The 57671-nt window shown below is 71.1% G+C and carries 46 protein-coding genes and 1 pseudogene (1 of these 47 running past the window's edge); 32 read left to right on the top strand and 15 right to left on the bottom strand.

The features are described from left to right. The 4 genes from KIK05_RS31685 to KIK05_RS31670 form a co-directional block, all read left to right on the top strand. A protein-coding gene (locus KIK05_RS31685; RefSeq protein ID WP_214410796.1) for a cysteine desulfurase crosses the window boundary here: on the top strand, positions 1-590 show its final stretch. Its footprint begins 673 nt before the window's first position; only the last 590 of its 1263 coding nucleotides appear in the window; its start codon lies beyond the left edge, outside the window; it ends in the stop codon at positions 588-590. Positions 591-593: 3 nt separating this feature from the next. Then, positions 594-1031, top strand: coding sequence for a Fe-S cluster assembly sulfur transfer protein SufU (sufU, locus tag KIK05_RS31680; RefSeq protein ID WP_214410797.1), 438 nt, complete (start codon positions 594-596; stop codon positions 1029-1031). 70 nt (positions 1032-1101) lie between these two features. Next, a complete protein-coding gene (locus tag KIK05_RS31675) occupies positions 1102-1464 on the top strand; it encodes a metal-sulfur cluster assembly factor (RefSeq protein WP_214410798.1) in 363 nt (120 codons plus the stop codon). Positions 1465-1945: 481 nt separating this feature from the next. Next, positions 1946-3526: a DEAD/DEAH box helicase gene (locus KIK05_RS31670; protein ID WP_214410821.1), complete on the top strand. Its 1581-nt coding sequence runs from the start codon at positions 1946-1948 to the stop codon at positions 3524-3526. Between the two features lie 39 nt (positions 3527-3565). Here the strand turns inward: KIK05_RS31670 and KIK05_RS31665 are convergent, their stop codons facing one another. Next, a complete protein-coding gene (locus tag KIK05_RS31665; RefSeq protein WP_214410799.1) occupies positions 3566-4582 on the bottom strand; it encodes a LacI family DNA-binding transcriptional regulator in 1017 nt (338 codons plus the stop codon). A gap of 237 nt (positions 4583-4819) precedes the next feature. Between KIK05_RS31665 and KIK05_RS31660 the strand changes: the two genes are divergently transcribed. The 12 genes from KIK05_RS31660 to KIK05_RS31605 all read left to right on the top strand — a co-directional run bounded on the left by KIK05_RS31660 (position 4820) and on the right by KIK05_RS31605 (position 17532). Next, positions 4820-7219, top strand: a complete 2400-nt coding sequence (locus tag KIK05_RS31660; RefSeq protein WP_214410822.1) for a glycoside hydrolase family 2 protein — start codon at positions 4820-4822, stop codon at positions 7217-7219. Positions 7220-7276: 57 nt separating this feature from the next. Next, a complete protein-coding gene (locus KIK05_RS31655) occupies positions 7277-8986 on the top strand; it encodes an ABC transporter substrate-binding protein (protein WP_214410800.1) in 1710 nt (569 codons plus the stop codon). 3 nt (positions 8987-8989) lie between these two features. Next, the gene (locus KIK05_RS31650; RefSeq protein WP_214410801.1) at positions 8990-9970 is read left to right on the top strand and encodes an ABC transporter permease; all 981 of its coding nucleotides are present in this window, start codon (positions 8990-8992) and stop codon (positions 9968-9970) included. Between the two features lie 3 nt (positions 9971-9973). Further along, the gene (locus KIK05_RS31645) at positions 9974-10837 is read left to right on the top strand and encodes an ABC transporter permease (protein ID WP_214410802.1); all 864 of its coding nucleotides are present in this window, start codon (positions 9974-9976) and stop codon (positions 10835-10837) included. Continuing rightward, positions 10834-11817, top strand: a complete 984-nt coding sequence (locus KIK05_RS31640; protein ID WP_214410803.1) for an ABC transporter ATP-binding protein — start codon at positions 10834-10836, stop codon at positions 11815-11817. Before KIK05_RS31645 ends, KIK05_RS31640 begins: the two co-directional genes overlap by 4 nt. Beyond that, positions 11814-12614 carry an ABC transporter ATP-binding protein gene (locus KIK05_RS31635; RefSeq protein ID WP_214410804.1) on the top strand — a complete coding sequence of 267 codons (801 nt, stop codon included), beginning with the start codon at positions 11814-11816 and terminating at the stop codon, positions 12612-12614. The genes KIK05_RS31640 and KIK05_RS31635 overlap by 4 nt, the downstream gene beginning before the upstream one ends. Before the next feature lie 62 nt (positions 12615-12676). After that, positions 12677-12940: a phosphoribosyl-ATP diphosphatase gene (locus KIK05_RS31630; protein WP_214410805.1), complete on the top strand. Its 264-nt coding sequence runs from the start codon at positions 12677-12679 to the stop codon at positions 12938-12940. A 171-nt stretch (positions 12941-13111) separates the two neighbouring features. Next, the gene (hisG, locus tag KIK05_RS31625) at positions 13112-13957 is read left to right on the top strand and encodes an ATP phosphoribosyltransferase (RefSeq protein ID WP_214410806.1); all 846 of its coding nucleotides are present in this window, start codon (positions 13112-13114) and stop codon (positions 13955-13957) included. 144 nt (positions 13958-14101) lie between these two features. Further along, complete coding sequence (locus KIK05_RS31620) at positions 14102-14992, top strand: ABC transporter ATP-binding protein (protein ID WP_214410807.1); 891 nt, start codon at positions 14102-14104, stop codon at positions 14990-14992. A gap of 3 nt (positions 14993-14995) precedes the next feature. Beyond that, positions 14996-15733 (top strand): ABC transporter permease, encoded by a 738-nt coding sequence (locus tag KIK05_RS31615; protein WP_214410808.1) that lies wholly within the window; start codon positions 14996-14998, stop codon positions 15731-15733. Position 15734: 1 nt separating this feature from the next. After that, the gene (locus KIK05_RS31610; protein WP_214410809.1) at positions 15735-16877 is read left to right on the top strand and encodes a sensor histidine kinase; all 1143 of its coding nucleotides are present in this window, start codon (positions 15735-15737) and stop codon (positions 16875-16877) included. Positions 16878-16926: 49 nt separating this feature from the next. Beyond that, positions 16927-17532: a response regulator transcription factor gene (locus KIK05_RS31605; protein ID WP_214410810.1), complete on the top strand. Its 606-nt coding sequence runs from the start codon at positions 16927-16929 to the stop codon at positions 17530-17532. 45 nt (positions 17533-17577) lie between these two features. Here KIK05_RS31605 and KIK05_RS31600 read toward each other — a convergent pair whose 3' ends face one another. After that, the gene (locus tag KIK05_RS31600) at positions 17578-18006 is read right to left on the bottom strand and encodes a DoxX family protein (protein WP_214410811.1); all 429 of its coding nucleotides are present in this window, start codon (positions 18004-18006) and stop codon (positions 17578-17580) included. 2 nt (positions 18007-18008) lie between these two features. Beyond that, positions 18009-18761: a lytic polysaccharide monooxygenase gene (locus tag KIK05_RS31595; RefSeq protein WP_214410812.1), complete on the bottom strand. Its 753-nt coding sequence runs from the start codon at positions 18759-18761 to the stop codon at positions 18009-18011. 293 nt (positions 18762-19054) lie between these two features. Here KIK05_RS31595 and KIK05_RS31590 point away from each other — a divergent pair, with 293 nt between their 5' ends. Then, a complete protein-coding gene (locus KIK05_RS31590) occupies positions 19055-19258 on the top strand; it encodes a type 2 periplasmic-binding domain-containing protein (RefSeq protein ID WP_214410813.1) in 204 nt (67 codons plus the stop codon). 78 nt (positions 19259-19336) lie between these two features. On the opposite strand, the gene KIK05_RS31585 is transcribed toward KIK05_RS31590, so the two are convergent. From KIK05_RS31585 to KIK05_RS49490, 4 genes are all read right to left on the bottom strand, one after another. Then, the gene (locus tag KIK05_RS31585) at positions 19337-20698 is read right to left on the bottom strand and encodes an erythromycin esterase family protein (RefSeq protein ID WP_214410814.1); all 1362 of its coding nucleotides are present in this window, start codon (positions 20696-20698) and stop codon (positions 19337-19339) included. Between the two features lie 115 nt (positions 20699-20813). Beyond that, positions 20814-24101: a tetratricopeptide repeat protein gene (locus tag KIK05_RS31580; RefSeq protein WP_214410815.1), complete on the bottom strand. Its 3288-nt coding sequence runs from the start codon at positions 24099-24101 to the stop codon at positions 20814-20816. Between the two features lie 129 nt (positions 24102-24230). Continuing rightward, positions 24231-25697 (bottom strand): sialidase family protein, encoded by a 1467-nt coding sequence (locus tag KIK05_RS31575; RefSeq protein ID WP_214410816.1) that lies wholly within the window; start codon positions 25695-25697, stop codon positions 24231-24233. Positions 25698-25786: 89 nt separating this feature from the next. Further along, entirely contained in the window at positions 25787-26065 is a 279-nt protein-coding gene (locus KIK05_RS49490) for a DUF397 domain-containing protein (RefSeq protein WP_372455626.1), read from the bottom strand. A gap of 52 nt (positions 26066-26117) precedes the next feature. Between KIK05_RS49490 and KIK05_RS31565 the strand changes: the two genes are divergently transcribed. The 4 genes and pseudogenes from KIK05_RS31565 to KIK05_RS31555 all read left to right on the top strand — a co-directional run bounded on the left by KIK05_RS31565 (position 26118) and on the right by KIK05_RS31555 (position 37980). Beyond that, positions 26118-29159, top strand: coding sequence for an AfsR/SARP family transcriptional regulator (locus tag KIK05_RS31565; RefSeq protein ID WP_214410817.1), 3042 nt, complete (start codon positions 26118-26120; stop codon positions 29157-29159). A 71-nt stretch (positions 29160-29230) separates the two neighbouring features. Further along, a pseudogene (locus KIK05_RS49715) lies at positions 29231-29352 on the top strand (transposase); the annotation flags it as partial. Positions 29353-29621: 269 nt separating this feature from the next. After that, entirely contained in the window at positions 29622-35912 is a 6291-nt protein-coding gene (locus KIK05_RS31560; RefSeq protein WP_214410818.1) for a DNRLRE domain-containing protein, read from the top strand. Positions 35913-36468: 556 nt separating this feature from the next. Next, the gene (locus KIK05_RS31555) at positions 36469-37980 is read left to right on the top strand and encodes an MFS transporter (protein ID WP_214410824.1); all 1512 of its coding nucleotides are present in this window, start codon (positions 36469-36471) and stop codon (positions 37978-37980) included. A 299-nt stretch (positions 37981-38279) separates the two neighbouring features. On the opposite strand, the gene KIK05_RS31550 is transcribed toward KIK05_RS31555, so the two are convergent. Next, entirely contained in the window at positions 38280-38594 is a 315-nt protein-coding gene (locus KIK05_RS31550; protein WP_214410825.1) for a hypothetical protein, read from the bottom strand. A 131-nt stretch (positions 38595-38725) separates the two neighbouring features. Then, entirely contained in the window at positions 38726-39424 is a 699-nt protein-coding gene (locus KIK05_RS31545; protein WP_214410826.1) for a LysE family translocator, read from the bottom strand. 87 nt (positions 39425-39511) lie between these two features. Between KIK05_RS31545 and KIK05_RS31540 the strand changes: the two genes are divergently transcribed. After that, entirely contained in the window at positions 39512-40453 is a 942-nt protein-coding gene (locus tag KIK05_RS31540) for a DMT family transporter (RefSeq protein ID WP_308249881.1), read from the top strand. A 277-nt stretch (positions 40454-40730) separates the two neighbouring features. On the opposite strand, the gene KIK05_RS48380 is transcribed toward KIK05_RS31540, so the two are convergent. Then, positions 40731-40859: a hypothetical protein gene (locus tag KIK05_RS48380; protein ID WP_284681301.1), complete on the bottom strand. Its 129-nt coding sequence runs from the start codon at positions 40857-40859 to the stop codon at positions 40731-40733. A gap of 306 nt (positions 40860-41165) precedes the next feature. Here KIK05_RS48380 and KIK05_RS31535 point away from each other — a divergent pair, with 306 nt between their 5' ends. Further along, a complete protein-coding gene (locus KIK05_RS31535; RefSeq protein ID WP_214410827.1) occupies positions 41166-41669 on the top strand; it encodes a hypothetical protein in 504 nt (167 codons plus the stop codon). A 206-nt stretch (positions 41670-41875) separates the two neighbouring features. Here the strand turns inward: KIK05_RS31535 and KIK05_RS31530 are convergent, their stop codons facing one another. The 4 genes from KIK05_RS31530 to KIK05_RS31515 all read right to left on the bottom strand — a co-directional run bounded on the left by KIK05_RS31530 (position 41876) and on the right by KIK05_RS31515 (position 46340). Further along, positions 41876-42793, bottom strand: a complete 918-nt coding sequence (locus KIK05_RS31530) for a hypothetical protein (RefSeq protein ID WP_214410828.1) — start codon at positions 42791-42793, stop codon at positions 41876-41878. Positions 42794-42852: 59 nt separating this feature from the next. Next, entirely contained in the window at positions 42853-43845 is a 993-nt protein-coding gene (locus KIK05_RS31525) for a hypothetical protein (protein WP_214410829.1), read from the bottom strand. 384 nt (positions 43846-44229) lie between these two features. Continuing rightward, on the bottom strand, positions 44230-45372 hold the full coding sequence (locus tag KIK05_RS31520) for an EAL domain-containing protein (RefSeq protein ID WP_214410830.1): 1143 nt from the start codon (positions 45370-45372) through the stop codon (positions 44230-44232). Positions 45373-45932: 560 nt separating this feature from the next. Further along, on the bottom strand, positions 45933-46340 hold the full coding sequence (locus tag KIK05_RS31515; RefSeq protein ID WP_214410831.1) for a Dabb family protein: 408 nt from the start codon (positions 46338-46340) through the stop codon (positions 45933-45935). A gap of 141 nt (positions 46341-46481) precedes the next feature. Between KIK05_RS31515 and KIK05_RS31510 the strand changes: the two genes are divergently transcribed. After that, the gene (locus KIK05_RS31510; RefSeq protein WP_308249882.1) at positions 46482-47135 is read left to right on the top strand and encodes a TetR/AcrR family transcriptional regulator; all 654 of its coding nucleotides are present in this window, start codon (positions 46482-46484) and stop codon (positions 47133-47135) included. A gap of 7 nt (positions 47136-47142) precedes the next feature. Here the strand turns inward: KIK05_RS31510 and KIK05_RS31505 are convergent, their stop codons facing one another. Then, the gene (locus KIK05_RS31505; protein ID WP_214410833.1) at positions 47143-47838 is read right to left on the bottom strand and encodes an acVLRF1 family peptidyl-tRNA hydrolase; all 696 of its coding nucleotides are present in this window, start codon (positions 47836-47838) and stop codon (positions 47143-47145) included. Between the two features lie 549 nt (positions 47839-48387). Here KIK05_RS31505 and KIK05_RS31500 point away from each other — a divergent pair. The 8 genes from KIK05_RS31500 to KIK05_RS31465 all read left to right on the top strand — a co-directional run. Further along, entirely contained in the window at positions 48388-49743 is a 1356-nt protein-coding gene (locus KIK05_RS31500) for an NtaA/DmoA family FMN-dependent monooxygenase (RefSeq protein ID WP_214410834.1), read from the top strand. Between the two features lie 127 nt (positions 49744-49870). Then, complete coding sequence (locus KIK05_RS31495; protein WP_214410835.1) at positions 49871-51127, top strand: LLM class flavin-dependent oxidoreductase; 1257 nt, start codon at positions 49871-49873, stop codon at positions 51125-51127. Then, complete coding sequence (locus KIK05_RS31490) at positions 51124-52158, top strand: LLM class flavin-dependent oxidoreductase (RefSeq protein ID WP_214410836.1); 1035 nt, start codon at positions 51124-51126, stop codon at positions 52156-52158. Before KIK05_RS31495 ends, KIK05_RS31490 begins: the two co-directional genes overlap by 4 nt. Then, entirely contained in the window at positions 52155-53291 is a 1137-nt protein-coding gene (locus tag KIK05_RS31485) for an MsnO8 family LLM class oxidoreductase (RefSeq protein ID WP_214410837.1), read from the top strand. The genes KIK05_RS31490 and KIK05_RS31485 overlap by 4 nt, the downstream gene beginning before the upstream one ends. Beyond that, positions 53288-54928: an ABC transporter substrate-binding protein gene (locus KIK05_RS31480; protein WP_214410838.1), complete on the top strand. Its 1641-nt coding sequence runs from the start codon at positions 53288-53290 to the stop codon at positions 54926-54928. Before KIK05_RS31485 ends, KIK05_RS31480 begins: the two co-directional genes overlap by 4 nt. Beyond that, on the top strand, positions 54925-55908 hold the full coding sequence (locus tag KIK05_RS31475; RefSeq protein ID WP_308249883.1) for an ABC transporter permease: 984 nt from the start codon (positions 54925-54927) through the stop codon (positions 55906-55908). The genes KIK05_RS31480 and KIK05_RS31475 overlap by 4 nt, the downstream gene beginning before the upstream one ends. Then, a complete protein-coding gene (locus tag KIK05_RS31470; protein WP_214410839.1) occupies positions 55908-56738 on the top strand; it encodes an ABC transporter permease in 831 nt (276 codons plus the stop codon). Before KIK05_RS31475 ends, KIK05_RS31470 begins: the two co-directional genes overlap by 1 nt. Then, the coding region (locus KIK05_RS31465) for an ABC transporter ATP-binding protein (protein WP_214414530.1) at positions 56735-57671 on the top strand (937 nt) is incomplete at its 3' end. The genes KIK05_RS31470 and KIK05_RS31465, both read left to right, overlap by 4 nt.

Genomic DNA, 57671 nt, shown 5'->3' with positions numbered 1-57671 from the left:
CGCTCGGGGTCGACTTCGTGGCCTTCACCGGCCACAAGATGCTCGGCCCGTCGGGCATCGGCGTGCTGTGGGGCCGCTACGACCTGCTGTCGGCCATGCCTCCGTTCCTCGGCGGCGGCGAGATGATCGAGGCGGTCTGGATGGACCACTCGACCTACGCCCCGGTGCCGCACAAGTTCGAGGCCGGCACGCCGCCGATCGTCGAGGCCATCGGGCTCGGCGCCGCCGTCGACTACCTCACGTCGATCGGCATGGAGGAGATCCAGCGCCACGAGCACGAGCTCACGGTGTACGCCCTGAAGGCCCTCGGGGAGTTCCCCGGCCTGCGCATCATCGGCCCGACCACGGCCGAGGACCGCGGCGGCATCGTGTCGTTCACGATCCCCGACGTGCACCCGCACGACGTCGGGCAGATCCTCGACGACACGTTCGGCGTGGCCGTGCGGGTGGGGCACCACTGCGCGCGCCCGCTGCACCTGCGCTTCGGAATACCCGCGACCACGCGGGCGTCTTTCTACTTGTACAACACCACGGACGAGATCGACGCACTGGTCCGGGGCCTCCACCACGTCCAGAAGGTGTTCGGATAAGAGATGATCGCCGAATCGCTCTACCAGGAACTCATCCTGGAACACTACAAGCACCCGCAGGGCCGGGGCCTGCGCGAGCCGTACGACGCCGAGGTCCACCATGTGAACCCCACGTGTGGTGACGAGGTCACGATGCGGGTGAAGGTGGGCGATGGCGGTAAGGTCGAAGACGTCTCCTACGACGGCCAGGGCTGTTCGATCAGCCAGGCCGCCGCGTCGGTGCTCCACGAGCTCGCGACCGGCCAGACCGTGGCCGACACCCTCGTGGTGGTCGACGAGTTCACCCGGCTGATGCAGGGCCGGGGTCAGGTGGAGCCCGACGAGGACGTCCTGGGAGACGCCGTCGCGTTCGCCGGCGTGGCCAAGTTCCCGGCCAGGGTCAAGTGCGCCCTGCTGGCCTGGATGGCCTACAAGGACGCGGTGGCGAGGAGCTCGTCGTGACACGGCGGGCCGATGCACCCGACGGCCGCGCCCGGCGCGCGGCCATGGAACGACGAGGCGAGGAGACGGCGTGAGCAAGCCTGTGGAGACCCCCACCGGGTACGACGGTGAGACCACTCTCGACGAGGTGCTCGAGGCGCTGAAGGACGTCGTCGACCCCGAGCTGGGCATCAACGTCGTCGACCTCGGCCTGGTCTACGGCGTCAACCTCGACCCGGGCGAGCCGGGCGGGGCTCCGGTCGCGACCCTCGACATGACGCTCACCAGCGCGGCCTGCCCTCTGACCGACGTCATCGAGGAGCAGGCGCACTCCGCCCTCGACGGCATGGTCTCCGATGTCAAGATCAACTGGGTCTGGCTTCCCCCGTGGGGGCCGGACAAGATCACCGATGAGGGGCGTGACCAGCTCCGCATGTTGGGCTTCAACGTCTGATCGCTCATGGTGATCGCCTCCGTCGCGAGGCGCCGTACCACGGCGCCCTCCTCGGAGGCACGGCGCGTCCCTGGCGCGCCGCCACGCCCCTCTGCCGGGCGTGGCCGTCCTTCGGACCGCCGGCCCTCGGACGCGACGGCGGGGCCTGGTCCCCGCCGCCCGCATCCGGAGGCCTCCGCCGGGTTCTGCGCGTGACGTTCGTCTCTCCCGGCCGGTCGTTCTCGCAGTTCCGCGCCCGTTTGTCGGCGCGGGGACGACCCCCTTGATCGCGGCCGCATCACGATCGGGTAGACTTCACTTGTCGCCCCTGATCATGAGCTCTGCTCATCACTTGCGGCCAGCATTTCGCGGCGTCCCCCTGGATCCCGCGTGTTCCCCGCACGGATGCCCGTGCGCCCCCGGCTCGTCCTTTCGCAGAAGTGACGTGCCATGTCTCTTCGACCGAAAGGCACGACCAATCGTGACCAGCACCAACGCCGCCATGCCCGCCGACGCCCGGATCGGCGACGGGCACGACGAGGACGCGCCCGCCGCGCGGACCGGGCAGGCGGTGTCCGAGACCCCCGCCGGGCCGCCGGAGTTCTCCCTCCTCGGCCTGCCCAAGCCCCTGATCGCCGCACTCGCGCGGCAGGGCATCGACAGCCCGTTCCCCATCCAGCGGGCCACCATCCCCGACATCCTCTCGGGCCGCCACGTCCTCGGCCGCGGCCAGACCGGCTCCGGCAAGACCCTGGCGTTCGGCCTGCCCACCATGACCCGCGTCGCCGGCACCAAGGCCGCCCCGCGCCGTCCCCTCGCGGTGATCCTCGTGCCCACCCGCGAGCTCGCCATGCAGGTCACCGACGCCCTGGAGCCCCTCGGGCGCGGCCTGTCGCTGCGCATGAAGACCGTCGTCGGCGGCATGTCGATGGGAAAGCAGATCGAGGCGCTGCGGCGCGGCGTCGAGATCGTCGTCGCCACCCCGGGCCGGCTCACCGACCTCATCCAGCAGGGCGAGTGCTCGCTGGACGACGTCCGGGTGACCGTCATCGACGAGGCCGACCACATGTGCGACCTCGGCTTCTTCCCGGTGGTCAGCGCGATCCTCTCGCGGACGCCGGCCGACAGCCAGCGGCTGCTGTTCTCCGCCACCCTCGACGGCGACGTCGACAAGCTCGTCCGGCGTTTCCTCAACGACCCGGTCACCCACTCGCTGGCCCCGGCCACCTCCCCGGTGGACACCATGGAGCACCACATGCTCCAGGTCACGCGGGACGACAAGTTCCCCGTCACCGCCGAGATCGCCAACCGCGAGGGCCGCACGATCATCTTCGTGCGCACCCAGCACGGCGTCGACCGCCTGGTCAAGCAGCTCGCCCGGGTCGGCGTCCGCGCCGGCGGCCTGCACGGCGGCAAGCGGCAGAACCAGCGCACCCGCATCCTCGCCGAGTTCCGCGAGGGCACGATCGGCGTGCTGGTCTGCACCGACGTGGCCGCGCGCGGCATCCACGTCGACGACGTCAGCCTCGTGCTGCACGTCGACCCGCCCACCGACCACAAGAGCTACCTGCACCGGGGCGGCCGTACGGCCCGCGCGGGCGAGCGCGGCACCGTGATGACGCTGGTGCTGCCGAACGAGCGCCGCTCCGCCGAGTCGATGACCCGCCGCGCCGGGGTCGAGCCGCACCGCCTGAAGGCGACGCCGGGTCACCCGCGCCTGGCCGAGGTCGCCGGCGCGCAGCAGCCGAGCGGCATCGAGATCCCCGTCTGGGAGCCGCCGGCCCCGGCCGCCAAGCGTCCGCGCCGCGAGGGGGGCCACGGTGGCGACCGCCGCCCGCGCCGCTTCCACGACCGCTCCCGCGAGGGCGGCGACCGCCGTGAGGGCGGCTTCGGCGACCGCCCGTCGGACGGTTACCGTTCGGGCGGTTCCCGCGGTGAGCGTCCGTCCGAGGGCTACCGTTCGGGCGGCTCGCGCGGCGGCGACTTCCGCGGCGAGGGCCGCGGCGATCGGCGCCCCGAGGGTCGCGGCTCGGGCTTCCGCGGCGGCCGCCAGGGTTCCACCGACCGCGGCCGCACCCGCTGACCTTCCTCGAAGTGAAAGGCCGCTCCTCCGCCGAGTGATCTACCTCGGTGGGGGAGCGGTGCTGCCACGGGGGGTGAGGCGGGCCGGGGGGGTCTCCAGGCCCGTCACCTGGTCGCCGGCGATCAGCGAGAGCAGCCGCCCGGCGGCGTGGGCGCCGTAGGCGGGGATGTCGCGGGTCAGGGCGGTCAGCGGCGGGCGTACGACCTGTGCCAGCGGCGAGTCGTCCCAGGCGACGACCGACAGGTCGGCCGGGACGTTGAGCTGCATCTCCTGCGCGACCGACAGCCCGGCCACCGCCATGATGTCGTTGTCGTACACCACGGCCGTCGGCCGGGCGGGGGAGCTGAGCAGCCGCCTGGTCGCTCGCGCGCCCTCCTCGCCGGTGTAGTCGGTGTGCACCGTCACGGCCTCGCCGAGGCCGAGCTCGGCGCAGACGGCGGCGAAGGCCCGGTCGCGCTGCATGGTGTGCAGGAGCCTGGGCAGCCCGGCGACCCGGGCGATGCGCCGGTGGCCCAGCGCGGCGAGGTAGGTGACGGTCTCGCGCACGGCGGCCTCCTCGTCGGACCACACCGGGAGCAGCGAGCCGGCCTGCGAGGGATGCCCGACCACCACGACCGGCATGCCGAGCGACTCCATCACGGGCACGCGGGGGTCGGCCAGGTGCAGGTCGACCAGGATCGCGCCGTCGACGCGCCCCTCACCCCACCAGCGGCGCCACAGCGCGATCTCCTCGTCATGGTCGGCGACGACCTGGAGCATCAGGGCGTACGACCGGGCCGACAGCTCGCCCTCGATGCCGCTGATCAGCTCCATGAAGAACGGCTCGACGCCGAGGAAGCGGGCGGGGCGGCACAGGGCGAGCCCGACCGTGTCGGCCCGGGCGCCGTTGAGGGCGCGGGCGGCGCTGTTGGGGCGCCAGCCGATCTCCTCGGCGATGGCCATGATGCGCGCCCGGGTGGACGCCGACACCCCCGGCTGGCCGTTCAGGGCGTAGGAGACCGCGCCCTTGGAGACGCCCGCCCGCCGCGCGATGTCGGCGATCGTCGGTCGTTTCACTCCTTGCCCCTTCGCTGAACCGGTCCAGACCGATCTCGTGCGTACATTACTACGCCTGCTGGGCTGCGCGAACGCCTTCCTCCCGCCGGCCGCCGGAACGCCGGGCCGGAGCGGCCTCCCGCTCGACCGTTGACACTCCCGTCACATGCGTCGTACTTTCACGTTACTTATCCGGTTCAGCAGCATCACCCGCGACCCGGCCTCCCGTCGCCGGCGTCGAAGGAGGGACACGTGAGCATGCACCGCCCGCTGCACGACGGCTGGACCCTCACCGCCGCATCGGACGAGGTGGACATCGCCGGCGTCCCCGCGACCGTCCCCGGCTGCGTGCACACCGACCTGCTCGCGGCCCGGCTCATCGACGATCCCTATCTCGACGGCAACGAGAACCGGCTCACCTGGATCGGCCGCACCCCCTGGACGTACGCCACCTGCTTCACCTGGCGGCCGGGCGAGGAGGACCGGGCCGACCTGGTGTGCGAGGGCCTGGACACCGTCGCCACCGTCGTGCTCAACGGCACCGAGCTCGCGACCACGGCCAACATGCACCGCTCCTACCGCTTCCCGGTGCGCGAGCTACTGCGCGAGGGGGACAACAGCCTGGAGGTGCGGTTCGCCTCGCCGTACGCCTACGCCGAGGAGCGGCGCGCCGCGCTCGGCGACCGGCCCGCGGCCTACGCCGAGCCCTACCAGTTCATCCGCAAGATGGCCTGCAACTTCGGCTGGGACTGGGGTCCCACGCTGGTCACCTCCGGCATCTGGCGGCCCGTCGGCCTGCACTCCTGGCGCGGGGCGCGCCTGGCCGCCGTACGTCCCCTGGTGACCCTGGAGGGACGCGACGGCCGGGTCGAGGTGCACGTCACCGTGGAACGGGCCCGCGAGGAGCCGCTGACCGTGACCGCCTCGGTGGCCGGGGTGAGCGCCGAGGCGCGCCTGGCGCCGGGGGAGAGCCAGGCCGTGATCACTCTCGCGGTGCCGGAGCCGAGGGTGTGGTGGCCGCGCGGGTACGGCGGGCAGCCGCTGTACCGGCTCACCGTGCGCCTGGCCGGGGACACCGCGGCCGACACCTGGACCCGATCGGTGGGATTCCGCTCGGTGCGGCTCGACCGGGACGGCGGCGCGTTCACGTTCGTCGTCAACGACGTGCCGGTCTTCGCCCGGGGCGTCAACTGGATCCCCGACGACTGCTTCCCCTCACGTCTGACCGCGCAGCGCCTGGCCGGGCGGATCGACCAGGCCTGCGCGGCGGGGGTGAACCTCGTGCGCGTGTGGGGCGGCGGCCTGTACGAGAGCGGCGCCTTCTACGACCTGTGCGACCGGCGCGGCCTGCTGGTCTGGCAGGACTTCCCGTTCGCCTGCGCCGCCTACCCGGAGGAGGAGCCCTTCGCCTCCGAGGTCGAGGCGGAGGCCCGGGAGAACGTCGTCCGGCTGGCGCCGCACCCGAGCCTGGTGCTGTGGAACGGCGGCAACGAGACCATCGAGGGATTCTCCGACTGGGGCTGGAAGGAGAGGCTGGGCGGCCGTACCTGGGGGGCCGGCTTCTACTTCGACCTGCTGCCGAGGGTGGTCGCCGAGCTCGACCCGACCCGGCCGTACTGGGCGGGCAGCCCCTACTCCGGCGCGCCGGACCTGCCCCCGAACGACCCCTCCCGCGGCACCGTCCACATCTGGGACGTCTGGAACCGTGAGGACTACCTCCGCTACGGCGCCTACCGCCCGAGGTTCGCCGCCGAGTTCGGCTTCCAGGGCCCGCCGGCGCACGCCACACTGCGCCGCGCGCTGGGCGAGGACGCGCCGGAGCCGGGCTCGCCCGGCCTGGCGGCTCACCAGAAGGCCGACGAGGGCGACGCCAAGCTGCTGCGGGGCCTCGGCCGCCACCTGCCCGCCCCCGAGGGCTTCGACGACTGGCACTACCTGACCCAGCTGAACCAGGCGCGGGCCGTGGCCTTCGGCGTCGAACGGTTCCGCGCGCTCGCCCCGTACTGCATGGGCACCGTCGTCTGGCAGCTCAACGACTGCTGGCCGGTGATCTCCTGGTCCGCCGTGGACGGCGACGGCCGCCGCAAGCCCCTGTGGTACGCGCTGCGCCGCGCCTACGCCGACCGGCTGCTGACCTTCCAGGACGACGCGCTGGTGGTGGTCAACGACAGCGCCGCGGAGTGGGCGGGAGAGCTCATGGTGACGCGGCTCTCCCTGCAGGGTGACCCGCTGGCCAAGGAGTCCTTCCCCGTCGCGGTCCCGCCGCGCACGGTCGTCCCCGTGCCGCTCCCGGAGACTCTGCTCACCCCCGCCGACCCGGCCCGGGAGCTGCTCGCCGCCCGCCTCGGCGCCCGGGAGGCGCTGCGGTTCTTCGCCGAGGACCCGGAGGTGGACTTCCCCGCGGCGGAGTTCGACGTCAGGGCCGAACGCGCGCCGGGCGGCGCCCGCGTCACCGTCACCGCGCGGACGCTGGTGCGCGAGCTGGCGATCTTCGCCGACCGGTTCCACCCGGACGCCGAGGTGGACGACATGCTGCTCACCCTGCTGCCCGGCTCGGCCGCGACGTTCGAGGTGCGCGTCCCCGGCGACCCGGACCTCGCCCCGCTGACCGCCCCTCCGGTGCTGCGCTGCCTGAACGAACGCCAGCGGGCGTCCTGACCGCTGAACCGCTTAAGAAAACAGGTTTCCGGCGACTCCTACCCCCCGGGAGAAGAAATGAGACCACTCACCGGCAGGCGCCTTCCCGGCGCGCTCGCGGCGGCGGCCCTCGCGCTGAGCCTCACCGCCGCGTGCAGCGCCGGCGGCGGCCCGCCCGTCGCGGCGGGCGGCGGCGCGAGCGCGAAGTCCTCCGCCCCCGCCTCGGCCCGCATCCTCAACGTCCACACCGGCGGCAGCGGCCAGTTCACCCCGAACTACAACCCCTTCACCCCGGCCCCCCTGCCCGGCGTGCAGGGCATGATCTACGAGCCGCTGATGTTCTTCAACCAGGCCAGGTCCGGGGACGTCCAGCCGCAGCTGGCCACCGCCTACCGGTTCGCCGACGGCGGCCGCACCCTGACCTTCACCCTGCGCGAGGGCGTGAAGTGGAGCGACGGCGAGCCCTTCACCGCCGACGACGTCGCCTACAGCTTCACCCTCGCCAAGGACAACCCCAAGCTCAACAGCGGCATCAACTCCGGCGGCAACGTGCTCGCCTCCGTCACCGCCGCCGACCCCACCCACGTGACCCTGAAGTTCACGCGGCCGGCCTACACGCGGCTGTGGAACATCGCCGGACAGTCGTGGATCGTGCCCCGGCACGTCTGGGAGAAGATCAAGGACCCCGCCGGCGACACCAACGACCATCCCGTCGGGACCGGGCCGTTCGTGCTCGGCACCTTCGCCCCGCAGAGCTACGTGTTCAAGAGGAACCCCCTCTACTGGGAGCCCGGCAAGCCGAAGATCGCCGGCCTGCGCTTCTGGTCGTTCAACGGCGGCGACGCCGCCACCACGGCGCTGGCCGCCGGGCAGCTCGACTGGACCGGCCTGTTCATGCCCGACCCCGACAAGCAGTACGTCGCCAAGGACCCCGCCCACAACAAGTACAAGAACGAATCGTTCCTGTACGTCACCAACCTGGTCCCGAACCTCACCAAGGCGCCCCTGGACGACCTCGCCGTCCGGCAGGCGATCAACGTGGCCCTGGACCGCAAGAAGATCATCGAGCTGGCCTTCGCCGGCCTCGGCACGATGCCGAGCCCGCTCGAACTCGTCCTGCCCCAGTACCAGGACTACGTCTCCCCGAAGTACGCCGGCGCCCAGGTGGAGTACGACCCGGGCAAGGCGCGCGGCATCCTCGAACAGGCCGGATACCGGCGCGGATCCGACGGCGTCTACGCCAAGGACGGCAAGCGGCTGTCGATCACCTGCACCGTCGTGAGCGGCTGGACCGACTACATCAGCGCCATGCAGGTCATCAAGCAGGAGCTCAAGGACGTCGGCATCGAGTTCGCCGCCAAGGAGGTCTCCTTCAACGCCTTCACCGCCGCCCAGACCAGCGGCGACTTCCAGATGCAGATCTGGAACGGCTACGGCGGCCCCAGCCCGTACTACATGTACAACAACATCCTCAACAGCGAGAACGTGCCTCCCCTGGCCCAGAACCAGGCGCGCTGGAAGAACGCCGAGGTCGACGCCGCGCTGGAGGCCATCGCCCAGACCCCGCCCGAGGACACCGACGCCATCAAGCAGCAGATCCACCGGATCCAGGACCAGGTGATGGCGCAGGTCCCCTACATCCCGATCCAGCAGTCGAGCGCGCTGGCGGAGTTCCGCACCGTCAACGCCACCGGATGGCCGAGCGAGGAGAACCCCTACGCCCTCGCGCTGCCGTTCTACACCCCCGACGGCGCCATCGTCGCCAAGAACCTCGTCCCGACCGGCTGAGCGATGGGCTACCTGCGCCGCAAGCTGGCCTTCTACGCGGTCGCGCTGTGGGCGGCCGTGACACTGAACTTCCTGATCCCACGCCTGATCAAGGGCAACCCGGTCGACATCATGCTGTCGCGGGTGCAGGGCCAGCCGATGCCGCCGGAGGCGAGGAGGGCGCTGGAGCTGCAGTTCGGCGTGAGCCACGACCCGCTGTGGCAGCAGTACCTCGGCTACCTCGGCAACCTGCTGCGGGGCAGGCTCGGCCTGTCGGTCACCTACTACCCGACCCCGGTCGGCACGGTGATCGCGCAGTCGCTGCCCTGGACGCTGGCCCTGGCGGGCGTCTCGCTGGTGATCACGGTCGCCCTCGGGCTCGGCCTCGGCACGCTCGCCGGGTGGCGCCGGGGCGGGCGGCTGGACGCGCTGGTCCCGGCCACCACGTTCATGGCCGCGATCCCGTACTTCTGGCTCGCCCTGATCCTGCTGTACGTGCTCGGGCTCGGCGCGGGCCTGTTCCCGCTGAACGGCGGTTACGACTACGCCGGCGTCACCATGGGGCCGAACCTCGCCTTCCTGGGCAGCGCCGTCTACCACGGCGCGCTTCCGGCCCTCACCGTCGTGGTGTCGTCGGTGGCCGGCTGGATGCTCGGCATGCGCAACATGATGGTCTCCACCATGGCGGAGGACTACGTCGTCATGGCCGAGGCCAAGGGGCTGCCGCCGCGCCGGGTCATGCTGGCGTACGCCGCGCGCAACGCCGTGCTGCCCAGCGTCGCGGGCTTCGCGGTGTCGCTCGGCTTCGTGGTCAGCGGCCTGCTGGCCACCGAGGTCGTTTTCGCCTACCCCGGCATCGGCTTCGCCCTGCTGCAGGGGGTGCAGAACGCCGACTACCCGCTCATGCAGGGCATCTTCCTGATCATCTCGCTGGCCGTGCTCGGCGCCAACCTGCTGGTGGACCTGCTGTACGGCGTGATCGACCCCCGCACCCGGAGGGCCTGAACGATGGCAGCCATCGCCGCCGCCCCACCCGCACGCGCGACCCGGTTCCGCCCGTCCGGCAAGCTCGCCGCCGGGCTCGTCATCGTCGCCTGCTTCGTCCTGGTGGCCGTGCTCGGCCCGCTCCTCGCCGGCGACCCCGACGCGATCGGGTACGAGCGGCTCGCCCCGCCGTCGGCGTCCCACTGGCTCGGCACCACCAACACCGGTCAGGACGTGCTCGCCCAGCTGATGTCCGCCACCCGGGGATCGCTGCTCATCGGCGTGATCGTCGGGGTCCTCGCCACCGTGGTCTCCCTGCTGGTCGGCGTGCTCGGCGCCTACCTCGGCGGCTGGTTCGACGAGGGGTTCTCGCTGCTGAGCAATGTGTTCCTGGTGATCCCGGGCCTGCCGCTCGTCATCCTGATCACCGACTACGTGGAGACGACCGGGCCGGTCGCGATCGCCCTCACCATCACGCTCACCAGCTGGGCGGGCCCGGCGAGGGTCGTCAGGGCGCAGACGCTGTCGCTGCGCGGGCGCGACTACGTGGACGCCGCCCGGGTCAGCGGTGAGCCCGGCTGGCGGATCATGGTGTTCGAGATCCTGCCGAACCTGCTGCCCGTCATCGCCGCCCAGCTCGTGTTCGCGGTGCTCGGCGGCATTCTCCTCGACGCCGCCCTGTCGTTCCTCGGCCTGGCCGGCGGGTCCGCCGGCTCCTGGGGCAGCATGCTCTACTTCGCGCAGAACGCCTCGGCCCTGTCGACGGGCGCCTGGTGGTGGTTCGTCCCGCCGGGGCTGTGCATCGCGGTGCTCGGCGCGGGACTCTCCCTGGTCAACTTCGGGATCGACGAGATCGTCAATCCCCGGCTGCGGAAGGGCGGCGCATGAACGTCCTGTCGGTACGCGACCTGAGCGTGGTCTACGGCGGCGAGCGGCCCACGCGCGCCGTGCGGGAGGTGAGCCTGGAGCTCGCCAGGGGCGAGGTCCTCGGCGTCGCGGGGGAGAGCGGGTGCGGCAAGTCCACCCTCGCCTACGCCGTCACCCGGCTGCTGCGTCCCCCGGCCGCCGTCACCGCCGGCGAGATCGTCTTCCGGACCCGGGAGGGGCGGGAGGTGGACGTCCTCGCCCTCGGCCCGCGGGAGCTGCGGGCCTTCCGCTGGCGCCGGATCGCGATGGTCTTCCAGAGCGCCATGAACGCCCTCAACCCGGTGCTCACCGTGCGGGACCAGCTCGCCGACGTGTTCACCGCCCACGAGCCGGGCATGGGCAGGCGCGAGCGCGAGGAACGCTGCGGCGAGCTGCTCGACATGGTCGGCATCGACCGGAGCCGGCTGTCGTCCTACCCGCACGAGCTGTCCGGCGGGATGCGGCAGCGGGTCCTCATCGCGATGGCCATGGCGCTGCACCCCGACGTCGTGGTGCTCGACGAGCCGACCACCGCCCTGGACGTCGTGGTGCAGCGCGACATCCTCCGTCGGATCGACCGGCTGCGCGAGATGCTGGGCTTCTCGGTGATCTTCATCACGCACGACCTGTCGCTGCTGCTGTCGATCAGCGACCGGCTCGCGATCATGTACGGCGGGCGGATCGTCGAGACGGGGCCCGCCGCCGCCGTCCGGGCCGCCCCGGCCCACCCGTACACGGCGGGGCTGCTCGGCTCGTTCCCCAGCCTGCGCGGCCCCCGGCGGGTGCTGCACGGCATCCCCGGAACCCCTCCCGACCTGTCCGGGGAGACGCCCGGCTGCGCCTTCGCCCCGCGCTGCGCGCACGCCTTCGACGCCTGCGGCGCGGTGACCCCGCCGCTCGTCCCGGCCGGCGGCACCGTGGCCGCCTGCCTCAAGCACGACGACGGGGGAGGACCCGCGTGACCACGCTCACCGCCGACGAGCTGACCAAGCACTACACGATCAGGGACGGGCGCGGCAGGCGCACGCTGCGGGCCGTGGACGGCGTCTCCTTCACCCTTCGCTCCGGCGAGACGGCGGCGCTGGTCGGGCAGAGCGGCAGCGGCAAGTCGACGGTCGTCCGCATGCTGGCCCGGCTGACCGAGCCCACCTCCGGCGCGATCCTGCTGGACGGCGAGCGGGTGCGCTCGGCGCGGCGGTACCGCAAGGACGTCCAGATGGTGTTCCAGGACCCCTTCGCCTCCCTCAACCCCGCCCACACCGTGGGCTACCACCTGCGCCGCCCGCTGCGCCTGCACGGTACGGCCGCCGACCTGACGCGCGGCGTGCACGAGCTGCTCGAACGCGTCGGGCTGACCCCGGTCGAGAGGTACGCCCGCAGGCTCCCGCACGAGCTGTCGGGCGGCCAGCGCCAGCGCGTCGCCATCGCCAGGGCCCTCGCGCCGCGCCCCAAGGTGCTGCTCGCCGACGAGCCGGTGTCCATGCTGGACGTGTCGATCCGGCTGGAGATCCTCAACCTCGTCGACGAGCTCAAGCGCGAGCAGGACCTCGCCGTCCTGTACGTCACGCACGACCTGGCCACCGCGCGGTACTTCTCCTCGACCATCATGGTCATGAACGAGGGGCGCGTCGTGGAGCGCGGCCCGAGCGACGACGTCATCCTGCGCCCCGCCCACCCCTACACCAGGCTCCTGGCGGAGGCCGCCCCCGACCTGTCGGCGCCCGCCGAGGCGACGCGATCACCGGAAATGGGTGCCTAGCACGTGTTCCGCCCGGGGCAGACTACTCTTGGCAGGGCAGGCACGCCTACGTGAGAGAGATCATGAAGACCTTCGAAGAGCTGTTCGCCGAGCTGTCGGAGAAGGCGCGCACCCGTCCCGCCGGGTCGGGCACCGTCGCCGCCCTGGACGCCGGTGTCCACGCCATCGGCAAGAAGGTCGTGGAGGAGGCCGCCGAGAGCTGGATGGCGGCCGAGCACGAGACCACGGACCGGGCCGCCGAAGAGATCTCCCAGCTCCTCTACCACGTGCAGGTCCTCATGATCGCCCGAGGCATCGGGCTCGACGAGGTCTACAAGCATCTCTAGACCTGTTTTCCGCACGAGCCCGACTCTCCCTGATCAGACGCTGTGGTCCGACACCATCAGTGGCCGGTCCAGGTCGACGAGGGCGATGTGCGGAAACCAGGTCTTGCCGGCGCCGCCGGCCTTCCCGACGACCGACCTCGTCCGCCCGACCCGAAGGATTCCCTTAACGCCATGCTCCGCCTCGCCGTACCCAACAAGGGCGCCCTCACCGAGGCCGCCCAGACCATGCTCAAGGAAGCCGGTTACCGTCCCCGCAGAGACTCCAAGGAGCTCGTGGTCGTCGACCCCGCCAACTCCTGCGAGCTGTTCTTCCTGCGCCCCCGCGACATCGCCGTCTACGTCGGCGAGGGCACGCTCGACGTCGGCATCACCGGCCTCGACATGCTGTACGACTCCGGCGCGCCCGCCGAGGAGATCATGCCGCTCGGCTTCGGCGTCTCCACCTTCCGCTTCGCCGCCCGGCCCGGCGCGTTCTCCTCGGTCAAGGATCTCCAGGGCATGCGCATCGCCACCTCCTACGCCGGGCTGCTCGGCAAGCACCTGGCGGACGAGGGCGTCGAGGCCCGCATCATCAAGCTCGACGGCGCGGTCGAGACCGCCATCCACCTCGGCGTGGCCGACGCGGTGGCCGACGTCGTCGAGACCGGCACCACCCTGCGCAACGTCGGCCTGGAGGTCTTCGGCGAGCCGATCGCCCACTCCCAGGCCGCGCTGATCAAGCGCACGGGCGCCGAGCAGACGCCGGGGGTCGAGCAGTTGATCCGCCGCCTGCAGGGTGTGCTGGTGGCCCGCGACTACGTCATGATCGACTACGACATCCGGGCCGAGCGCATCGACGAGGCCATCGCGATCACCCCCGGCATGGAGGGGCCGACGGTGTCCCCGCTGCACCGTGAGGGCTGGGTCGCCGTCCGCGCCATGGTGCCCCGCAAGGACCACCAGCAGATCATGGACCAGCTGTGGGAGATCGGCGCCAAGGCCGTCCTGGTCACCGCCATCTTCGCCTGCCGCCTCTGAGCCACGTGGCCGCGCCGGTCCCGCCGTCCGCGCGGGCGGGACCGGCGCCCTACGGCCGCCGGTGGCGCGCGATGACAAATGTCATCGCCGACGCCGGACGAGAGGCACTGATGATCTTTCCGCCTCCTGCCTACGGTTGACCCCATGAACGCCATCGCCCTCACCGAGGTGAGCAAGAGCTATGGTGAGGTCCACGCCGTGAACGGCCTGAACCTCACGATGGAGGCGGGCCGCACGGTGGCCCTCCTCGGGCCGAACGGGGCCGGCAAGTCCACCACGATCAACATGCTGCTGGGCCTGATCCGCCCCACGGCCGGAGAGGTCCGCGTCTTCGGCCGCACCCCGGACGAGGCGGTCGCCCACGGGGAGATCGGCGCGATGCTGCAGGAGGGGACGCTGATCCCCGAGCTGACCGTGCGCGAGCTGGTCGACTTCATCCGCCGCCTGTACCCCGATCCGCTGCCGCTCGACCAGGTGCTCCAGGTCGCCGACCTGACGGCCCTCGCCTCCCGGCGCGCCGGCAGGCTCTCCGGCGGGCAGGCCCAGAGGGTGCGCTTCGCCCTCGCCATCGCCGGCGCGCCCAGGCTGCTCGTCCTCGACGAGCCGACCGCCGCGATGGACGTCGAGTCGCGCCGCGCCTTCTGGGCCGGCATGCGCGACTACGCCGCCCAGGGCCGCACGGTCCTGTTCGCGACCCACTACCTGGAGGAGGCCGACGAGAACTCCGACCGCGTGATCGTGGTCGCCGGCGGCAGGGTCGTCGCCGACGGCACGGCGGCGGAGATCAAGGCCGGGGCCGGGGGCAGCTCGGTGGCCTTCTCGCTCGACGGGCAGTCGTCCGCGGGCCTGGACGCGCTGCCGGGGGTCACCGCCGTCGAGATCCTCTCCGGCACCGTCACCCTGCGCACCGCCGACGTCGACGCCACGGTCGCCGCGCTCTACCGGGGCACCACCCTGGACGTTCGCGATCTGCGGATCGACGGGGCCGACCTGGAGGACGCCTTCCTCACTCTCACCCGGTCCGCGGAGGTCTGACCCATGCTGAACTACGTCAAGCTCGAAGCCACGCGGATGCTGCGCAACAAGCGCTACGTCATCTTCGTCGTCGCCTTCCCGATCGGCTTCTACCTGCTGTACTCCAACCTCTGGGGCGACCAGGTCGACGAGAGCACCGGCGTGAAGGGCGCGGTCGTGCTCATGGTGTCGATGGCCGCCTACGGCGCGCTGGCGGCGTCCATCATGTCCACCGCCGTGCCGTGGTCGCAGGAGCGGCAGACGGGATGGCTGCGCCAGCTCCAGATCACCCCGCTGCGCAGCTGGACGATCATCGTGACGAAGCTGGTCACGTCGCTGCTGCTGGTGCTGCCCTCGCTGCTGCTGGTGGCCCTGGCCGCCGTGGTCACCCAGCACGTCTCGCTGTCGGCGGGCCAGTGGGCCGGGCTCATCGCCGCGATGTGGGCCGGGACGATCCCCTTCGCCGCGCTCGGCCTGACCATCGGCTCGCTCGTGCCGCCCGACACCGCGCAGCCACTCGCGATGATCGGCATGTTCGGGCTGGCGCTCCTCGGCGGGCTGTGGTTCCCCATCGCCCTGATGCCGCCCGTCATGCGGAACATCGCCCAGGTGCTGCCCTCCTACGACTACGCGAACATCGGCTGGCAGATCGTCGCGGGGCACGCCCCGGCGGGGTCGGCGGTCGCGGGCATCGCCGCCTGGGGGGTCGCCCTGTGCGCCCTGGCGCTGTTCGCCTACCGCAGGGCCACCGTCCGGGCCTGAGATGGGCGACCTGCGCAACATCTTCACCTTCGGCGGGACGGACGAAAGGCCGTCCCGCTGGCGGCGGCTGATCGGCCTCTCCGTGGGCCTGATCTACCTGTTCTATCCGGCCTCCGACATCACCTCCGGGGCGACCACCGGGACCGAGGCGTACTGGGCGGTGGCGTCGCTGGTGGCCTTCCTGGTGAGCTACGTCGCCACCGTGCTCAGCCCGAGGGGCTACGGCCGGCCGAGCCCCTGGACGCTCCCGCTGCTCTGCCTCACCACGCTCATGGCCGTGGTGTTCCCCCTCGTCTTCGGCGGTGCGTGGCTGACCTTGCCGGTCTACATCGCCATCATGCTCAGCATGGCGCTGCCTCCCCGGCAGGCGTTCGCCGGGGTCGGCTGCATGGCGCTGATCGTGCTGGTGGAAGGCCTCATCGTCGGCGCCGGGGACGCCATCCCGGTGCTGGAGTTGCAGGTGGTCACGCTCGGCGTGCTGTTCATGAGCATCCGCAACACGCGCATGCTGGTGGTCGAGCTCCGGCAGGCCCAGGACGAGGTGGCGAGGCTCGCGGCGAGCGAGGAGCGCCTGCGCATCGCCCGCGACCTGCACGACCTGCTCGGGCACAGCCTGTCGCTGATCGTGCTCAAGAGCGAGCTGGCCGGGCGGCTCGCCGAGCAGGGGTCGGACAAGGCGGTGGGGGAGATCCGCGACGTGGAGTCGGTGGCCCGGCTCGCCCTGCAGGAGGTGCGCGAGGCCGTGACCGGCTACCGGCGGCGTGGCCTGTCCGAGGAGCTCGACAACGCCCGCTCCGCGCTCGCCGCGGCCGGGGTGCGGGCGGTCGTCCGCACCTTGGGCACCCCGCTCCCCGACGTCCTGGACGGGTTGTTCGGCTGGGCCGTGCGCGAGGGCGTCACCAACGTCGTGCGGCACGCCGGAGCGTCCAGCTGTGAGATCACCGTGGCCTTCCAGGACGGCGGGGCGAGCATGGAGATCGACGACGACGGCACGCAGGCCGGGCCGTGCCGGCCGGGCAGCGGGCTGACCGGGCTCACCGAACGTGTCCAGGCGGCCGGTGGGACGGTTGAGGCGGGCCCGCGGCCCGGCGGTGGTTTCCGTCTGCGGGTGGCCGTCCCGGCCGCCGTAGAATCTCGCACCTGACGTCCTCGCCCGTCACCGGAGAGCGGGCGCACACATTCCGGGAGCATCAGTGATCAGGGTCGTGCTGGCGGAGGATCAGGCGATGGTCCGGGGCGCGCTGGCGTCGCTGCTCGGCCTGGAGCCCGACATCGAGGTCGTCGGGGAGGCCGCCACCGGTGAGGAGGCCGTGTCCGCCGCTCTGTCCACCCGCCCGGACATCGTGCTCCTCGACATCGAGATGCCGGTCATGGACGGCATCACGGCGGCGGCGCGCATCACCGGCGAGCTGCCCGGATGCCGCGTGATGATCCTCACCACCTTCGGCAGGCCGGGGTACCTGCGGCGCGCCATGGAGGCGGGCGCGGCGGCGTTCATGGTGAAGGACAGCCCGGCCAGGGAGCTGGCCGCCGCCATCCGCAGGGTGCTCGCCGGGGAGCGGGTCATCGACCCCGCGCTGGCCGCCGCCGCGCTGAGCGCCGGCCCGAACCCCCTGTCGGCCCGCGAGCGCGACGTGCTCGCCGCGGCCTCCGACGGCTCCACGATCGGCGACATCGCCGTGCGCCTGCACCTGTCGGAGGGGACCGTCCGCAACTACCTCTCCTCGGCCATCCAGAAGACCCACGCCCGCAACCGCATCGAGGCCGTCCAGCGTGCCCAGTCGCAGGGCTGGCTCTAGACCCCGGCGACGGTGCCGAAGGGGGCGCCCGCCCGCCCCCTCAGGTCAGAGCTGGTGCACCGGGGCGTGCGCGTGCAGGTGCCTGCGCGACCGGGTCAGGAGCGTGTCCAGCGACCACGCTCCGCCGCCCAGCAGGGCCACCAGCAGGAACGACCAGGAGAACAGCGCCGCGGGCTCGCCCCCGTTCATGATGGGGAACAGGCCCTTGGGCAGGTGGACCGTGAAGTACGCGTAGGCCATCGTGCCGGAGCACAGCAGCGCGGCGGCGCGGGTGGCGAGCCCGACGAGCACCAGACCGCCCGCGCCGAGCTCGATCGCACCGGCCCACCAGTCGGGCCACGCGCCGACGGCCGGGATCCTCCCGTCGTGCGGGCCGCCGAGCACGCCGAACAGGGTGGCCGCGCCGTGGCAGGCGAACAGCAGGCCGGTCACGACGCGGAACAGCGACACGACGGCTTCACGTAAGCGGTCCATGGTCACACCCGCTGCCAGAGTGCGGGGACGTTCGGCGGCTCCCAGCCCGCGATCGCCGTGTGCGACTGGACGCACCGGTAGGTGGAGCCTCCGTAGGTCACCACGGCGCCGATGGCGTAGACGGTGCCCGCCTGCCAGGTGCCCGAGGGCGTCGGCGTGGGCGTCGGGGTGGGAGTCGGAGTCGGGGTGGGGGTGGGGGTCGGCGTGGGTGTGGGTGTGGGTGTGGGTGTGGGGCCGCCTCCGCCGCCGATGTTCAGGTCGATGCAGGAGTAGAAGGCGTTGGCCGTGTCGGCGATGTTCCAGATGGCGAGGACCTTCTGGCGGCCGGAGTACCCGGCGAGGTTCACCGTCTGCGAGATCGTGTCCGGCGGCTGCTTCCCGCCGCCGTCGAAGACCGCGACCCGCGTGTTGCCGATGTAGTACTCGTAGTTCAGCGTGGCGTGCCTGGCGGTGAACGTCCAGGTGAAGGTCACCGAGGTGCCGACGGACGTGACGGGCCAGGCCTTGCTCTCGTCGGCGAGCTGGGCGAACTGCGACAGGCCCGCGTTGCAGCTGCGCAGGCCCTTGGGGCCCTCCACGCTCTGCGGCTCGTAGATGATGTCGCCGCAGTTCGGCACCTTGCCCTGCGCGCAGAACGCCTGCCTGCTGGGCGGGTAGTTGACGTAGCCGTGGGCGTACGCCGGGCTGGAGGTCACGACGATGGTCGCGGCGATGGCCACCACCGCCGCGGAGACTAACGTGAGAGTCCTTCGCATTGAAGTTCTCCTCTACATGGGGGGATACCCCTAACTTAAAAGAAAGTTTCTTAACAGTAAAGAGCCTGTTACGGAGATTCCACGCGAGGGGGTTCCTTCTGTGCCGTACCTGCCACCGCTCTCGAAGGGACCAGGGCGCGCTCCTCGTCGCCGCCTCCTGGCCGGTGGGGGCGACGGGGCCGGCGGAACCAGCTCACGCCCTGGACGGCGCGATCTCGGCGACCGGATTGTTCACGTCCGCATTCACGATCAGGAAGACCGTTCACCGATACATTCATGGTCCGGAGGGGCCCATGGAACCGGGCCAGGCCACCGCCGGCGTCCCCGCCGAGTTCACCGGCTTCTATCCCTGGCCCGACCTGACCACCGTGCCGATCCGCGACGCCGCCCCCTGCCAGTGGGCCTTGATGTGGCGCACGGCCGCGGAGAGCCCGTTGATCCGCGCGTTCGCCCAGGCCGCCACCGACGTCCGGAACGCCGCCGAGCACCCGGAGTGACCCGTCGCCTCGGCACGGGCGTGGCCGGACGTGGAAACGGCAGGCGGAGCGCTCCGCCTGCCGGACCTGAATGCCGCGTCAGGGCAGCAGCGCGGCGGCCTTGACCTTGTGCAGGTGGATCACGATGTCGAAGGACTCGCCGAGAGCGACCTTGGTGGCCTGGTCGGGGGACCAGAAGCCGCCGCCGATCAGCCGGGTGGGGCGGCTCTGCGCGAGCCACGTCCGTGCCGGCTGCGGCGCGGTGCGGGTGTCCAGGATGAAGTCGCGGTAGCGGACCTGGTCCAGGACGTACTCGTTATAGTCGCTGCCGGCGGCGTCCACCGAGCCCTTGCAGGTGAGGGGCCGCTCGGCCGGGCGCGAACCGGCCGGGCAGGTGCCCTTGTCGATCAGGAAGTTGTAGCCGCCCTGGTCGAAGGAGGTGCCGACGGTGACGAAGCGGCGGCCCAGACGCTCGCGCAGGACCCCGCCCATCGGCGCGGGCACGAACATCGTGTCGATCGGGGTGTAGCTGATGTGCGCGTTCAGCCCCGACATCTGGATCTTGTGGCCGGTCGTGGTGTTCCACCAGACGACGTTGTCGGCCATGGCCTTGTCCCGGTAGACCTGCGCCTGCCGGCGGCCCTCGGCGGTGGCCTGGTCGAAGGCGAAGTCGGTGAAGGTCTGCGACAGGGCGCGGGCGTGCTGCACCGCCCACCGGTAGTCCTCGCTCGCGCTGGTGTGCCGCTGGAGGAGCTTCAGGGCCTGGGTGGCGCGCCGGGCGTTGTCCTGGCGGGTCTCCAGCGGCTGGGACAGCGCCATGCCCATGTACTCGCCGGCGTCGGGAGTGGTGGGCCGCAACCCGTCGTACAGCTGGGTGAACCGCTCCAGCAGGCCGGGGTGGTGCTGCTCGACGTAGGCCAGGACCTTGTCGAACAGGACGTCGCCGGGGTAGAGCAGGTCGGCGCCCATGAACTGGACCTTGGCCTGGTGGGTGGCGTTGTAGGAGCGCATCCAGGTGATCAGGCCGAGGAACTCGCTGTTGTCGAACAGGTCGTAGGGGCCCTTGACCTCGTCGTGCATGATCGCGCGCGGGTCGCCCTTGCCGTTCAGGACGTAGTCGTTCAGCCGCACACCGGTGCTCCAGCTCAGCTCCCGGGCGAAGGTCGTGAAGCCCTTCTCGGTCACCAGGTAACGCAGCAGCCGCTGGTTGAGGGTGTAGAACTCGGCGGTGCTGTGCGTGGCCTCGCCGACGCCCACCACCTTGGCGCCCGCCACCATCGCGCCGAACGCCTTCAGGTCACGCTGGCCCGCCTGGGGCGCGGCCGAGGCGAGCGGCCTGGCCGCACTGTCGAGCGCGGCGACGACCTTCGCCTCACCGGTGTCGGCGGCGGCGGAGGTGGTGGCGACGGCGGCGGCGGCCAGGCCGATGGTCAGGGCCGCGGCCCAGGTCCTGCTGTTCATGATGTGTTTCCCGTTGTCTGAGAGGTCGTTGACGGATGCAACCCTCGGGGCGGGCGCCGACAACCGTCCGACAGGACGCTGACGGTGCCCGGCGAGCCTGTCAGCGCCGAGTCGGTCAGCTCACCGGCCGGATCGGGCCGGCGCCGGCCTGACCGCCGATCGCCTTGAGCTGGGCGCGGACCGATCTGGTCAGCCGGTGGTCCTCGCCGAGGACGCGGACACAGTCGGTGAGCGCCTGCTCGAAGTGGGAGACGGCGCCCGCCCGATCACCGTCGGTGTACAGGGCGGCGGCGAGATTCGTCCGGGCCCCTATCGTCTCGGCGTGGTCGTCGCCCAGCGTGCGCCGCCGGCCGTCCAGGACCCGCCGGAAGAGCCGCACGGCGCGCTTGGCGGTCCCCAGGTCATGGTGGAGGGCGGCGAGGTTGTTCACCGCCACCAGCGTCCGGGGGTGGTCCGGGCCCAGGGCTCTCTCGCAGTCGTCCGCGGTCTTCTTCTGCAGGACCAGAGCCCGCCACGGGTCGCCGGCCGCGCGGCAGGCGCCCGCCAGGTAGCCGCGGACGGTCAGCGTCCGCGGGTCGTCGGCGCCGAGGTAGCTCTCACAGTCGGCGACGATCGCCTCGAACATCGCCGTCGCCCGCTCGTGATCGCCCACGGTCTCGTGCGCGCGGGCGAGGGCGGTCCGCGCGGTCAGGGTGAACGGGTGCTCACGGCCCAGCAGGCGGTCGAGATCCGACACGTTGCGCTCGTACAGCGCGAGCGCGCGCCCAGGCTCACCCGTCGTCAGGTACACGTCCGCGAGGTCGTCGCGCAGACGGGCGGCCTGCAGACAGGCGCCGCCGAGGGACCGCTCGTACCCGGCGAGGGCCTGTTCGTAGAGCCTGACGGCGCGGGGATGGTCACCTGCCTGCTCGTGAGCCCGGGCGAGCGAGCCGAGGGTGGCGAGGATCTCGGGGTGGTCGTCGCCGAGCGCTCGCCGGTAGTCGGCCAGGACCTCCTTCAACAGGGCGATCCCCAGCCGCCGCCGGCCCGCCGCGTGATGGGCGACGGCGAGGCCGACACGGGTGGCCAGAGTGTTCGGGTGGTCCACGGACAGCACCCGCGTCTGGACGGCGAGGGTCCGCTCGTACAGGTCGATGGCGCGCGCTACGTCACCGGCGGCCTGGTAGCACGCCGCCAGGCTGTTCGACGTCGTCAGGACGCTGGGATCCTCGTCGCCGAAGACCCGGCTCTCCTCCGGGAGGTTGAGCTCGTAGAGCCGGATCGCCTCGTCCACCTCATCGGCGACGTAGTAGGCGAGCGCGAGGTTGCTCCGGCCCATGACGGTGTAGGGATGGTCGTCGCCGAGGACCCGGCTCTGCTCGCCGAGGTTCAGCTCGTACAGCTCGATGGCCCGCCCGATCTGCCCGGCGTCCTGACAGGTGCCCGCCAGGCCGTTGCGGGACGACATCGCCAGCGGGTGCTCGGCGCCGAGGACCCGCAGGACGTCGGTCAAGGTCCGCTCGTACAGCTCCTGCGCCGTCCGCCAGTCGCCGGCCGAGTTGCGGGCGTTGGCCAGGTCGAGGCGGCACGCCAGTGTCAGGGGGTGCTCCCCGCCGAGGGTCCGCTCGTATCCGGCGTAGGTCTGCGCGCACAGCTCGATCGCCTCGCCCAGGCGGCCCGCCTCGCGGTAGTGGCCGGCCAGGACGTGGCGGAAGTGCAGCAGGTCCGGGTGCTGCTCGCCGAGCACCCGGACGCCGTCGGTGACGGCCCGTTCCTGCAGTTCGATGGCCTCGTCCAGCCGGCCCGCCTGCCGCAGGAAGTACGCCAGGCCGTTGAGCGACCGCAGCGTCCGCGGGTCGTCCGCACCCAGGGTGCGCAGGCACACGTCCAGCGTCAGCCGTTCGAGCTCGATCGCCCGCCGCGCGTCGCCGGCCTCGCAGTGGGAGGCGGCCAGGTTGGTCCGGGCGTTCAGCGTGTCGAGATGGCCGGGGCCCTGGATCCGCGTCATGGCCGCGACCGCGCGCTCGAAGAGGACGATCGCCCGCGCCTGTGCTCCCTGATGCCCGAGGAAGACGCCGATCTCGTTGACCAGCCGGGCGACGGCGACGCCGTCCACCGGTCCGTGCTCGATGAGCGCGGTGACATGCGGGAGCAGCGCGCGCCAGCGGGGCCATCCGTCCGGTTCGAGCGGGTCCTCCGGCAGCGCGGCCGCCAGCAGTTCGGTGGCGTCGGCGCGGGCGCGGGCGATGTCGTCCGCCTGCCGGTGGGGGTCGTCCCGGTCGGCGGTGCGGGTCAGCGCCCGCACCAGGTCGTGGACCCGCAGCGTGCCGTCGTCGTCCACGGTCAGCAGGTTGTATGCGGCCAGCCTGCCGATGGCCTGCTGGAGCCGGGGCCGGTCGGCGAGGGGGCTGAACACCTCGACCGGGATCCGCTCGGGGGCGAACCAGGCCAGCACCCGCAGCAGGTGCCCGGCCAAGGGCGTGTCCGCGAGCCGGTCGAGGGTGACGCGCCAGACGCGGGCGACGGTCGGCTCAGGGCCCGGCGGCTCCGCCGCCTGGTCGTACATGAACGCCGGGTCCTCGGCCAGGAGCGCCAGGTAGCCGCGCGGCGGCATGCGGTTCTGACGCATGTACGCGGCGGCCTGCCCGACGGCCAGGGGGAGACATCCCAGCGCGCGCACCAGGTCGAGCGCCCCGTCCGCGTCCGGGACCCCGGTGACCTTAGCGAGCAGTTCGACCGCCTGCTCCTCGCTCAGCATGCCGACGTGCAGGACGGCGGCGCCGAGCCGGTGCCAGCCCTCACGCAGCCGGGTGGTCACCACGATCCGCCCGTGAGGCGCGGGCCGGGCCGGAAGCCGCTCCAGCAGCCGCGCGACGTCGTCGGGGTGGGTGACGTCGTCCAGCACCAGCAGCCAGCCCTGGTGCGCCGCCAGCCACGCGGTGGCCCAGTCGGCGAGGGACTCCGACGGCAGGGCCGCCGTCAACTCCGGCTGCAGCGCGCCCGCCAGCGTGGCCAGACCGGCCCGCAGGGCGGAGACGGTGTCGGCCGCGATCCACCACACCGGGTCGAACGTCTCCCGACCGGTCGCGGCGTAGCGGGCGGCCAGCGTCGATTTGCCGGCCCCGCCTAGCCCGTGCACGACCACCACGGCGGGCCCCGCCCCGCCGTCGTCCAGGGCCTTCTCCAGGGCGGCCAGTTCGTCGTCGCGGCCCACGAACACCGGCGGGGGCGAAGGCGCCTTGCGCAGGCCGGGCGGGGCGGGCACCTCGGCGGCCGGCCGCAACGCCGGCGGAGGCAGCACCACCTGGTTGAGGATCTGGTCGCCCCCCACCTGGTACACCCGGCCGTGCTCCGACGCCGTGGCCTCCATCCGGACGCTCGCGCGCCTCGGCGGGTCACCCGCCCAGGGGAACCTGAACCTCACACGCGCCATCATGGATCAGGCGACGGGACCACGTACCACGATCGCCGGATAATGGCCGGAACAGGGGATGGTCGGTGAAATGCCGGCGGGGTCCGGCCGGACCGGACCCCGCCGGCGGCGTGCGACCGCTCAGCCGGAGAAGATCGCGCTGTGGACGTCCACGGGGTTGGCGGTGTCGCCGGTGGCGACGCCGTACACGGCCGTGAACCCGGTGCCGGTCGAGACCAGGCCGGTGTAGTCCCCGACCAGGCGTCCCGCGCTCGTCGCCGGGACCTTGCGGGCGTCGAACGGCCCCTCGAGGTGCTGCTCACGCCACGCCCCGGGCTGCGTGCAGTCCTTGGCGCAGGTGACGGCCCACACGTCGGTGGGCAGGGTGGCGGGATCGGCCGTGTTGTTGCGGAAGTCGTAGTAGGTGACCGCGACGGTGCCCGTCCGGGACGTGGCGACGACCGGGACGGCGGCGGAACCGGTGGGGGTCTTGTCGACGCGGACCGGGCCGGACCAGGTCTTCCCGCCGTCCGCCGACCGCGAGTAGGCCACGTGGAAGGTGCCGTCGGAGTTCTGGCTCTGCCAGACCGCGTTCACCACCTGGGTGCCCGGCTGGGCGGCCAGCAGCGGCAGGGAGGCGTTGCGCACCGGGTCACCCGAGTTGTCCGGGTCCGGGATGCGGGGGCCCACCGCGAGCGGCGCCGGAACGTTCAGCGTCGGCGCCGACCAGGTCTTGCCGCCGTCGGTCGAACGGATGACCTGGGTGGCACCATCGGTGTCCGTCTCGTAGTGCATGCCGATCAGCAGCGTCCCGTCCGGGAGCGGCGTCAGCTGGGTACCGATGACACCGCTGTTGGTGGGGACGTCGTACACCTTGCCGGTGGTCCAGGTGCGCCCGTCGTCGGTCGACTTCGCCATGTAGATCGGCTGCACCCAGTTCTCGACCGTGTCGGTCGACTGGTTGTCGATGCGGTCCCACACGGCGTAGACGACGCCCGGGTGGTACGGGTCCGCGGTGATCGAGGGGCGGTCGTTGAAGAACCTCGGGTCGTCGTCCCGCTGCAGGGTGACCGGCGCGTCCCACGTCCAGCCGCCGTCGGCGGACCGGGCCACCAGAACGGCGGTCACGTCGCCGGTGCGGGACAGCGAGAACGACGAGGCCAGGGCGGTGCCCGTCGGTGTGACCGTGATCCAGTGGTCGGTCGTGACGTCGTAGTCTCCGCCGTTGGCGGCGTTGCCGCCGTTGCACCGGGAGAAGCCGGGCAGGTTCTCCGACCGCTGCCAGGTCCGGCCGTAGTCCTCGGACACGGCCGTGACCGCGCCGTTGCTGCCGTACCGGTTCCAGCGGTCCTGCTGGAACACCGTGACGAGGTGCCACGGATGGTTCGGGTCCCGCGCCAGTACGGGCAGGACCTCGGTGTTCGGGTTCAGCGTGTAGCCGTCGCCGGGGGGAAGTCCGCAGCCTGCGGGCAGCGGGCTGAAGCCCGAGACCGGCCGTACGACGGCGGGTCCGGGGGATGTGGCACCGTCCGCGGAAGCGGGCTGGGCGACGGCGCAGGCCAGCAGGATGGCCGCTGAGCCTAACAGTGCCCTGGAGCGTCGGATCACGAGCTTCCTCATCTTGTCTAGAGGGCGTGTGTCACCGCCTCGCCGGGGAGCTGGGCGTCTCCGGGAGCCGGCAAACGATCAAGGGCACATTACTGCAACAAGATCAGCGCCCCCCTGTCACCCCTCGGACAGACCGGTCGCGGCGACCACCCGGGCTCGCCCCAGTTCTTCATGCGCTCGAGAAAGGCCGCCCCTTCCAGGCCGGGGAAGACGAGCGCCGGTCTCTCCGGGTGCCTGGAGTCGCGTACGCCCGCGAGCGTAAGGGATCTCCGGCAGTCTGACCTGGAGCACTCTCGATCTCTCCTCGCGCAATCTTGATCTTGTGGTTCGCAATCTGGATCCTGAGAGCGAACCGCAGAGACTTCGATGTGGGAGCACCGCGTGATGAACGAGAACCCGGGTGGCTCACAAGGAGGCAGTGTGGAGTACAGAGTGCTTGGACCGGTGGGCTTGTGGCGCGACGGGCGTCTGACGTCGATCGTCGGTCAGAAGCAGCGCACCTTGCTGGCGGTCTTGGTCCTGCACGCCAACCACGTGGTCTCGCACGACCGATTGCTGACCGCACTATGGGGAGTGGAGATCCCGGTGTCGGGCCGAAAACTCCTGCAGAACCACGTGTGGTCTCTACGTCGGTCGCTCGCGGATCCCGGCCGGCTGACCGGTACCCCCGCCGGTTACTGTCTGCAGATACCGCCCAGCGCATCGGACCTCGATGTCTTCACTGCCGAGACCGACGCGGCCCGTAAAGCTCTTGCGGCGGGCGATGCTCAGCAGGCGGCCGATCGGCTCCGCGGAGCCCTCGCATTGTGGCGCGGAACGGCTCTGGCCGGGACACGGGACGAGCTGCAACTCACCGATGGTGCCGCCCTCGAAGAACGGCGCGTCGCCGCGTTCGGTGACCGTATCGAAGCGGATCTGGCGCTGGGCCGTCACGATGATCTCATCGGCGAATTGCGTCGGCTCGTTGTGGACTATCCGCTGCAGGAGCGGCTACGGGGTCAGCTGATGTTGGCGCTTCACCGCTCAGGCCGTACGGCGGAAGCTTTGGAGGAATACCGGCTCGGTTGCCGGCATCTACGCGAAGAGTTCGGGCTGGAGCCCGGCGCGGACATAAGCAGGCTGCATCAGGCGATCTTGGCGGCTGATCCTCACGATGCGATGAGCACCTGTGGGCAAGCGGCGACCGCACCGGGAACCGCAGCGGCTTCCAGGCCGGTGCCCCGCCAACTCCCCCCTCATGTCTCTCGCTTCACCGGGCGCGTGGACAGCCTGCGGCTGCTGGACTCACTGCTCGGCGGCGCGGAGAACGGCCATGCGGCGACGATCTCGGTCATCGCCGGTACGGCCGGGGTGGGCAAGACGGCGCTGGCGACATATTGGGCACACAGCGTGGCTGATCGGTTTCCCGACGGGCAGTTGTTCCTGAATCTGCATGGCTATTCCCATGGAGAACGGGTCGCTCCGGGCCAAGCACTCCAGCAACTTCTCCTGGGCTTGGGCGTCGCCAGGGAAGCCATTCCTCATCTGGAAGACGAGCGTGTCGGGCTCTACCGCACGCTGGTGGCCGACAAGCACATGCTCATCGTCTTGGACAACGCGGCCACTCCGCAGCAGGTGCGTCCGCTACTGCCAGGTTCGCCGCATTGCAAGGTCGTCATCACCAGCCGGGATTCTTTACGCGGTCTCGCTGTCACTCATGACGTGCATACCTTCGCGCTGGGAATGCTGACGGCAGCGGAGGCGAAGGCCTTTCTTATGGCTCAGCTCGGAGCGGAACGTCTGGGCGCTCATGCCGGGGAACTGGCTCGACTGTGTGGCGGCCTCCCTCTTGCTCTGCGGCTGGCTTCCGCTCACCTCCACTACCAACCTGAGCTCCGTATACAAGATTTCATGGCGCGCCTACGGGAAGAGAATCCGCTCTCCGCCCTGGAAATCGACGAAGATCCCGGCGTGGGGGTCCGTGCCACCTTCGAGCTGTCTTATCGGGCTTTACCCGACATGCCCAGGCGGGCCTTCCGGCTGCTGGGGCACGCCCCTGGACCGGACATCGACCTCGACGCGGTGGCCGTCTTGGTGGATGCGACACCCGCCGAGGCGCGTAAAGCAGTCGACGTACTGGTCAACGCCCACCTTGTTCATCGGGTCGGGGCGCGTCTGGCAATGCACGACCTCCTGCGCGTCTACGCTCGCGACCGCAGCGCTGTCGAAGACAGCGAGAGAGAGCGGCGCACTGCCCTGACGGACCTGCTGAGCTGGTTCATCCATTCTTCTGGCTCAGCCGTCGCTCACGTGTCGCCCGGCAGTAAGCGTCTCGATCCCGGCATACCCCTGCCGCGCAACGGAAAGCGGAGGTTCACGCGCCATGACGATGCTCTGGCGTGGCTGGAGACCGAACGCGAGACCTTGGTGGCGAGCATCGGCTTCGCCGCCTCTGCCGGTTGGCCCGGCCTCGCATGGCGACTCGCCCATACGCTCACCAGATTCTTCTACTCCCAAGACTACATAGATGACTGGATAACCACTCACGAGGTGGCGCTCTCCGCGGCTCGCGGGCTCGATGACAACAAGGCGGAGAATTTGATTCTGTGCGATCTGGCTTATGCTTACCTGTTCGCGGGGCAGTATGCGAAGTACCTGAGCCACCAGCGGTGCAGTTTACAGCTCTGCCGATCTGCGGGAGATGAGAGCGGCGAGGCCAGTGCCCTTCAACATCTGGGATATGGCCTCTTGCGGACAGGGGAACTGGCGGCCGCGATCGAGGCGTTCACGCAGGCGCTCGCCAAGCATCGCGGCATCGCGGATCTGGACGGTGAGATGGAATCCACCTACAGACTGGCCTGCGCCTACTTGAGGGCAGGGCGTACCACAGACGCGGCTGACTTGCTGAACAAGTGCATAAGTCACTTTCGGAAGGCCGGCAAACGCTACGATGAAGCCTACGCGTCTATTTATCTGGCAGACGCCCACGGGTGGCTCGGAGATTTCTCATCGGCCGTTGAGCGTGCACTCGATGCTCTGCGGGTGGGTCGCGAACTGCGTAATTCGCGACTCGAGGCGGACGCGCTGAGCACCGTCGGACGGTGGCACCGGAAGTCGGGGCGACTCGACGATGCGCTCGCCTGTCAGCGGCGAGCTCTTTCCATAGTGGAGAACCTGAGCACCCGTGAACTGGAGTGCGAAATATTGCTTGATCTCGGCGACACCTTTCTCGCCATGGGAGAGAGGCGTGACGCACTGGAGTCGTACAAGGCTGCTCTGGTGATTTCTCGTGGCCTCAAGGGGTCTCACCTGGAAGGTCTGGCCCTCAGGGGGATCGGTGACGTGGATCACTCTGGCGGAAATTCGGAGCGGGCGGCAGCGTATTGGCGGAAGGCGCTCGACATTTTGTCGTCGATGCACGTACCCGAGGCCGAGGTGGTAGCCGCCAAGCTTCGTGGCATCGCCGGAACCCGCGGTGAATGAGGCCCGATGAGGACATCGCGCCGTAGGCGTTCGTCTGGCCGGACGGCCTGCCAAGAAGGTCCGTGAGGGTGGCCGGACCCCGTGAAGTCTGGAAGCGGATCTGGTCGAACGATCCCGGGGAACGGCTGAGAAGGAGATCCGCCGCCGCACGGACGTCGTAAGGATCTTCCCCGGCCGGGCGTCGATCATCAGACTGGATCTCCATCGGCCCCAGGACGCGAAGCGTCAGCCTGGCCCCTCCCTCGTGGTCACGATCGTGCCCCGTCCCCATCGTGGTCCGCCTCAGTTGCCCGTGGCCCCCAACAGGCGACGACACATCCGCGAACAAGATCGCGACAAAGTGGAGAGAGTCTCCAGAGCACCGCCCTCCATGCTGCTTTATGCCGTACTTATCCCCTCCGATCGCTTACAGATCTTCACTTGGGAGGTTGGGTGCACATCCGCCGAAAGGCTTGTTTCGCCATGCCCGGAAACAGGTGGGCCTGGCGACGAGCAGCCCTCACCGCGGGGTTGGCGACCTCGCTCCTCTTACCCACCGGCTACGTGGCGGAGGCCGCCACCTCGGCGTCGACCGCGCCGCCCGCCCCCGGCCCGGCGGCCGCGAAGGCCCCGCAGGTCACCGAGCGGGCCGACCGCGTCTCCGCCGCCCTGAGCGCGCGCCTGCAAGGCAGCCGGGTCCTGGTCACCGGCGAGACCACGGAGACCAGCCTCACCTACGTCAACCCGAACGGCACCGTCACCCTCGAGACCTCCTCCAACCCCGTACGCGTCAAGCGGGGCGACAAGTGGACGCCTGTCGACACCACGCTCGCGGTCTCAGGAGGGCTCCTCAAGCCCAAGGCGGCTCTGGCCGATGTCTCCTTCTCGGCTGGTGGCGCGGGGCAGACGCTCGCGCAGTTGAAACGTTCCGACAAGGAGTTCTACGCCCTCACATGGCCGACGGCGCTGCCCAAGCCCAAGGTCGAAGGCGACAAGGCCACCTACACCGACGCCGCGGGCCCTGGCGCCGACCTCGTCCTGACCGCGCTTCCCACCGGCTTTCGCCATGACGTCGTGCTGCGCCAACGTCCCAGCGGCCCTGTCGAGTACAAGATCCCTGTCAGGACCGGCGGGCTGAAGCTCACCGAGACCGAGCAGGGCCGGCTGAAGCTCACCGACGGCAAGGGCAAGACCGTCGCTTCGGCACCGGCACCTGTGATGTACGACTCGCCAGGGCAGGCCGCGCAGGCCGGCGACTCCCGCAAGGGGAAGCTGGAGACCGAACTCACCACCGAAGGCGATCAGCAGTTCCTGGTGCTCAAGCCCGACCCGGCGTTCCTCTCCGACCCACGCACCCGCTGGCCCGTGGTCGTCGATCCCACGCTGACGCTGGGCGTGCAGTCCTACCGGACCCTGTACGCGCCGTGCAACGACGGCACCCAGCTCACCTCCGCCGAGATGGTAGCCGGCATCATCGACGGCTTCTACAGCTGGGACGGCTGCGGCGCCCACAGCGAGGAGGAGCAGGACGTCCCCGCCCGGGCGCTGATCAAGTTCGACACCTCCACCCTCGCGGGCAAGAACGTGGTCGACGCCCGCCTCGACCTCAACACGACCATGGTGGGCTACGAAGGACAGCCGGCCTGCCCCGTCGGTCGCAAGCTCACGGTCCGCCGCCTGACCGGAACGTGGTCACCCGCCAACGTCCGGTGGGGCAACCAGCCCGCCACGAGCAACGACGGCGCCGTCACCACGCCTCCGCCCTCCGCCTGTGCCAGCGGCGGCCTGGCCGAAGACGTCATGTGGAGCATTCCGATCACGCCGATCGCCCAGGCGTGGGCCGGAGGCGCGGCGGGCAACGGGCTGCAGCTCAAGCTGGACGACGAAGCGACGGACAGCGGCAATTTCTACTGGACCTTCAATCCCGTGACACTCTCCCTGACCTTCGGCAGCACCCCATGGACCGAGAACCTGCGGGCCGCGCCGATCACGGGTAATGACGGGGTCTTCTACACCAACACCCTCACCCCCAGCCTGTGGGCGGGGGTCAGGGACAACGACGGCGGGCTGCTGAAGGCCGACTTCGAGGTCGAGCACGATCCCGCCGACACCGCTCACGGCGCGGGTGTCATCTGGAGTGGCTCTGTCGACGGCGTCCAGGCCGGGCTCAACGCCAAGGTCAAGATCCCTGAAGGCAAGATCGCGGACGCGTGGCAGATCCGCTGGCGGGCCCGTGCCTCCGACGGCATCGAGACCTCTGACTGGTCGCCTTGGCAGAAGATCACCGTGGACGCCACCCCTCCCACGCTGGTGTCGGGGAGCACGGGCTGCTCTCATCCGGACGGTTCGTGGAAGCCGCTGGACTGGAACGGTGACTCCCACTGCTTCATGAACTCCTACTGGGGTGATCTCGATGGCTACCAGTACGGGATCGACGATCCCGCGATGCCGAAGTCGCTGGACAAGTACAGCGGAGAGTTCTCCCTCTCGTCGCTTTCCACCGGTTGGCACACCATCTACATGAGTGCCCGCGACAAGGCGCACAACACCTCTCCCGTCTTCAAGACGAGCTTCGGGATCGGGGTCGGCGGGCTCGTGCAGCACGCCTCCCGTACGGCGAGGGTGGTGACCTTGGAGACCGCCGCCGCACCCGCCCAGACCAAGGTCAGCTACGAGTACCAGATCGGCGCCTCGGACTTCGACAGCCCGTGGGCGGTGTGGCGGCCCGTTCCCGTCCAGGACGTCACCGTGCCCGGCTCGGCGCAGCCACTGACGTCATGGCCCCAGGTCCGTACGAACACCTCGCAGAACTTCCCGCCCCTGGTCTGGGATCTCGCGAAGACGCTCCAGAGTGAGGCGGACGACGGAGGCAAGGTCCAGGTCCGGGCGTGCTTGTCGGGCGCCACCGGTGAGGAGAAGTGCTCCGACGGGAGCACCCTGATCCTCGACCAGAGCGCCTTCGGCGGCTCCTACGCCACGTCCGACCTCGGGCCCGGCAAGGTCGCGCTGCAGAGTGGAGACTTCGCCCTCAACGCCACCGACACCAGCCTCTTCGGCACCGCGGTCAAGCGAACTCACACCACCCTTCACCCGGAGGCCGACCGGCCGGACGAGCAACTCGCCGAGAACAAGGTGTTCGGACCGGGATGGCGCGCGGAGTTCCCCGCGCCGCCCACCAACGTGCCCGATCTCGCTCCCTCGGGAGACGGCGAGTCGGGCGCGCTGCAGCTGATCGGGCCCGACGGCTCGACCTGGACGTACGTCAGGCACGGCGAAGGCTTCACGGGTGTCGGCGACGCCGCCGAGGGGTCCTTCATCACGGTCGACAACGGGCAGATGGTTCACACGGACGCGCTCGGTAACAAGACGACCTACGTCAAGGCGAACGGAAGATGGGTGGTCGCGCGCACGGAGACGGCCGCCACCGAGTCGGCCACCACCTACTACCGGGACGGCCAGGGGCGCATCACCCGGGTTCTGACGCCCGTCGCAGCGGGCGTGACCTGCGGCACCGTCCTGGTCGCCGGTTGCCGCGCCATCGAACTGTCGTACGCGGCCGGTACGACGGCCACCGGCGTCGCCTCGGGCTGGGGTGACTACGCCGGCCAGGTCAAGAACGTGACCTACACGGCGTTCGACCCCGGCACGGGCGCGATGAAGGCGACCGTGATGACTTCGTACGCGTACGACTCAACAGGGCACCTGCGGCAGGTGTTCGACCCGCGTACCGGCCTGACGACCACCTACTACTACAACGCGGAAGGACGGATCAGCCAGCTCACTCCGCCGGGACTGGCCCCATGGCGCTTCGATTACGACAGCGCCGGCCGTCTGGTCGACGTGCAGCGGGAAGGCGGCGATACCGACCCCACCATGGCGGTCGCCTACGACGTGCCCATCGGCGGAGCAGGGGCACCGGTGGACCTGACGGCGGCCCAGACCAGCCGCTGGGGTCAAGCCACGGACCTGCCGGTGACGGGCACCGCGATCTTCCCCGCCTCGCACGTGCCGCCGCGCCAGGAAGGCGGAAGCTATCGTCCCGGCACGTCCGACTGGGAGTACGCCTCACTCATCTACACCGACGCGGACGGCCGGTCGGTCGACGCCGCCCGGTACGGTGCGGGTGCCTGGCAGATCGGCGCGACACGCTACGACGACAAGGGGCGCGTCGTATGGGAGCTGGGCCCCGGCAATCGGGCGCAGGCTCTGGCACCGACCGAGGACACCGATCCCTACGTTGTCGGACGATCCGACTCGGCCGCTCGCGCCGATCTTCTCGCCAGCGTGTCGACCTACACCAGTGACGGTGACCTCAGCACCGAGCTCGGACCGGCCAGGCTGGTCACCCTGGCCGACGGTCGTTATGTGTCGGCGCGGGCGAAGAAGATCAACGTCTACGACGAGGGCAAGCCGTCCCAGGCGATCAACTACCGCCTGGTCACCACCAGCACCTCGGGACCGGTGGTACTCGATGGGACCGCCACGCCGACGGCCGAGGACAGCCAGGTGACCAAGACGGGGTATGACCCGATCGGCTCGGGCGACGCCTCAGGCTGGAACCTGCACAAGGTCACCTCCGTGACGACTGTCGTACCGGGTGGTGCCGACATCGTGCAACGCCTGCGGTACGACGCGGCCGGACGGGAGTTCGAACGCAGAATGCCCAGCTCCGCAGGCGCGGACGCCGGCACGACCGTCACCCTCTACTACACCGCCGGTGCGCACCCCACGGCGCCCGAGTGCGGGAACAAACCGCAATGGGCAGGCTGGTCCTGCCGATTCGGGCCGGCCGCTCAGCCGGCGGGCACTCCACTACCGGTGCACTCCTCCACGTACAGCTATTACGGCGACACCGCCGTCCGTACCGACACCTCCGGCGATGTCACCCGCACGGTGACGTTCGGCCATGACGTCGCGGGGCGTGCCACGAGCACCGAGACGCAGGTCAGCCCGGCAAGCGCGGGCGGGACGGCCACTCCATCGGCCACCTACACCTACGACGCGGCGACCGGCCTGCCCACCCAGACCACCTCTGGCGGACAGAGCATCGTCCAGCGGCATGACGCCTTCGGACGGTTGAGCTCGGCCACCGACGCCAGTGGTAACACCAGCACCGTCACGTACAACATCGACGGTCAGATCGCCACCACCCACGACGGTAAAGGGCTGATCACCTTCACCTACGACGGAGTGGACGCGTCCGGGCGGGCCGAGCGCCGCGGGATGCTCACTCGCATCGACACCGGTGCGGGGGTGTTCACCGGCAGCTATGACGACGGCGGGGCGCTGGCGACGCAGGTCTACCCCGGCGGCCTGACAGCCACGAGTGACTATGACTCGACGGGCGTCCGGACCGGCCTGAGATACGTCAAGAACAGCACCGCCTGGCTCTCCTACGCCGCCGTTCCCGATATCCAGGGACGGGTCGCCGAACGCCAAGGACCTGGCGGGAGCGCTCAGGACTACCGTTACGACGGCGCCGGCCGCCTGGTCAGAGTGGAGGACACCTACGGCGGCGCCTGCACCACCCGGCTGTACTCCTTCAGCCTCAACACGAACCGGCTCTCCCGAAGCGACTACTCCTCCACCGCGAGCTGCGGCACTGCGGGGACCCCCGTCGAGAAGAGCCACACCTATGACACGGCCGACCGCATCACCGGCAGCGGCTACGCCTACGACAACCTCGGCCGGACCACCCGACTGCCGGCCGGTGACGCGGCCGGCGGCTCTGACGTGACCGTCGCCTACTACACCGACGACCAGGTCGCGACGATCAGCCAAGCAGGGGAGAGCAAGACCTTCACCCGGGACGCGGCAGGACGGATAACCAGGACCGTCACCACCGGCGGGCCGAAGCCCGGCACGACCGTCAACCATTACACCGGGGGAGAGGACAGCCCCGGCTGGGTCACCGAGACCGACGGTTCCTGGACCCGGAACCTGCTCGGCCTTTCCGGCCTGGCGGCGATCCAGCGCAGCGACGGCAGCGTGACCTTGCAACTGACCGACCTGCACGGAGACCTCACCGCGACCGCTGCCCCCACAGGCAACGGAATCGACGGCTACACCGAGTACACCGAGTACGGCGCACCGCGTGCTTCCGCCGGTGGACCCACCCGATACGGGTGGCTGGGCGGCTACCAGCGCGACAGTGGGGCTCTCGGCGGGCTCGTGCTCATGGGCCGCCGCCTGTACAACCCCGTCACTGGGCGCTTCCTGCAACTCGATCCGGTGGACGGCGGCAGCGCGAACGCCTACGAGTACTGCAGCGGTGATCCGCTCAACAAGACCGACCTCACAGGAGAAGACGACTACCTCGGCGGTCGCGGTGAGTGGTCCGACATCAAGCATGAGCGCGACACCGTATACGAGCAGGCCTACGGCACCATAGTCACGTTCATATGCACTCGTTTCGACGTGGTATGTGGCGACAAGCTCGAGGTCTTCATCGAAACGCACCACTATTACCGCACCTACACCCAGGTGAACCATTATCAGGAACACAGAACGATCTACGTCTGGACCTGCCAGAAAACCGCGCTGGGCCCCTGTGGGCGTCACGTACGCGAGACGATACCCCAGACCAGAAGACGGACAGAGACCATCGTCACCAGCTACCACAAATCGGTCTACATAAAAGAATACAGATCAGGCAGCATGTTCATAGGTCGAACCGTGGACGACTCGGGCTGGCAGGTAACGGGCCGTAAGGTGACCACCACTTATACCGCCTGGGTGAGTGGCGCGGGCCCGTATAGCACGAAGTTCCCGTAAGCCTCTCTCTGAATCACTGATGCCGCACTCCCGGTGATGGGAGTGCGGCATCAGCGTCGCGATGGAAACGCGACCGGACACCGCCGCTCACATGTCCGCCGGCGTCCATCGGATTCCCGGCTCGTCGTCCTCGAGGTGCGGCGTACCTCCGACACTGAAGGACGCCGGGTGGCGGGCGCGGATCGCATCCGGTGAACGCCCTGGCGGCGAGCCGGGGGCACCGCCGGCGGTGAGCGGCGGCGGGGTCGTCTGGTGCGCCCTCCCGGCCAAGGATTCCGTCCAGCCCGGGCCTATCGGGATTCGTTAAGTTTCGGCTAAACGCTGTACTGCCGAACCTGTCGTTGATCGCCACTGGTCGCGCCCGCAAAAGTGAAAGCCAAATCCGGCCGGCCTGGCCGGACGGCAGGCTGGAATACGGCCGCGAGATTCCGCATCGAGACACTCCCGGGACCGGGATCCGGCTGTCGAAACTCCAAGGAGCGACGTGTACGCCAAGGCAGGTACAAGAGAATGGATCGGTCTCGCGGTACTCGCGTTCCCGTGCCTGCTCGTGTCGATGGACGTGAGCGTGTTGTCGTTCGCGATGCCGTTCATCAGCGCGCACCTCGAACCATCCGGCACCCAGCTGCTGTGGATCATGGACATGTACGGCTTCGTGCTGGCCGGCATGCTCATCACCATGGGGGCGCTGGGTGATCGGATCGGCCGGCGCAAGCTGCTGCTGAGCGGTGCCGTCGCCTTCAGCGCGGCATCGGTGCTCGCGGCGTACTCCACGAGTCCCGGGATGCTGATCGGGGCCCGGGCGGTGCTCGGGCTGGCCGGTGCGACGTTGATGCCCTCGACCCTGGCGCTGATCCGCAACATGTTCCACGACCCGGCGCAGCGCAAGACGGCGATCGCGGTGTGGACCGGTGCGATGACCGGCGGCGTCACCGTCGGCCCGATCGTCGGTGGCCTGCTGCTGGAACACTTCTGGTGGGGCTCGGCGTTCCTGATCAACCTGCCCGCGATGGCGCTGCTGCTGGTCCTCGGGCCGATCCTGCTGCCGGAGTTCCGTGACCCCGCCGCCGGGCGGTTCGACCTGCTCGGCTCGCTGCTGTCGTTGGGTGCGGTGCTGCCGGTCGTCTACGGCATCAAGGAGCTGGCCGTGGACGGCTGGGCGGCCGGCCCGGCGATCGCGATCGTGGCCGGGCTGCTGGTCGGGGCCGTGTTCTGGCACCGGCAGCGGACCATCGCGCACCCGCTGATCGACCTGCGGCTGTTCCGGCGCCGCACGTACAGCGGGGCGGTGAGCGTCAACCTGGTCACCAACTTCGCGCTGCTCGGCTTCAACCTCTACACCATGCAGTACCTGCAGGTCGTACGCGGCATGAGCCCGCTGGCCGCGTCGCTGTGGTCGCTGGTGGTCATGCCGTTCATCATCGCGGCGATGACGGTCACCGGGATCGTGGCCAAGAGGATCCGGCCCGGCAACGTCATCGCCGCCGGCCTGCTGGTCTCGGCCTGCGGGCTGGCGGTGACCACCCGGGTCGAGGTGCACCAGCCGCTGGCGGTCATCCTCACCGGGGCCGGGCTGCTGGCGGCGGGCATGATGGTGGCGACCACGCTCACGGCCGACCTGATCCTGGCCGCCGCGCCACCCGAGCAGGCCGGCGCCGCCTCAGCCATGGCCGAGACCGGCAGCGAGCTGGGCGGCGCGCTGGGCTTCGCGATTCTGGGCTCGATCGGCACCGCCGTCTACCACCACCGGATGGCCGGCGTCCGGGTGACCGGCGTTCCCGCGGAGGCCCTGCGTGCCGCCCGCGACACCTTGGGCAGCGCGGCCGCCGTGCCCGGCCGGGCCGGCCAGGCGCTGCTGGAGGCGGCCCGGACGGCCTTCACCCACGGACTGAACGTCACCGGCCTGTCCGCGGCCGTGGTCCTGGCGCTCGCCGCCCTCGGCGTCCTCGTCGTCCTGCGCGGCGTGCCGGTCTCGGCGCCCGCCGTCGAGGTGGACCGGCAACCCCAGGCGCCCACGCACGGACGCCACGAGGCGAACGTGCCGCGCGCGGAGGCCACCAGGCGGTGAACCGGCGGTGAGACGCGGGTGCCGTGACCGGCGCCATCGTTGGTGCCGTCCGGCGGTCGGTGAGACGGGGCCGATACGAGATCGGCGCGTCGTGCGATCGGGGCAGCGTTCCCGCTGCCCCGATTCCTCTCAGGTCGCGCTCGTCAGGCCGGTACCGGCTCCGTGGACGCCGGTGGTGCCGGGGTTCGGTGCCGTGCTGTGGCATAGACACCCCGCCGTGCGGAGCGCGGTGCAGAACCAGATCGGCAGCGTGGCCGGAGGCCACGCCGCTCCTCGAGGTCCAGGCCGGCCCGGGCGGCTCAGCAGCCGTCGGTCACGTAGCAGCCCTTCACGTACCACTTGCCGCTGTAGTAGGCGCCGCTGGTGGCCTTGCTCGTGCCGCCCACGGAGACCAGGCTGCCCGGCACGTAGGAGCAGGACGAGGTGGAGCAGAAGTAGCCGTAGACCCGGAAGTAGGTCTCGAGCCCGCTGGTGCACTTGACGCTCACGGAGTGGTCGGTGCTCGCGGTCTTGGAGCAGCCGCTGACCGCGGCGGCGGGGGAGGCGGTGCCACCGACGAGGGCGGCGGTTCCGAGAACGATGCCGGCGACACCGGAAAGGATCTTTTTGTTCACGGGCATCCATGATCGCTTGTCGGGTCGCTCTTTACAACCTAGAGCGTGATTCTTGACAGATCGTCCCGTTCCGGTCCGTCATGATGCTCTGAAGTACGGCGCCTCGAACGCTGTCCGCCGCAGCGGGACGCTCAAGGGCGGTCGCCGGTGGCGAGTTTGAGGCCGAGGGCGATGAGGACCGAGCCGACCAGGGTGTCCATGACCCGCTCGAAGTGGCGGTGGTCCACCAGGCGGGCCGTGCGGTCGGCCGTGATCGCGAAGACGAACTGGCCGGTCAGATTGGAGGCGGCCGCGATGAGCGTCAGGCCGATGATCAACAGCGTGGCGGTGCCGTCGTGGGCGGTGACGAACTGCGGCAGCAGCGCCGTGAAGAATGCCGCGGCCTTGGGATTGAGCAGGTTGGTGGACAACCCCTGCCGAAAGAGCGCCCTGGACGAGGCGTGGGCTCCGGGGGAAGCGGCGTTCGTACCGGCCGCGGAGACGCTGGTGGTGGCCGGGGCGGCGTCGGCGGGGCGAGGGCCGGCGGTGGCCGGGGCCGACGAGCGCCAGGCGCGCCACAGCATCCGCACTCCCATGTAGCCGAGGTACGCGGCTCCGGCCAGTTTGAGCACGGTGAAGGCCACCATGGAGGCCGCGAGGAGCGCGGCGATGCCCGCGCACGCCGCGAGCCCCCACAGCAGGAGACCCGCCGCGCTGCCGAGGCCCGTCCGCACCCCCGCGCCCCACCCTTGGCGCATGGCGTTCCGCACCACCAGCGCGGTGTCAGGGCCAGGAGTGATGGTGATCATCGCGACGATGCCGAGATAGGCGAGCAGTGCCTCACGAGTCATGATCCGACTCTAGCGATGGATTGGTCTGCTGTTTCGTCGCTTATTGGCACTTCCGACGCTCAAGCCCGGTGACCACGATGGCTTTCCGTGAAGGCGATACGAAACATGGCCGACCGGCGGCGCGGGATGATCGGTGCGGCGACCGCGATGTTCCTGGTCGGCACGCTGACAGGGGTCTCTCCGGCCCTGCACGCCTACCCCTTGTACGGCGGGCAGGCCATTCGGTACGCGATCGCCGCCGCCGTGCTGTTCGCCGTCCTCCGCGTGAGAGGGCTGCCGGCGCTGCGGCCGACCCGCCGCGAGCTGGTGCTCGTCGTGCTGCTGGCCGTGGTCGGGCTGGTGGCGTTCAACGCGTTCGTCGTGGAGGCGACCCGGCACGCCGACCCGGCGACGGTCGGCACGATCGTGGCGACGGTCCCCGTCGTCCTGGCGGTGGTCACGCCGCTGATGGAGGGCAGGCGCCCGACGTCGTACGTCGTGGTCGCGGCCGTCGTGGTGGCCACGGGGGCGGCCGTCACGATCGGCCTCGGCGGCGCGACGCTCGCCGGGGTGCTGCTGGCGTTCGGCGCGCTCGCCGGTGAGGTCGGATTCTCGCTCCTCGCCATCCCGTTGCTGCCGCGGTTCGGCGCGGTCCGGGTGGCGGCGTACTCGGCCGCCGCGGCGGTGCCGCTCTTCCTGATCGCGGGGCTCGCCGAGGACGGCACCCGGCTGCTGCGCGTGCCCACGCCGTCCGAGGCGGCCGTGCTCGGCTACCTGGCCGTGGTGGTGACGGCGTTGGCGTTCTTCTGCTGGTACGACGCGCTGCCCCGACTCGGCGCCGACCGCGCGGGCCTGTTCTCCGGCTTCCTGCCGCTCGGCACGATCGTGGCCTCCATGGTGCTGGGCACCGGTCACCCGGGTCTGCCGGAGCTGCTGGGGGCCGCGCTGGTGATCGCGGGCCTGCTGCTGGGGTTTCGTCCTCGGCCGGCCCGCCGTGTCGCGGTGGAGGATCCCGGCGAGGGGGTTCGCAGCGCCGTGGACGCCCGCTGATCGGACGGTGCGGGGATCCGGCCGCGCCGAATGGCCGGGAGCGGGGAGAGCGGGCCGCCGTAGCCGGTCGATTTCCGGTGATGCATTCACGGAATTCGGTGATCCGGTGGCGTGGGGGGTTCGGCGATTCGCCGGTGTCGCGTTCTCGGGATACCGCCTGGAAAATCTCTTTGCGGCGGTTTTTCGATTGGGTTTCCGGGTTTTCGGTTCACCGTCGGGCGGCTGGTGCGGCCGCCAGGGGCGACGTGCGTCGCGCGGTGCTCTGAACAGGGAGTTCTCAGTCCCAGGTGGTGCCGGCGGTGCGGGAGTACGAGTCCCAGGTGGTGCCGGCGGTGCGGGAGCGGGAGTCCCAGGTGGTGCCGGCGGAGCGGAGGATGGAAATCGCGGAGGCGGCCGAGTTCTTCATTTCTTCGTCTCTTTTCTTGAGGGATTTCGAATTCGTCCTTGCACAATCAACTCTGCGGCATTCGAAGCCCTAGAACCAGACGAATGGACGGCAGCAACCTGCACGCCGTTGGCCGCATCCTGCCACCTCTGTCCGGATGGCGTATTACCGCTGCTCAGGGCGGGGGAGCGGGCCGTGCGCGGGCGACGTGGCGGCGTGATCACCAGAGCCGGACGGCCTCCGCCGCGAGAAGTGGCCGCGCATGTACATTGAGTGATCATCGTGTCGCCCGAGGGCGGGAGCGCCCCGGCTGTCTCGGAGGTCGTCATGATCGTCATATCCGCCGCCCGGCCCGTCCGCGGTCTCGTCGTCGCCGCGCTGGGCGCGAGCGCCCTGGCCCTGCCCGCCGGTGCCCACGCCGCCGCGGGGGTCCCCTGTACGGCCCCGGTGACCACCACCGGTTCCGTGCCGGGCGACACCGGGTCGAAGATCCCGGTCGGCAGCACCGGCCGGCCGGACGCCACCTGCGGCGACGCCGCCCAGAAGACCGTGGACGGCACGCTCGCCTCCGTGCAGGACGACGTGAAGGGGTTCGAGGCCAAGGTCAAGAGCGAGTGGGGACGGCTGTGCGTACTGGCCGGCCTGGGCGCGCAGGAGCTCAAGAACCACCTGGCGGCCATCGGCCTCGGTCCCGACGACAGGGCCCTGGACCAGCAGCCGAAGAGCGAGCAGGACCGGCTCGACCTGGTCATCAGGTACGTGACCACCACCCAGTGCCCCGCCCCGGCCACCCCCGAACGCAACCCCGCCCCCCGCCCCGTCACCGACTGACACGCCCGGCCCCGGCTGAGCGGACCGACCCGGCCCCCTCTGAAGGACCGCCGGTCAGCGGCTGAACGGCCCTGGATACCGGCTGGGCGAGCCCGGCCCCCGCCTGAAGGACGGTCCGGTCAGCCGTTCAAGGGACCCGGTCGGCGGTTCAAGAGACGGCCGCCCGCCATCGCCTGGCGAGCGGCCGGCTTCGGTGTGCGGGAGGTTCAGGGCGAGGGGGTGCCCGCGGGCCGGGGGACGAGAGCGGGCCCGGCGTCCAGCAGGGCGGCCTCCGACAGCCTGGCGTTGGGCACGGTGGAGCCGAGCCTCGGCGTGTCGCACTGGGCCCTCTCGGCGCGGGTCATCGGGCCGGTCCGCTGGTAGACGCGGTCCGGGTTGACCGCCGAAGGGCTGTCGAGCGTGACGTTCCTCGCCTCGTAGTCGTAGTCGCCCCACACCTTCGGCTTGGACTTCAGATCGAACACGATGCGGTGCCTGGCGTACTGGATCTCGATCCAGCTCGCCTCTCCGGGCAGCACCGTGGCCTCCACTTTCTTGACGTAAGGGCCTTCCACCCATTTCCCGTCGATCTGGACCGGCTTGGGGTTCTTCCAGATCCACTGCTCGTCGTATTTGGCCAGCAGGACGCCCTCGATCCATTTGATGGATTCGTTCTTCGGGCCGGTGGTCTTCTCGTCGTAGACGAGCCTGCCCTTGGCGTTGTCGATGCTCGTGGTCTGGAGCGGGATCGCCCGAGGGTCTTTCACGCTTTCTCTGGTGCAGTTTATGTAGACCTCTCCGATGCCCTTCGGCCTGCTCCAGTATTCGGTGTTGCGTACCTCGGTCCAGGTGCATCTGCTCTGGTCGCTGCACCTGTCGATGACGTCCTCGACCGTGGCCGGTTTCGGGTTCTCGCCCTTGTAGGTGTACACGGCCTGGACGTCGGGCAGCGGCGGGATGCCCGGGAATCCGGGGGTGGCCCCGGCGGGGGACATCACCGCCACGGCGAGAGCGACCGGCACGGGGGACGCCAGGAGCGCGAGCCGTCCGCGTCGCGGCAGGTGACGCCTCCGATGCGCGGCCGGGGCGGGGTCGCCTTTCCCCGGAACGGGTTCCGGCGGGTGGAGTCCATGGTCGTTCGGCAAGGGTGCGTCCTTTCTGGCGGTGGAACTCGTGCCGTGCTTCGCCGAGCCGCTGCGGCGGGTCAGCGGGAACGGGGGGTCAGCCGGACGACCTTGCCGGCCTTCCAGTCCGCCCTCGCCGGCCCGATGTCGACGAGGCCGTCCGGCGACGGGGTGCCGGCGGCCGTTCCCGTGGTGCGGAGGCCGGGCGGCCGGGTGATGCGCCCGCACAGACCGGCGGGGACGACGGAGGTCATCGCGAAGATGAAACTCCGGTTCACCGTCGAGGGGCCCTGGGCGGCGACGTTCTCGACGTGCTTGGAGGTGTCGCCGACCCTCAGCGCCCCCACGACCCGGGTGACGGCGTTCTTCCCGACGAACCACAGCATGTCGTTGGGCGCGATCCTCGTCTTGTACGAGGTGGCCTCGGTGTTCTTGTCGGACCATTCGCGGCTGTAGGCCATCTTGAACGCCGCCATGAAGCTGATCTTCGTGCCGACGGTGTTGCTGCCCCTGGCGGTGCCCTTGGTCGCGTCCTGGCTGGTGTTCTTCTTGGTGATCTCGTCGTTCGGGCCCTTGTCCTTCGGCGCGGTGTGGTGCGTCGAGGAGTCCTCCTTGCCGTCCTGGTGGGAGGCCTCCGCGGTCCCCTCGGCCGTGGTGTCGGTGGTGCCGTCCGTGCTCACCTGCCCGCTGATCTCTCCGCTGATGTTGTCGGTGCTGCTCTGTTCGAGCGTGACCGTCCGGTCGACGTCGATGTCCTTCATCGAGCAGTTGATGATCGCGTTGCCCAGCGCCACGACGCCGTCGTAGTACTCACTGGAGGCCGACTTGTCGATGGTGAACGTGCAGCGGGAGGCGTTGGTGCACAATTTCGTCACCTCGCGGACGGACGGCAGCGGGGTGCTCCCGTCGTACGCCTTCGCGGCCGGCATCTCCGGAACCGGCGCTTCCCCGGAATCGGCCGCCGCGGCCGGCGTCACGGTGGACACGAGCACCACCAGGGAGGCGGCGGCGGCCGAAAGCGGCGATCGCCCCCGAGCGGGCCGGTGCGGCGTCGAATGGACATTCTGTTTCATCAGCAAGATATCGTCCTTTCCGGCGGCAGGACCCGGAGGAATCCTTTTCCTGCCGGTGCGAACGATTATCCAGACGCCGGAGCCCCGGTCCCGGCTGCGGCGACCGTCGTGAGGGCGAGAATTGGCGGGGGACGGTGAAATTCCTCGCCAGGCGCCATCGGCCGTATTTCCGGAAAGGCCGGTCCTCGGTCAAAGCCCGCATGTGTCCGAGGTAATGAAGTTAGAGGCGCGCGGCCACTCCGACGATAGAAATCTACAATGTAAAGGCGCGCGACCGTAGCCCGGCGGAAGGCGCACGGGATCGGCCGGCTCGGTGAGGTGCCTGTGTGAGACCGGCTCAGCGCGGCGACGCGTCAGTGCGGGATCGGCCGGTGCGGCGAGATGTCAGTGCGGGATCGGCTGGAGTTCGGCGACGTGGCGGATCAGGTCGCTGACGTGGACCACCCCCATGCAGCGTCCAACCTCGTCGACCACGACCAGGTCGTCGTACACGCGAGCCGCGTCCTTGCCCGCCACCTGCGTCGCGGCGATCGCGGGCGTGGTCTTGGGCACCACCCGTGGTGGGTCGGCCAGGCGGTGCGCCGGCTTCTTGGCGTGCAGGGCGTGCCCGTACGGCCCGGCGATGGACAACAGGAACCGGCTGCGCTCCAGGCTGGCTCTCGGGCGCTGGTATTCGTCCACCAGGACGACGCTGGTGATCGACGGCTCGGTGCCGAAGGCCTCCACCACGTCCTCGGCGGTCGCCAGCATGTCGAGGGTCACCGCCGGCAGGAGGAACTCCTGGACGCGCGGGCCCAGGTCGATCACCCACGGCTCGGGTTCGGCCGCCGGCACCGGCAGGGGGACGTGGACGCGTCCGTGCGAAGGCCGCCAGTCGAGCGGGGCGAGCAGTGGTCCCTGGGCGAGCCTTATGCCCCAGCCCCGCACCGCCGCGAGCTGCCCCTCGTCGGTGACCTGCGGGGCGAGCACGTGGACGCCCATGCCCTTGGCCATCCGCGACACCGCTTCGCCGACGGCGTTGCGCCGAGCGTCCCGGGGAACCCGTTCGATCAGCTCGGGGGAGATCACCACCGCGTACGGCGAGGCGTCGGCGAGCAGGTCCAGCGGCACGTGGGAGGCGCCGACGCCGCCGACCGCGACGAGGTAGCCGATGGCCCGCAGGCCGTCCATCCCCGTCAGCAGGGCGGAACGGTCCTCCGTGGCGAAGTCGCCGGCGATGACGAGGATCACCTCACGCGGGCGGCGGCTGGTCGCCCGCAGGGACTCGTGCAGGGGGGCGAGGGCGGCCGATCCCTGGATCACGGCCGCGGAGGGGACCGTCAGGACGAGGGGGAGCAGGGCCTCCTCGCGGGCGGCCGCGTACACGGCGGCCACCGTGGGGGAGACGTCACCGGACGGCCCGAACGGGGCGAACTCGGCGGCCGCCTCGACGGCGATCACCCCTCCGGAGTCGAGGTCGACGATCGGGAAGAAGGTCGCGGCGGAGTGGGAGGCTCCGTGGAGTCCGGACGAGTGCGAAGGGGCCATCGAGGCTCCCAGGGATGCGGGGGCGGGTCACCGGGGGACGTGCGCGGTGCGGAACTCTAGTGCCGTACGCGCACGCGTCGATTCTCCTGCCACGGGCAGGGGAAGAGCGGCGCAGCGCAGGGAAATTCACCGATATTTCCCCCGATGTTGGAAGGGAAGAATTCTTTACGCAGAGTCGAGAAATCAGTCATTTACGTATCCGGGTTTCGGGCCATCCCTTCCGTGTCGGCAGTCCCCCGCCTCATGCGCATCCGGGTGTATCCACCATGCATCATCCACATACCACCCAAATCACGCGATACCGTGCCCGCCTGGAAGCGGATGGCCCGTGTGCGCCCGATGCCGTGCGATGTTCTGCCGCGCCTCGGTGGGAGCGCGTAGCCGGTTTGCGCGGTCCCGCGCGATATATCGCCATGCTGCCGTGAAAGTCCCTGATGTGCCGCCGCACCTCCGCCGGATACAACGACCTGCCATCGCGGTCGGCGCCGATATGAGGCTCCGCTGTGGCCGGCGCCGGTCGTGAGGCGCGGCGGCACGGTTCCTGCCGGGTCCGTTCCGGCTCAGGCGCGGGCGGGGATCTGGCCGCCGGAGACCGCCTCCACGAGCCGGCCCCAGTCGGGATAGGTCGCGACCTTCTTCAGGTGCATCGCCGTGACCTTGTCGTTCAGCTCGGGATCCATGTCGTCCGAAAGGCGGACCGCCGAGAGGCCGGCGAGGTGGGGAAGGATCACGTGGTCCCCCGCGAGGTGGACCGGGTCGTGCATGTACCTCTCCAGTGCGGCCAGGTCCGCCACCCCCACGCAGTACGCGTGGGTGTAGCCCTCGGCGGGATCGCCGAGGTCCTGGCCGACGGTCGAGAACGACACCGACTCGACGCTCGCGGTGCGCCGCATCGCGGTCAGCACCTCGGCCTTCTCCTCCTCGGTCGTCTCCTCTTTGAAGCTGAACCGCAGGATGTTGACGATCATATTCGTCCCTTCGTCGCAGGTGACCGGACCAGAAATGAACTCATTGGTTCACTTTAATGATCTGATTACGTTCTGTACAGGCCGGTTCATCAGGATGCCCTGACCAGTGCAGGGCGCATGCGCCGGCGGTACAGTGCGAGCGTGACGGGAGGAACGGCCCAGACCGGGCGGGCGGCTTCACGTGGGCGCATCGACAAGCGGCGGGCGATCCTGGACGCCGCCTTCACCGTGTTCGCCCGCCGGGGCTACTCCGAGGCGTGCGTGCAGGAGATCGCCGAGGAGGCGGGCGTCGCCAAGCTGACGGTCTACAACCACCTTCACGACAAGGAGAACCTGTTCCGGCACGCCCTGGAGGCGGCGGCCGAGGTCGTGGCCGCCGAGAACCTCGCCGTCGTCGAACGGCTGCGCGAGCCGGGCGACGACCTGCGCGCCGCCTTGGAGGACGTCGCCTACCGGATGCTCCGGGTCTGCTCCAGTGAGCGCTCGCGATCACTGCGCTGGCTGACCTACGCCCAGGTGGCCCGTTTCCCCGACATCATCGAGATCGTCCAGGGTCGTACCTCGCGAGGGCTGGCCGAGGCGCTGGCCGACAGGCTGGCCCGGCTCTCCCTCTCCGGACGCCTACGGCACTGCGACCCCGCCCAGGCCGCGGAGCACTTCCTGGCCCTGCTCACCGCCCCCATGGAGACACGCTCCCGCCTCGGCACCCGCAAGGTCCCGTCCACGGAGACCCGCCAGGTGGCCACGGCCGCGGTCGACACGTTCCTGAGAGCCTACGGCCCACCGACGACCTGACCGCCGCCTACGGAGCGGGGTCGAGGAGGCGGATACGGACGGCGCGGAAGGTCTTGGGGGTCTCCTGGAGGACGGCCAGCCGGGGGTCGGGCACGTCCAGGAACGGCGGCGTCTCAAGCGCGAAGACGGCTTCCAGTCGCCGGTCTGCGCGCAGGGCGTCGACCGCGCGGCGATCTCCTCCGAGGACGACCGCGTCCAGCGCGTCCACCTGGGGCACCAGCACGCGTACGGCCACCTCGGCCGCCGCCCGTGACGCCTCGCCCGCCTGCTTCTCCCTCCGCCGGGCGAAGCGCTGCTGCGACCAGCCGCCCGCCGCGCTGCGGCCGTGGACGAGCCGCGAACCGACCTTGGACGTGATCAGCCGTTCCCCTTCGAACACACCTGCCGCGTAGCCGCCGAGCCGGACGAGAAGAACACCTATCCGGCGCTCGGTGTCGGCGTGTGCCACCAGGGCGCGCAGCACGACGGCCCCGGCCGCGGGCTCGCCGGTCTCCGGGGGTGGCGAAGGGACTTCGGGTAGCGGAGGAAAGGGCACATGCAGTTCCGCGACCGCGCCGTCGGTGGCCCGCACCCGTACGACGTCACCTGAGGTGTCGATCTTCGCGGCTCCATGCCGCTCGACGAACCTGCCGAGCCAGCCCTCGAGCCGCTCCGGGCCGACCGCGACCCATCGCCCCCCACCTGCCGCCGGTCGTCCTGCCATGACCCGCGACAGTACAGCAACCAGGGAGGAACCGGTCGGCCGCCGTAGTGGGGCGCCGGATTCGCCGTACTGCTTCTCGCCGTCGCGGCGCCGTTCCGTGGGTGTCGGACGGGGGCGGAGATCGCGGACGCCGCGGGGCGGGGGGTTGAGGGGCGGCCGGATGGAGGTGCGGGCGCTGGGGAGGTCGGACGGGGGGAGTGCTCGGTGGAGGAGGGTGAAGCGCTAAGAGGGACGCCGCGGGGCGGGGGCGTTGACGGGGAGGTCGGACGGGGGGAGTTCCCGGAGGTTGGACGGGGTGGGGGTGTTGGGGGAGGGGCGGGGTGGGTGGGGTTGTTGACAGGGAAACATAGTTTTCCTACTGTTTATATAGGTAATACCCCGTGTGGAACGAGGTGCCCTGATGACCGTTCCCTCTGTTGTGCCTGATCGCGTGAGTCGCGGTGCTCTCGAAAGGGTCCGCCGCCGTGGTCTCGCCCGTCTGCTCCCACCCCGCCGGCACGGCCCCGGCCGGTGCCGTCCGCGGGGGCGCGGACGGGGCGGGTGGGGCGTATGACGGCGCCGCCCAAGAAGCAGGTCCATCTGGCCGCGCACTTCCCCGGGGTGAACAACACCACCGTGTGGGCGGACCCGCGATCGCGCAGTCAGATCGACTTCTCCTCCTTCGAGCACCTGGCCCGGACCGCCGAGCGCGGCAGGTTCGACTTCTTCTTCCTCGCCGAAGGCCTGCGGCTGCGCGAGCTGAAGGGGCGGATCCACGACCTCGACGTGGTCGGGCGTCCGGAGTCGCTCACCGTCCTGGCCGCCCTCACGGCGGTCACCGAGCGGCTCGGCCTGGCGGCGACGGTCAACGCGACCTTCAACGAGCCCTACGAGCTGGCCAGGCGCCTCGCCACCCTCGACCACCTCAGCGGTGGGCGGGCGGCCTGGAACGTGGTGACCACCTCCGACGCCTTCACCGGCGAGAACTTCCGCCGCGGCGGCTACCTCGACCGCGCCGACCGCTACACCCGGGCCGAGGAGTTCGTACGGCTGTCGCGCCGGCTGTGGGACTCCTGGCGGCCCGGGGCGATCCTCGCGGACCGGGAGGCGGGAACGTTCCTGAGGCCGGGCTCGGTCGCGACGGTCCGGCACCGGGGCGAGCAGTTCGACGTCGAGGCGCTGTTCAACGTGCCGCGCAGCCCGCAGGGGCACCCGGTGGTCATCCAGGCCGGCGACTCCGACGAGGGCAGGGAGTTCGCCGCCGCGAACGCCGACATCATCTTCAGCCGCCACGGCACCCTGGAGGACGGCCGGGCGTTCTACGCCGACGTCAAGCGCCGCCTGGCGAAGTACGGCCGCGCGAGGCACGAGCTGAAGATCATGCCCGCCGCCACCTACGCCCTGGGGGACACCGACGCCGAGGCGGCGGAGAACGCGGCCGAGATCCGCCGCCTGCAGGTCGGCCCGCAGACCGCGATCGCCTTCCTGGAGCAGGTGTGGGGCCGGGACATGTCCGCCTACGACCCCGAGGGCCCGCTCCCCGACGTCGAGCCCGCGCTGGAGCAGGACCTCTCGCAGGGCCGGGTCCGGCTCGCCGACCGGGGCGCGGTCGCGGCCAAGTGGCGCGCGGTGGCCGAGGAGAAGGGCCTGAGCATCCGCGATCTGGTCATCGAGATGACCGGCCGCCAGTCGTTCGTCGGGTCGCCGGAGACGGTGGCCCGGCGGATCGAGGAGTTCGTCCGCGCCGACGCCGCCGACGGCTTCATCCTCGTCCCGCACCTCACCCCCGGAGGGCTGGACGACTTCGTCGACCGGGTCGTCCCGCTCCTGCAGGAGCGCGGCGTGTTCCGCGCCGAGTACGAGGGGAGCACGCTCCGCGACCACCTCGGCCTGGCGGTGCCCGCCTGGCCCGGAGTGGCGCCGTGACGGCCCTGTCCCCGCGCCCGCCACTGCCGGCGGGCGCGAAGCCGTCAGGAGGCCGCGGCGGTGCCCTGTCCCCGCAGGAATCCGTCGCCGTCCCGCAGGAATCCGCCCCCGTCCCGGAAGGAACGTTGTGACGACCGCCCCCTTGCACCTGGCCGTCGCCCTCGACGGCGCCGGATGGCACCCGGCGGCCTGGCGCGACCCGGCCGCCGCCCCCAGGGCGCTGCTCACCGCGCGGTACTGGGCCGGGCTCGCCGCCGAGGCCGAGCGCGGCCTGCTCGACTTCGTCACGATCGAGGACTCCCTCGGGCTGCAGTCCACGCTCCTCGACGGTCCCGACGGACGGGCCGACCAGGTCCGCGGACGCCTGGACGCGGTGCTGATCGCGGCCGCGATCGCGCCCCTGACCAGCCGCGTCGGCCTGGTGCCGACCGCCACCACCACCCACACCGAGCCGTTCCACGTGGCGATCGGCATCGCCACTCTCGACCACGTCAGTCTCGGACGGGCGGGCTGGCGGGTGCAGGTCTCGCCCCGCAGGTCCGAGGCCGCGAACTTCGGGCGCAGGGACGTGCCCCTCCTCGACCCGGACGACCTGTCGCCCGACCGGGTCGCCGGCCTGTTCGAGGAGGCCGCGGACGCCGTGGAGGTGGCCCGCCGCCTGTGGGACAGCTGGGAGGACGACGCCGAGATCCGCGACGTGGCGACCGGCAGGTTCGTCGACCGGGACAAGCTCCACTACATCGACTTCGCCGGGCCGGCCTTCTCGGTGAAGGGCCCCTCGATCACCCCGCGCCCGCCCCAGGGCCAGCCGCTCGTCACGGTGCTCGACCACGGCCGCTCCCGGGTGCCGTACGAGCTGCCCGCCCGCTCGGCCGACGTGGTGTTCGTCACCCCGCACAGCCGCGAGGAGGCCGAGGCGATCGTCCGGCAGGTCCGGAGCGTCCCGAGGGAGGGGGAGCCGCTGAAGATCTTCGCCGACCTGCTGGTCTTCCTCGGCGAGGACGCCGTGGAGCGCAGGGCCCGGCTGGACGAGCTGGCCGGGGCGGAGCCGGTCTCCGACGCCGCCGTGTTCGCCGGGAGCGCGGGGGAGCTGGCCGACCTGCTGCTCGACTGGCGGCGCGCCGGGATCCAGGGCTTCCGGCTGCGCCCGGGCGTGCTGCCGCTGGACCTGGAGGCGATCAGCCGACGGCTGGTCCCCGAACTGCGCGCCCGCGGCGCCTTCCGGGACCGGTACGAGGCGGCGACCCTGCGCGGGCTGCTCGGCCTTCCCCGTCCCGCCGGCCGCTACCGGACGCCGGAGGGCCGGGACCGGCTCGTCGACCCGCGCAAGGTCCTCGACCCCCACCACCCCGCCGACCTGCACGAGAAGGCGACCACAGCGTGAAGTTCCTCGCGATCACCCTCATCGCGCACGACGGCAGGGTCTCCACCACCGAACGGTTCCGCGAGGTCGTCGCCGGCGCGGTGCTGGCCGAGGAGCTCGGCTTCGACGGGTTCGGGGTGGGGGAGCGGCACGAGCGGCCGTTCATCTCCTCCTCGCCGCCCGTGGTGCTCAGCCACATCGCCGCCAGGACCTCTCGCATCCGGCTGTTCACCGCCGTCACCACCCTCAGCCTCCTCGACCCCGTGCGGGCCTACGAGGACTACGCCACCCTCGACCACCTGTCCGGCGGCCGCCTCGAACTGATCATCGGCAAGGGCAACGGATCCGCGCAGGCCGAGCTGTTCCACGTCACCACCGAGGACCAGTGGGACCGCAACGCCGAGGGGTACGACCTGTTCCGCCGGCTGTGGCGGGAGGACAAGGTCACCTGGGAGGGCCGCTTCCGGCCCTCGCTCACCGACGCCGAGGCCCTGCCGCGGCCGTTGCAGCGGCCGATCCGCGTCTGGCACGGCAGCGCCACCAGCAAGGACTCGGTGGACCTGGCCGCCCGCTACGGCGACCCGCTGTTCTCCGCCAACGTCACCAACCCCATCGAGCCGTACGCCGAGCTGATCGACCACTACCGCGAGCGGTGGGCGTACTACGGGCACGACCCGGCCGGCGCCCTGGTGGGGGCCGGGACCGCGGCGTTCTACACCGCCCCCACCTCGCAGGAGGCGATCGAGACCTACCGGCCGATCTTCGAGGCGCGGCAGGAGACGTTCAGGAGGTACGGCGCGCCGCGGGTGTTCGACTCGCTGGAGGACGCCGTCGAACGCGGCTCGCACCTCGTGGGCAGTCCCCAGCAGATCATCGACAAGGTCCTCCGCTACCACAAGCGTTTCGGGCACGAGGTGATGCACCTGCACGCCGACGCCGACGGGCTGCCCCCCGCCCGGCACCGCGCCGCGCTCGAACTGTTCCAGGCGGAGATCGCCCCCGTGCTCCGCCGAGAGATCCCCAGCAGGCCGTTCCCGGAAGGGCTGTCATGACCGTTCCCCTGTCCATCCTCGATCTGGCACCCATCCCGTCCGGGAGCACCGCCGGCGACGCGCTGCGTGACACGCTCGACCTCGCCCGGCGGGCCGAGGAGTTCGGCTACCACCGGTACTGGCTGGCCGAGCACCACTTCGCCGCCGGGGTCGCGAGCTCGGCCCCGGCCGTCCTGATCGCCCTGGTCGCCGCCGCCACCAGCCGCATCAGGGTGGGCTCCGGCGCGGTGCAGCTCGGGCACCAGACGCCCCTGGCCGTGGTCGAGCAGTTCGGCCTGATCGACGCCCTGCATCCCGGCCGCGTCGACCTCGGCCTCGGCCGGTCGGGGCAGCGCCGGGCCGAGCTGGCCGGACAGACCGCCAAGCCGCCGGAGCGGCCGGCCGGGCCCGCCGGCTCCCGCGTCGTGGACGGGCTGCTCATCCCGCCGCCGTTCGACTGGTCCGCGCTGGCCCGGTCCCCGCAGCTGGCCTTCCAGGCGTCGCTGCTGCAGCAGCCGGGCGCGCGGACCCCCGACTTCGCCGAGCAGGTCGACGACGTGATCGCCTTCCTGCGCGGCACCTTCACCTCTCCGGACGGGTACGCCGCGCACGCGGTGCCCGGCGAGGGCGCGGACGTCGAGGTGTGGATCCTGGGCAGCAGCGGCGGGCAGAGCGCCCAGGTGGCGGGGGAGCGCGGGCTGCCGTTCGCGGCGAACTACCACGTCAGCCCGTCCTCGGTGCTGGAGGCCGTGGAGGCCTACCGCGAGGCGTTCAAGCCCTCGGCGACGCTGGCCGAGCCGTACGTGGTCGTCTCCGCCGACGCGGTCGTGGCCGAGGACGACGCCACGGCCGCCGAACTCGCCAAGCCGTACCCGCTGTGGGTGCGCAGCATCCGCACCGGCCAGGGCGCCATGCCGTACCCCAGCCCGGAGGAGGCCGGCGCCCACGTCTGGAGCGAGGCGGACCGGGCGCTGGTGGCCGACCGGGTCGACACGCAGTTCGTCGGGTCACCGGAGACGGTGACCGAACGGCTGCGGGTGCTCCAGCGCGCCACGCGGGCCGACGAACTCCTGGTCACCACCGCGACGCACGCGCACGCCGACCGCGTGCGCTCCTACGAACTGCTGGCCGCGGCGTGGCGGGAAGGCCGATGACCGTGGCGGGAGGACCGAAGATCTCCACCCGGCGCGTGCTCCCCGCGCTGGCCGCCGCCCTGCTGGCGGCCGCGTGCGGGACGCAGGCCGGCCCGGCCCCCGAGACCGCCTCCGGCGGGTCGCTGACCTGGGCCGTCGAGACCCAGCCCATCACCTTCAACCCCCAGCAGTGGGCGCAGAACAAGGCCAGACTGCTGGTGTTCGATCAGTTCGACGCGCTCGTGGCGCGCACGAAGGACGGCCGGTTCGTCCCCTGGCTCGCCACGTCCTGGCAGGTCTCCAAGGACGGGCGGACCTACACCTTGCGGTTGCGCGACGACGTCACCTTCCACGACGGGGAGAAGTTCGACGCCGCCGCGGTCAAGGCCAACCTCGACCAGCTGCACGCCCCCGGCTACAACCCGGCGGTCGCCGCGATCCAGCTGCACGCCTACGACCACACCGAGGTCGTCTCGCCCACCACCGTCAAGATCGTCCTGAAGGAGCCGGACGGGCTGTTCCTCGACTTCCTGTCCTCGCCGTACGCCGGGCAGGTCTCACCCAGGTCCCTGAAGAACGCCAAGGACCTCAAGGCGGGCGGCCCGGACGTCGTCGGCACCGGGCCGTTCATCCTCGACCGGTACGTGCGCGGCCAGGAGGCGCACTACCGGCGCAACCCCGCCTACAAGTGGGCGCCCGCCACCGCCGGCCACCAGGGACCGGCCCACCTCGCCGAGATCACCTACCGCTTCCTGCCCGAGGCGTCGGTCCGCGTCGGGGCGCTCACCTCCGGCCAGGTGCAGGTCATCGACGGGGTGCCCGCCACGGAGGTCGCCCTGGTGAAGAACGACCCCGGCCTGACCTACCGGACCGCCCTCAACTCCGGCACCTCGTACTCCTACTACTTCAACACCTCCCACGCCCCCTTCGACGACAAGCGCGTACGGCAGGCGTTCCGCGAGGCCGTCGACCTGGACAAGGTGCTCGCCTCGGTCTACCAGGGCACCGCCACCCGGGCCTGGAGCATCGTGGCGCAGAGCGGCCAGTTCTACGACCCGAGCCTCGAGCACACCTACGGCGGCGACGCGGCCAAGGCCAACGCCCTGCTCGACCAGGCCGGATGGACCGGCAGGGACGCCCAGGGATATCGCACCAAGGACGGCAGGAGGCTCACCGTGCGCGAGGTCGCCTCCGCCCCCTTCGTCCGCGACCGCCGCGAGATCCTGGCCCAGGCCATCCAGGCCCAGGTCAAGCAGACCGCCGGCATCGACTTCCAGGTGAAGGTCGTCGACCAGGGCACGGCGCAGAAGGCGCTGGACGACGACCAGTACGAGCTGTTCGGCAACTCCCGTGGCGACTCCGACGCCGGGACCGCGCTGAACCTGATCCTGCCGGAGAAGGGCGCGATCAACCGCACCCACTTCAAGGACGCCGAGGTCGACAGGTGGCTGGCCGAGGCGTCGGCCGGCTCGCGGATCGGGGAGCGCAAGGCCCTCTACGCGAAGATCCAGCGGAAGGTCGTCGCCGACGAGGCCATCGTCTGGCCGGTGTACGTGCCGAGCGACCAGATCGCCGCCCGCAAGGAGATCCAGGGCCTCGGCTTCGAGCCCGGCTCCGGCACGCCCGCGAGCGCCTACGACGTCCGGATCGGCACGTGAGCGAGCGCGCGCTCAGCCTCGGCCGGCGTCGGGCGGAGAAGGACCGCCGGGGCCGGCGGACGGGGGTGGCCGTCGCCCGGCGGCTCGCCTCGGGGCTGGCCGTGCTGTGGGCGGCGGCGACCGCCGCCTACCTGGCCCTCCTGCTCGCCCCGGGCGACGTCGTGGACGTCCTCATCGGCGACGGGGCCGACACTCCCGAGATCCGGGCGCGGATCGCCGCCGAGTGGGGGCTGGACCGCCCGGCGGCCGTCCGGTACCTGACCTATCTCGGCCGGCTCCTCCACGGCGACCTCGGCCGCTCCTACCAGCTGCAACGGGGCGTGGGGGAGGTCCTCGCCTCGCAGATCGGGCCGACCGCGCAGCTCACCCTGGCCGCCGCGGCGACCGGCGTCGTCCTCGCCGTCGCGGTCGCGCTCGCCACGGCGGGCCGGGGCGCCTGGGCCCGGCGCGTGGCCTCCGGCGCCGAGCTGGTGGCCGTGTCCGTGCCGCCGTTCGTGATCGGGCTCCTGCTGCTGGCCGTGCTCTCCTTCAGGCTCGGCTGGTTCCCCGTGTCGGGCGCCCAGGGCTGGAACGCGCTGGTGCTGCCCGCGCTGACGCTCGGGCTGCCCATCGCCGGGGTGCTCGGCCAGGTGCTCAGGGAAGGGCTGGAGCGGGCCATGGAGCAGCCGTTCGCGGTCACGGCCCGCGCTCGCGGGCTGACCGAGCGGGCCCTGGTGGCCCGGCACGCCCTGCGCCACGCGCTGCTGCCCGCGGTCACGCTCACCGGCTGGTTCACCGGCCTGCTGCTGAGCGGGGCGATCATCGTGGAGGCCGTGTTCGGCCGGCCCGGACTCGGCCAGGTCACGCTGCTCGCGGTGACCGGCAAGGACATGCCGGTCGTGATGGCGCTGGTGATCCTTTCGGCGCTGGTGTACGTGACCGTCAGCACCCTCCTCGACATCGCCTACCGCCTCATCGACCCCCGGCTGAGGACCGGCTGATGGCCGGGATCGCCCTGCCGGCGCGCCGCCGGCCGTACCGTCTGGCGCCCGCGGCCGTCGTCCTCGCCCTGCTGGTCGTGGCGGTGGCCGCACCGGAGGTGCTGACCGGCGCCGACCCCCTCGCGGCCGACCCGCTGCAGGCGCTGCGGCCCCCCGGCGCCGCCCACTGGTTCGGCACCGACCACCTCGGCCGCGACGTCCTCGCCCGGGTCGTGCACGGGGCACGCCACTCCACGGGCATCGGCCTGCTCGCGGTCGGGCTGGCCGCGGGCGCCGGCGTGCTGACCGGCCTGGCGGCGGGGCTGTCGCCCCGCTGGGCCGACGAGGCGCTCGCCCGGTCGCTCGACGTCCTGTCGACCCTCCCCGAACTGCTCCTCGCCCTGTTCGTCATCGCGATCACCGGGCCGGGCACCGGCAGCGTGATCGTCGCGATCGGCGTCGCCCAGATCCCCACCTACGCCCGCGTCGTCCGCGCGCAGACCTTCGTCGTACGGCGGTCGGCGTACGTCGAGCAGGCCGTGACGTTCGGCCTGCCCCGGGCGGTCCTGATCGTGCGGCACGTGCTGCCCAACGTCCTCGGGCCGATCCCGGTGCTGGCCACCGTCGGGCTCGGGCAGGCGATCATCGCCGCCTCCGGGCTCAGCTTCCTCGGGCTGGGCCCGCAGCCGCCCTCCCCGGAGTGGGGCGCGATGCTGTCGGAGGCCCGCGGGTACCTGCGCATCGCCTCGTGGGAGGCGCTGTTCCCGGCGGCCGCGATCATCGCCACGGTCGCCTGCCTGACCGTGACCGGACGGCGCCTGCAACGCCGCTTCGACGGGAGAACCCGATGACCGAGATCGCCGACCGCCGGGCACCGGGGACGTACGGGGGGACGACGGCCGGAGGGGAGGAGCGGGGGATCGACGCCGCCTCGCCCGTGGTGTCGGTGGCCGACCTGCGGGTCGCCTTCCCCGCCGCCGGGGTCGAGGCCGTGCGAGGCGTGTCGTTCACGATCGGCCCGGGCGAGTGCGTCGCCATCGTGGGCGAGTCGGGCTCGGGCAAGAGCGTGACCGCGCGCTCGCTCCTCGGCCTGGCGGGGCCCGGCGCCGTGGTGACCGCCACCCGGCTGGAACTGGGCGGCCGGGACGCCCGGTCGTTCCGCCCGGCGGACTGGCGGCGGCTGCGCGGACGGCACGCCGGCCTGGTCCTTCAGGACGCCCTGGTCTCGCTCGACCCGCTGCGCACCGTCGGCGCCGAGATAAGCGAGGCGCTCGCCGCGCACCCTTCCCTGCCGAGGGGCGGGCGCACGGCGCGGGTGCTGGAGCTGCTGGAGGCGGTGGGCGTCCCCGAGCCCGCGGTGCGGGCCCGGCAGCACCCCCACCAGCTCTCGGGCGGGCTGCGGCAGCGCGCGCTCATCGCCTCGGCGATCGCCGCCGAACCGCCGCTGGTCATCGCCGACGAGCCGACCACCGCGCTCGACGTCACCGTCCAGGCGCAGATCCTCCGGCTGCTCGCCGAGCGCCGGGCCGGCGGCACGTCGCTGCTGCTGATCAGCCATGACCTGGCCGTCGTCTCCTCCATCGCCGACCGGGTCCTGGTGATGAAGGACGGGACCGTCGTCGAGGAGGGGACGGCCGGGGAGGTCCTGACCGCCCCGGCCCACCCGTACACGCGGACGCTGCTCGCCGCCGTCCCCTCCGCCGCCTCGCGCGGCACCCGCCTGTCACGGCCCGCGGTCCCGGCGGCGAACGCGGCGCCACCGGCTGCCGGCCTGGCACGGCCCG

The sequence above is a fragment of the Sphaerisporangium fuscum genome, from assembly GCF_018531465.1.
Lineage (GTDB): Bacteria > Actinomycetota > Actinomycetes > Streptosporangiales > Streptosporangiaceae > Sphaerisporangium > Sphaerisporangium fuscum.
Note: the sequence above shows the minus strand (reverse complement) of the source record. Positions and strands in the feature narration are given on the sequence as shown.

What these genes read in the sequence shown, in the direction of transcription:
- sufU (WP_214410797.1), top strand. Translation starts at nt 594, where the DNA reads ATGATCGCCGAATCGCTCTACCAGGAACTCATCCTGGAACACTACAAG.
- KIK05_RS31670 (WP_214410821.1), top strand. Translation starts at nt 1,946, where the DNA reads ATGCCCGCCGACGCCCGGATCGGCGACGGGCACGACGAGGACGCGCCC.
- KIK05_RS31660 (WP_214410822.1), top strand. Translation starts at nt 4,820, where the DNA reads ATGCACCGCCCGCTGCACGACGGCTGGACCCTCACCGCCGCATCGGAC.
- KIK05_RS31655 (WP_214410800.1), top strand. Translation starts at nt 7,277, where the DNA reads ATGAGACCACTCACCGGCAGGCGCCTTCCCGGCGCGCTCGCGGCGGCG.
- KIK05_RS31650 (WP_214410801.1), top strand. Translation starts at nt 8,990, where the DNA reads ATGGGCTACCTGCGCCGCAAGCTGGCCTTCTACGCGGTCGCGCTGTGG.
- KIK05_RS31645 (WP_214410802.1), top strand. Translation starts at nt 9,974, where the DNA reads ATGGCAGCCATCGCCGCCGCCCCACCCGCACGCGCGACCCGGTTCCGC.
- KIK05_RS31640 (WP_214410803.1), top strand. Translation starts at nt 10,834, where the DNA reads ATGAACGTCCTGTCGGTACGCGACCTGAGCGTGGTCTACGGCGGCGAG.
- KIK05_RS31630 (WP_214410805.1), top strand. Translation starts at nt 12,677, where the DNA reads ATGAAGACCTTCGAAGAGCTGTTCGCCGAGCTGTCGGAGAAGGCGCGC.
- hisG (WP_214410806.1), top strand. Translation starts at nt 13,112, where the DNA reads ATGCTCCGCCTCGCCGTACCCAACAAGGGCGCCCTCACCGAGGCCGCC.
- KIK05_RS31620 (WP_214410807.1), top strand. Translation starts at nt 14,102, where the DNA reads ATGAACGCCATCGCCCTCACCGAGGTGAGCAAGAGCTATGGTGAGGTC.
- KIK05_RS31615 (WP_214410808.1), top strand. Translation starts at nt 14,996, where the DNA reads ATGCTGAACTACGTCAAGCTCGAAGCCACGCGGATGCTGCGCAACAAG.
- KIK05_RS31610 (WP_214410809.1), top strand. Translation starts at nt 15,735, where the DNA reads ATGGGCGACCTGCGCAACATCTTCACCTTCGGCGGGACGGACGAAAGG.
- KIK05_RS31600 (WP_214410811.1), bottom strand. Translation starts at nt 18,006, where the DNA reads ATGGACCGCTTACGTGAAGCCGTCGTGTCGCTGTTCCGCGTCGTGACC.
- KIK05_RS31595 (WP_214410812.1), bottom strand. Translation starts at nt 18,761, where the DNA reads ATGCGAAGGACTCTCACGTTAGTCTCCGCGGCGGTGGTGGCCATCGCC.
- KIK05_RS31590 (WP_214410813.1), top strand. Translation starts at nt 19,055, where the DNA reads ATGGAACCGGGCCAGGCCACCGCCGGCGTCCCCGCCGAGTTCACCGGC.
- KIK05_RS31585 (WP_214410814.1), bottom strand. Translation starts at nt 20,698, where the DNA reads ATGAACAGCAGGACCTGGGCCGCGGCCCTGACCATCGGCCTGGCCGCC.
- KIK05_RS31560 (WP_214410818.1), top strand. Translation starts at nt 29,622, where the DNA reads ATGCCCGGAAACAGGTGGGCCTGGCGACGAGCAGCCCTCACCGCGGGG.
- KIK05_RS31555 (WP_214410824.1), top strand. Translation starts at nt 36,469, where the DNA reads ATGGACGTGAGCGTGTTGTCGTTCGCGATGCCGTTCATCAGCGCGCAC.
- KIK05_RS31545 (WP_214410826.1), bottom strand. Translation starts at nt 39,424, where the DNA reads ATGACTCGTGAGGCACTGCTCGCCTATCTCGGCATCGTCGCGATGATC.
- KIK05_RS48380 (WP_284681301.1), bottom strand. Translation starts at nt 40,859, where the DNA reads ATGAAGAACTCGGCCGCCTCCGCGATTTCCATCCTCCGCTCCGCCGGC.
- KIK05_RS31535 (WP_214410827.1), top strand. Translation starts at nt 41,166, where the DNA reads ATGATCGTCATATCCGCCGCCCGGCCCGTCCGCGGTCTCGTCGTCGCC.
- KIK05_RS31525 (WP_214410829.1), bottom strand. Translation starts at nt 43,845, where the DNA reads ATGAAACAGAATGTCCATTCGACGCCGCACCGGCCCGCTCGGGGGCGA.
- KIK05_RS31520 (WP_214410830.1), bottom strand. Translation starts at nt 45,372, where the DNA reads ATGGCCCCTTCGCACTCGTCCGGACTCCACGGAGCCTCCCACTCCGCC.
- KIK05_RS31515 (WP_214410831.1), bottom strand. Translation starts at nt 46,340, where the DNA reads ATGATCGTCAACATCCTGCGGTTCAGCTTCAAAGAGGAGACGACCGAG.
- KIK05_RS31505 (WP_214410833.1), bottom strand. Translation starts at nt 47,838, where the DNA reads ATGGCAGGACGACCGGCGGCAGGTGGGGGGCGATGGGTCGCGGTCGGC.
- KIK05_RS31500 (WP_214410834.1), top strand. Translation starts at nt 48,388, where the DNA reads ATGACGGCGCCGCCCAAGAAGCAGGTCCATCTGGCCGCGCACTTCCCC.
- KIK05_RS31485 (WP_214410837.1), top strand. Translation starts at nt 52,155, where the DNA reads ATGACCGTTCCCCTGTCCATCCTCGATCTGGCACCCATCCCGTCCGGG.
- KIK05_RS31480 (WP_214410838.1), top strand. Translation starts at nt 53,288, where the DNA reads ATGACCGTGGCGGGAGGACCGAAGATCTCCACCCGGCGCGTGCTCCCC.
- KIK05_RS31470 (WP_214410839.1), top strand. Translation starts at nt 55,908, where the DNA reads ATGGCCGGGATCGCCCTGCCGGCGCGCCGCCGGCCGTACCGTCTGGCG.